The sequence below is a fragment of the Providencia hangzhouensis genome (genome assembly GCF_029193595.2).
Taxonomy (GTDB): domain Bacteria; phylum Pseudomonadota; class Gammaproteobacteria; order Enterobacterales; family Enterobacteriaceae; genus Providencia; species Providencia hangzhouensis.
Genome location: NZ_CP135052.1, coordinates 1 through 57,671 on the forward strand (window position 1 = coordinate 1; position 57,671 = coordinate 57,671).

A 57,671-nucleotide genomic window follows, 5' to 3' on the forward strand; every position below is an offset into this window, starting at 1 on the left:
GTGTCACTTTCGCTTTGGCAGCAATGTCTTGCCCGATTGCAGGATGAACTACCTGCCACAGAATTCAGTATGTGGATACGCCCCCTTCAAGCTGAATTAAACGACAATACACTGGCACTTTATGCCCCAAATCGTTTCGTTCTCGACTGGGTTAGAGACAAGTACATCAATAATATCAATGAATTATTGAATGACTTTTGTGGAACTGACGCGCCTGCACTACACTTTGAGGTAGGCAACAAACCGATTACAGTCGCACCGGCAGCAACACAAGCTCGTACTGCTCAACAAGTACCTGCGTTTGCCGTTCCGTCAGCCCCAATTAAACCGAGTTGGGACAACTCAGCCAAAGTACAACCAGAAGTTGCTTATCGTTCAAATGTAAACCCTAAGCACACTTTTGATAACTTTGTTGAAGGTAAATCGAACCAATTGGCTCGCGCCGCAGCGAGGCAAGTGGCAGAAAATCCAGGTGGGGCCTACAACCCATTATTTCTTTATGGTGGGACTGGTTTAGGTAAAACCCACTTATTACATGCTGTCGGCAATAGTATTATGCAGCATAAAGCCAACGCTCGCGTGGTTTATATGCATTCAGAACGTTTTGTTCAAGATATGGTCAAAGCTCTACAGAACAACGCAATTGAAGAATTTAAACGTTATTACCGTTCTGTAGATGCATTGCTTATTGACGATATCCAGTTTTTTGCTAACAAAGAGCGCTCGCAAGAAGAGTTTTTCCATACTTTTAATGCGCTACTTGAAGGTAATCAACAAATTATTTTGACCTCCGACCGTTACCCAAAAGAAATTAACGGTGTGGAAGATCGCTTAAAATCGCGTTTTGGCTGGGGTTTAACCGTGGCAATCGAGCCTCCTGAGTTAGAGACTCGCGTGGCGATTTTAATGAAAAAAGCAGATGAAAATGAGATTCAACTTCCGGGTGAAGTGGCCTTTTTCATCGCCAAGCGCCTTCGTTCGAACGTTCGTGAGTTAGAAGGGGCGTTAAATCGTGTCATTGCCAACGCAAACTTTACTGGCCGCGCGATTACTATCGATTTTGTCAGAGAAGCACTGCGTGACCTATTAGCACTACAAGAAAAACTGGTAACTATTGATAATATTCAAAAAACAGTTGCTGAATATTATAAAATTAAGGTAGCAGATTTACTGTCTAAACGCCGTTCCCGTTCTGTCGCACGTCCGCGTCAAATGGCAATGGCACTGGCGAAAGAGCTGACTAACCATAGTTTACCTGAAATCGGGGATGCCTTTGGCGGCCGTGACCATACCACGGTGTTACATGCTTGTCGTAAAATTGAACAATTACGGGAAGAAAGCCATGACATCAAAGAAGATTTTTCTAATTTAATCAGAACATTATCATCTTAATTGCTATGAAATTTACAATAGAACGCGAGCAGTTATTAAAACCGTTACAACAGGTTAGTGGTCCTTTAGGTGGGCGTCCAACTCTGCCTATTTTAGGTAACCTTTTATTACAGGTAAAAGAAGGTACCCTCCAACTCACTGGAACCGACCTTGAAATGGAGATGATGGCCAATGTTGCCCTAACTGGGGAACATGAAATTGGCGCAACAACCGTGCCCGCACGCAAGTTTTTTGATATCTGGCGTGGGTTACCTGAAGGTTCTGAAATTCATGTAGAGCTGAATGATGACAGACTGCTCGTCCGTTCTGGGCGTAGCCGCTTTTCATTATCCACGTTGCCAGCCGCTGACTTTCCAAACTTGGATGACTGGCAAAGCGAAGTGGAATTTTCTCTTCCGCAATCAATACTGAAACGTTTAATTGAAGCCACTCAGTTTTCAATGGCGCACCAAGATGTCCGCTATTACCTCAACGGCATGCTATTTGAAACCGAAGATCAAATGCTCAGAACCGTTTCAACCGATGGGCACAGGCTCGCCGTGTGCGCGATGGATATTGGTCAATCGCTACCCTCTCATTCAGTGATAGTGCCTCGTAAAGGGGTAATTGAGTTAATGCGTTTGTTAGATGGCGGTGATACTCCTCTACAGCTGCAAATCGGCAGTAATAATATTCGCGCTCACGTGGGGGACTTTATCTTTACCTCTAAATTGGTTGATGGCCGTTTTCCTGATTACCGCCGAGTACTACCGAAAAACCCAGATAAAACCTTAGAAGCACGCTGTGATTTACTTAAACAAGCATTTTCGCGTGCGGCTATTTTATCAAATGAAAAATTCCGTGGTGTCCGTCTATATTTCAGTGAAAACCAATTACGCATCACTGCCAATAACCCAGAGCAAGAAGAAGCTGAAGAAATTGTTGATGTAAGCTACCAAGGTACTGAAATGGAAATTGGCTTTAACGTCAGCTACATCTTAGATGTCTTAAATGCGCTAAAAAGTGAAAATGTGCAACTTCTGTTAACCGACGCCGTTTCCAGTGTGCAGATTGAAGACGCTGATAGTAAAGCAGCCGTGTATGTTGTCATGCCAATGCGCTTGTAATCGGTATTTATGATCCTTTCGCGTTTATTGATCCGTGATTTTCGAAATATTGAAAACGCGGATCTCTCCCTTGCTAATGGGTTCAATTTTTTAATTGGCCCCAATGGGAGCGGAAAAACTAGCATATTGGAAGCCATATATACACTCGGTCATGGTCGTGCATTTCGCAGCATTCAAGCGAACCGGGTTATTCGTCATGAGCAAGAACAATTCATTCTTCATGGTAAACTTAGCCATTTAGATGAACAGCGAAAAGACCTTTCATTAGGTTTAAGCAAAAACCGTGATGGTGACAGTAAAGTTCGAATAGACGGTACTGATGGCCATAAAATTGCAGAACTAGCAAAATTATTGCCAATGCAATTGATTACCCCAGAAGGGTTTACCTTGCTAAACGGTGGCCCTAAATATCGACGGGCTTTTATTGATTGGGGTTGTTTTCACAATGACCCACTGTTTTTTTCAGTATGGTCAGATTTAAAACGGTTATTAAAGCAACGTAATGCCGCTTTACGACAAGTTACCCGTTATGAGCAAATTCGTCATTGGGATAAACAACTGGCACCGCTTTCTGAGCAAATAAGCCAATGGCGTCATAACTATATTGCAGGTATTGCCGAAAATATTGAGCAAACTTGCCAACAGTTTTTACCCGAATTTTCACTCTCGGTATCCTTCCAACGTGGTTGGGATAAAGAAATTGATTATTCAGAACAATTAGAGCGCCAATTTGAGCGTGATAGAGCACTAACCTATACCGCTTCAGGGCCACATAAAGCGGATTTGCGTATACGAGCAAATGGAACCCCTGTTGAAGATATGCTTTCGCGGGGGCAATTGAAGCTACTTATGTGTGCATTAAGGTTAGCGCAGGGTGAATTTTTCACCCATCAGAGCGGGCAACGATGCCTGTATCTACTGGATGATTTTGCTTCTGAACTTGATGCAGGCCGTCGCCAATTGCTGGCAGCCCGCCTCAAAGCTACACAAGCGCAAGTGTTTGTCAGTGCCATTACACCTGAGCAAGTTAATGATATGATAGATGCAAATAGCAAGATGTTTAGTGTAGAACATGGCAAAATAGAAGTTCAACCTCAGGAATAGAAAGAGCAGGAAACGTTGATGTCGAATACATATGACTCCTCAAGTATCAAGGTATTAAAAGGACTGGATGCGGTGCGTAAGCGCCCGGGCATGTATATCGGTGATACAGACGATGGAACAGGTCTTCATCACATGGTTTTCGAGGTTGTCGACAACGCTATCGACGAAGCCCTCGCAGGCTTTTGTGATGATATCGTGATCACTATCCATGCCGATAACTCTATCTCCGTACAGGATGATGGACGTGGTATCCCTACAGGTATCCACGAAGAAGAAGGCGTCTCCGCCGCAGAGGTTATCATGACCGTTCTGCACGCTGGCGGAAAATTTGATGACAACTCCTATAAAGTCTCCGGTGGTTTACACGGTGTTGGGGTTTCCGTTGTTAACGCCTTATCTGAAAAATTAGAATTAGTTATCCGCCGTGATGGCAAAGTTCATGAGCAAATCTACAAACACGGTGAGCCTCAAGGGCCTCTGACTGTAGTCGGCGAAACCGACCAAACAGGAACACGCGTTCGTTTTTGGCCAAGCATGGACACCTTCAAAGGTGTGACTGAATTTGAATACGACGTCTTAGCAAAACGCTTACGTGAGTTATCGTTCCTAAACTCAGGTGTTTCTATTAAGCTCGTCGATAAACGCGATGGCAAAGAAGACCATTTCCATTATGAAGGCGGTATTAAAGCCTTTGTTGAGTATTTAAGCCGTAACAAAACCCCTATCCACCCTTCTGTCTTTTATTTTTCAACTGAAAAAGACGGTATTGGCGTCGAAGTTTCAATGCAGTGGAATGATGGTTTCCAAGAAAACGTATACTGCTTCACCAATAACATTCCTCAGCGTGATGGGGGAACTCACCTCGCTGGTTTCCGTGCAGCAATGACGCGTACATTGAATAACTACATGGAAAAAGAAGGCTACCAGAAGAAAAGCAAAGTCAACGCAACTGGTGACGATGCACGTGAAGGCCTGATTGCCGTTATTTCAGTGAAAGTTCCAGACCCTAAATTCTCATCACAAACCAAAGAAAAATTAGTCTCTTCCGAAGTGAAAACGGCGGTTGAAACGATGATGAATGAGAAATTAGTTGAGTATTTACTGGAAAACCCAAACGACGCGAAAATCGTTGTGGGTAAAATCATCGATGCAGCACGCGCACGTGAAGCAGCACGTAAAGCCCGCGAAATGACTCGCCGTAAAGGCGCGTTAGACTTAGCTGGCTTGCCAGGTAAACTGGCTGACTGCCAAGAACGTGACCCTGCGCTATCTGAACTGTACCTTGTGGAAGGGGACTCCGCGGGCGGCTCTGCAAAACAAGGCCGTAACCGTAAGAACCAAGCCATTTTGCCACTGAAAGGTAAAATTCTAAACGTAGAGAAAGCGCGTTTTGATAAAATGCTTTCATCACAAGAAGTTGCAACCCTGATTACGGCATTAGGTTGTGGTATTGGTCGCGATGAATATAACCCAGACAAACTGCGTTATCACAGCATCATTATCATGACGGATGCGGACGTCGATGGTTCGCACATTCGTACGTTACTGTTGACCTTCTTCTACCGCCAAATGCCTGAAATTGTTGAACGTGGTCATATCTTTATAGCTCAACCACCTCTGTATAAAGTGAAACGTGGTAAACAAGAGCAATACATTAAAGATGACGATGCGATGGACGATTACCTGATTTCTATCGCCCTTGATGGTGCTGAACTGCATTTAAGTGCCGAAGCTCCAGCAATGAAAGGCGAAGAACTGGAAAAACTGGTTGTCGAATATAATGCCGCACACCGTATTATTCGTCGTCTTGAGCGCCTTTACCCTCAAGCCCTACTTAACAGCTTGGTTTATCAGTCAACCTTGACTGAAGATGATTTAAAAGTCAGCGAAAAAGTGGAAGAATGGGCTAAAACTTTGGTTAAGCGCTTAGAAGATAACGAGCAATTCGGTAGCACATATAGTTATACCATTAACGAAAACCGTGAACGTCAATTATTCGAACCAACTATCCGTATTCGCACCCATGGTGTTGATACCGACTATAATCTCGATTTTGATTTTGTTCATGGCAGTGAATACCGCCGTATCACTCATTTAGGTGACTTAATCAGTGGCTTAATTGAAGAAGGTGCTTACATCAAGCGTGGTGAACGCCGTCAAGATATCAGTAACTTCGAAGAAGCTTTGGCTTGGTTAACACGTGAGTCACGTCGCGGCCTATACGTACAGCGTTATAAAGGTCTTGGTGAAATGAACCCTGAGCAACTTTGGGAAACCACCATGAACCCTGAGACGCGCCGTATGATGCGTGTAACGGTTAAAGATGCAATTGCAACCGACTTACTATTCACCACATTAATGGGTGATGCTGTTGAGCCGCGCCGTGCATTTATCGAAGAGAATGCATTAAAAGCAGCAAATATTGATATTTAACTATTCTGCTAATTAAACGTTATTCAATAACCCCATACGAAAGTTTGGGGTTATTTTTTATGATTTTTTTTATAGCTATTATTTTATTTTTACCATTTAATCCAACCAATAATAAAATAATAAAAAAACAAAACCAATCAATAAAAAGCCTCTTCGTAAAAAACAAAACAATTAAAAATAAAACTTATCACTTTAATTAATAACGGCTTTTTATTTTTAAAACTGTCATAAAAGATAAATATATTATAAATAAACTCCGCCAAATGAAATTTTTACCAATAGCATCGGCGGAGTTATAATGAGAAAAATTTTTATTTCAGCATCAATGACCTTATTGCCATTCATATTCACCAATACTCTAACAGCAAAAACGAATCTTTTAGAATTAGAAAAAAATATTATCGATACAAGAAATGCATGGCTTGAAGATATAAAGCACAATATTATTAATGATACACCTAAAGAAGGTAGCGAAGTTGCTGAGCGAGATAGGCTGATTAGCAACGAATACATCAGTATTACAGGTGAAAGGAAAAATTTAGCACTCGCGGATAAATCCCAAAACTCAGGTTATTTGTTTAATAGTTATCAAACCATCCTGTTTGGCGAACATGATATTAACCTAAGAAACCATAGCCAATACAAAGAAATCAATTTATTACATGACACAAGTACTCGTGCTTATGATGAAAAAAAGCAGCGTACTCGGTCAGTCGATTTTATTCTTAAAGACCATTTTAAACGCGGTCGCCCTTATCAAGTATTGAATGATGAAGGCCATTATATTGCGGGCTACTCACAAATACAGGGCTCATCTTACCCTAGTGGCCATACGTGGAATGGTTTTAAACAAGCTGCCGTATTAGCGATGATTTTCCCTGAAAAAGGCAGTGAAACGTTCAACCGAGCGATTGAATACGGTGAAAGCCGCGTGATTGTTGGCGCACACTTCGCCACCGATACCATCGCTTCCCGTGTAGGTAATTATTATTTATTATCACAGCTACTATCCGATGAAAAAAACACCAAATTCATTGTTGAATCGGCAAAAAATATTCGTAATGACATTTCATCATCATGTTCAAATAACATACAAAATTGCCTAACCGTTTCTTCCCCTATTACCAATGACCGCATTGGTTATTATGGAAAAAAAGAAATACAAGATACACCAATGATCGCCCCTAAAAATATCCCTAAAACGGCGGGTTATTTACTTCGATTACGTTTCCCTTACTTGAATAATGCACAATGGAATAATATTTTAGCCAGCACGGCATATCCAAGCCAGTCAATTGCGGGTTGGAATATCAAAGAAAATGATCCGAACTCTTATTGGGGATTAATTAACCTACCTACGGCTTATCATGGCCCCGCTTATTTGTATGAAAACTTTATCGTCAACCAAAACACTAATGACTTTGATATTGCTAATTTTGGAAAGTTAGATGAATGGACAAACAATATACAAGGCACAGGAAAGTTAACGAAACAGGGCCAAGGAACATTAGTATTATCTGGTAACAATACCTTCGCAGGCTTTACAGTAAACCAAGGCCATTTAGTCTTAACGGGTGAAAATAAATACTCGCAAAAATCCCATATTAATGGCGGAACCGTCACCCTGAAAAAAACCTTAAACTCTTCATTAGATATCAATAAAGGCGCGCTGGTCCTAGATAACGGCAAAATCGGAGCTTCCGTCAATATTAACCACCACGGTTTACTAACGGGCAATGGAAGCATTCATCAATTAACCGCCAACCAAGGCGCTGTTGTTGCACCAGGCCATTCAGTTGGCACAATTAATATTGTTGATTCCGTGAGTTTTGCACCAGATAGCCATTATTTGGTTGAAATCAATCCAGCAGGTAAAAACGATAAGATCATCAGCCAAGGCTCAGCTTCATTAAAGGGCGGGACCGTCAGTGTCACTCTTGAAAATCAAAATAGCCCGCTTTCTAAGCAAGATATCAACCAACTATTTGATACACAATATACGATATTAACTGCTCAAAAAGGGATTGATGGCCAATTTGATGCCGTTGTACCTAATTACCAGTTTATTGGAACGACGCTAAATTACTCCCCCAAAGAAGTCACACTTAAAATAGGGCGTAATAACACGGCATTTTCCAGCACGGCAGCAACACAAAACCAAATCGCAGTGGCTGAAGCCATTGAAACACTTCCTACGCACCATGCGCTTTATGAACAAACGTTGAAAAGCCAAACAAAACAACAAGCTCAAACGATATTTAGCAATGTCACAGGCCAAATATACGCTGACGTATTATCCAATCAAATAAATAATAGCCGTCAGATTAAAGAAACACTACTTGAGCAAGCTCGCTTATCTGAATCATGGGGTAGCGAAAACAAAAGCAATGTGTGGGTCAAAATGCTCTATGATTGGGATAAAACGACCGACGATAACAATGCCACTGGGTATAAATCATCAAATTATGGTTTATTGCTTGGGGCAAATCGACGTTTTATTAATGAAAAAATGACATTAGGTATCGCCGCAGGTTTTAGCCAAAGTGACTTATCTAACCACTTTGACCACGCTAACAGTAATAACTACCATGCCGCCATTTATGGTAGCGCTTTATGGCAACCTATCGCGGTTCGTGCAGGGCTCGGTCACACTTCACATCTCATTCATACCGAACGCTCAATCAGTGATGGTACAAGTCACTCATCGAGCTATTATACCAATACACATCAAGCATTTATGGAGCTGGCCTATCCAATTAACTCAAAAGGGATAAATATTGAGCCATTTACCAATCTCACTTATATCAGCGCAATGAATCATGCTATTAATGAGAACATCAACAGCACATCACTACAGGCACGTAAACAGCGCATCAATACGGTGTTATCAACCCTTGGGCTACGCCTTGATAACCAATGGAAATTGAGTAAAACATCAAATATAGGTTTACACGGTGAGCTTAACTGGCAATGTCAATATGGGAATTTAAATAGAGGAATAAAATTGAATTTTACCGATACCGCGAGCTCATTTACAACACATAGTGTTCCTGCATCACGCCATGGTGTCGCATTAAAAGTCGGTACCGATATCAATATAAAAGAAAATACTAAGCTATCAATTAATTATAATAAATTTTTATCAAAAAATTATCACGATAACAATATTGATGCCAAAATTGCGGTAACTTTCTAACTCAATACTTTACCTCCCCTCGCAACTTGTGGGGGGCAGGTCATGACTAAACATCACGAGATTTTACAGTTTTTTACGCCACTATTTTGATTATCTTATCTTTTTTTATGTTATAAACAAACAACGCCCTAAGTTAATTAGATGTTAATTAACTATTTTTTAATTGTCTCTATAACCTCAGGTAAGGTCAAAAATACGTAAAATAACACTATGATACGCCAACTTATTATTTCAATTTATGCATTATTGATATCTATCACCCCTGTATTTTTCAGTGGAGATGCCAGCATTATGGCTGACATTGCCATCGTCATTTCAGGAGCGCTGATAATACTGTTATGTGCCGGTATTTATCGCTTTTTGCTTGGCAAAATTTTCACGGTGTTTGTTTCACTCCTGTGGGCTCTCAATTTATCTGTTTCATTCTTCTTTTATCAAAAACACGATATCCGCTTTTCTTCTTCGATTGCAGAAACTTTTATCAATACCAATAGCAGTGAAACCGTAGGAATGCTTTCCTATAACATTGGTTATGTTATTTTTTATTTATTTGTTTTTTCTGCTTATTTAGCATGTATTCATCAATGTGCAAAATACATGAATCGTCGTATAACAACGACAAGTATGGCTCTACTTTGTGGCTATCTATTAGCTATTCCAACCTATTACGCCTCATTACTAAGCAAGCCTGATAGCGCGTTATTGATCACAGAAAAATACTTCTTAAATACCCCTTTCTACAATGCGGCGGCTTTAGTCAAAAATTTGTATGAAAACCGGGGCATAAAAAAAATATCATCACAAAAGGTCGCATTTAACTACCAGAAAAAAGCGTCTGAAACTGAAATCTATGTGCTTGTCATTGGTGAGTCATTGCGCCGTGATCATATGGGTTTTTACGGCTATCAGTATGATACAACGCCTAACTTAAATAAGCGCAAATCACAAATATTGGCGTTTCAACAAGCTTATTCCCCTGCACCTGTGACTATCTTGTCAGTCCCTATTTCACTATCTAATATTCGCTTTGAGCAAATGCAGGATAAATCACACTATTCGGACAATATCATTTCATTAGCCAATCATGCGGGCTTTAAAACCTATTGGGTCAGCAACCAGGGAAAAACCAATAAACGTACCAGTATCATTTCTGCTATTGCTTCTATGTCACAAAAGAAAACGTGGAACGAATTTGTCGGCTACGATGAAGAGCTGCAAGATGACTTCAATAACGCAATCAATGACCCTACTGATAAGAAAAAACTCATTGTGTTACATACTTATGGCAGCCATGAACCTGCCTGTAACCGCTTTCCTGAAGATGAGCTAAAAACATTTAGTGGCCAAGACGATGACGATTGCTACGACAGTTCAATTGCTTATACCGATAAATTTATCGAAAGCCTAATGCAACAGCTCGAAGGGAAACCTGCGAGTTTGATGTACTATTCAGACCACGCATTGCAACGCCTAGACAGCGATAACAATATTCACTACCACCATGGCGTTAACAACCCAAGAAAAGAAGCCTATGAAATCCCCTTGCTGATTTGGTACAGTCAAAGCGCCAGTAAACCAAGTATCAGCCCAGAAAATTTACAGTCTCCCTATTCTACTGCGAATAATTATTGGCTAATCAGTGATTGGCTTAATATACAACAAGGTTCACAGCAAGCTTGCTTATCACCTTTACGTGAATGTTATCAACCCAATAAAAATATTCAGGTAATCGATGGCAATCGAAATATTTTATCCATTAGCCAATTACCTTCTGAGACGATAGATCCACAATAAAACTCGATATTTTGCGAATATTTGCCCATAGTTAACAAATATGAATCCTGCTTACCTATCGAGGTTTTAATGTTCGATTTAGTTTTTTTACGTGAATTACTGGTGTCTAGTGTTCACGTACTCCAGTTACTTTTAGAAGCAATTTCAGTCATCTGCGTGGTGATTGGGTTAATCAAGACCCTAATCGTGTGGATGAAAACCCAAAAAGCACGTACCGCTCGCTATTGTTTTGGTGATTGGTTAGCGACTGCATTGGAGTTCCAACTCGCTGCGGATATTTTAGCAACGACCGTCGACCCTGATTTAGATAGCCTTATCAAATTAGGTATCATTGCCGTGATCCGAACATTCTTGAACTACTTCTTGGCAAAAGAGTTAGAACACCAGCCACCGCAGAATGAACCTGCTCGTCAGTAATTTAGGTACAAAAAAACCTGCATATTGAATTATGCAGGTTTATCGAATACGACTTATCGCTGTGCCGCGCTTATAATAAAATTCTTAGCATACGGCGAAGAGGCTCGGCGGCTCCCCACAATAATTGGTCACCAACCGTAAAGGCAGATAAGTATTCAGGGCCCATATTCAGTTTACGCAAGCGACCAACAGGAGTGCTAAGCGTACCAGTAACTGCCGCTGGAGTTAACTCACGCATAGTAATTTCGCGGTCATTAGGAACCACTTTCACCCAATCATTATGTGAGGCAAGCAATTGCTCAACTTCATTCAACGGAACATCTTTTTTCAGCTTCAATGTGAAAGCTTGGCTATGACAGCGCAGCGCACCAATACGTACACATAAACCATCAACTGGAATAATGTTATTGCCTGTTGCAAGAATTTTGTTCGTTTCCGCTTGGCCTTTCCATTCTTCACGGCTTTGACCGTTTTCTAATGCTTTATCAATCCACGGGATCAGGCTGCCCGCTAATGGTACGCCGAATGCATCCGTTGGCATTGTGCCACTACGAGTGAAATCTGTGACTTTTTTCTCAATATCTAAAATAGCAGAAGCTGGGTCTTGGAGTTCTTTAGCGACCTGAGTATGTAAAGACCCCATTTGTGCCAGAAGCTCACGCATATTACGAGCCCCTGCCCCTGATGCTGCTTGATAAGTTGCAACAGATGCCCATTCCACTAAATTATTAGTGAACAGCCCACCTAAAGACATCAACATCAAACTTACCGTACAGTTACCACCAACAAAGGTCTTAATGCCTTTATTTAACCCATCTTGAATATGTTGGTTATTCACTGGGTCAAGAATAATAATCGCATCATCTTTCATACGTAATGAAGACGCTGCATCAATCCAGTAACCATTCCAACCAGACTCACGAAGTTTAGGATAAACTTCATTAGTGTAATCACCACCTTGGCAGCTAATAATAATATCCAGCGATTTTAATGCATCAATATCAAAGGCATCCTGTAAAACACCACGGTGACCACCGTAAACAGGCGCTTCGGCACCATGTTGTGATGTGGTAAAGAAAACAGGATGAATCGCATCAAAATCACGTTCTTCTACCATTCTCTGCATCAATACTGAGCCGACCATACCTCGCCAGCCAACAAACCCTACATTTTTCATTTTTACTCACCCTGTTCGTTTAAATTTTTACCAAGAAATTTCTAGTTTCGACTCCACAAAGTAAATACCGTCATTGTTATAATTCATTAAGTATTCACAAAAATTGAAGCTAGAAATTTTTCGGATGTATTAAACCTGACAAAATATGCATCTATGTGCAAGTGAATTTCATCACTAATAATAAGAAGATTAGTAATTATGCTAATAATCGAGGGAATCAGAGGGCAAAAAAACAAATAAAAAAAGCCACGGCAGAGAGCAATAATCTGCAATGGCTAAGCGGATAAAATATAAAGCGATACAGGAAATTTTATAATTATATTTAAATTCAATAACTAACGTTTTTTCTTGCAGCCTTGAACTGCTTTAAAGCGCGGGTTTGTTTTACAAATGACATACACCCGCCCACGACGGCGAACAATTTGGCAATCTGGATGACGGGTTTTTGCCGTTTTTAATGAACTCAGTACTTTCATCTTTATTTACCCTCTGACTGTAAAAAACGACCAAAGCGTTTCTGGAACTGTGCCGTTTTACCTTCCTGAGAAATCATTTTCTGTTTACCGGTATAAAACGGATGTGACTGAGAAGAGACATCAAGCGTGACATATGGAAATATTTCACCCTCATACTCGATTGTTTTTTCAGTTTTTATTGTTGAACCTACTTTAAAATAGGCGTCTGCACTTGTGTCATGGAAAACCACGGTGCGGTATTGTGGATGGATCCCCTGTTTCATAATAACCACCTAAATGTAATGTTATAATATAACAATACATTTTTTTAAAAAGCGATGCAATAACTTTGTCGACAATAATAATGATTATCAATCAAGTAATTGTTTTATATGCATTAATCTCTTAGTTATTAGTCATGTCATTATAGATAATCTTTATTTGATACTGTGTTTGTCTGTTGATTGATAGTTTTATCGAGAAGTATCCCAATCAATAAGGACTCCTATGACATCGATACCCGATAGAACTCAGTGTGCAATTACACACAGACCTAATTCAACAGTACCCCCCTATACCACCAGTCCAGCCTTGGAAAAAATAGCATCGATTAAAAATAACTTGCCACAGAGCACCCCCTATAATATTGGTAACAACATTTCTGTACTACCTAATGACGGCAGAACCAAAGGGGCGTCTTCATTTCATATAATGACGCCCCCCTCCAGCGATGATGTAGATGGCTCACTTTTGGGCAAACATACAGAAAAAAGAATTCCTGGAGATCAATTCCAATTAGCTACTGCTTATTCAAATAAATTTAATATAGGGAAAAAAGAACCGATAACCTATTTTGATAGTGTCACAGTTATTGGTGACAGCTTATCTGACTCTGAAGGAAGGATGCATAAAAAGTCGTGTGGATTACTCACTAATGCTAACCAATACTATGATGGACGGTTCACTAATGGTTTTACATGGCCTGAGTTTCTCACCATGCCAAATACGATGCTAAGCCATTCCGGTAAAGGTAAAGTTACACTCACGAATAAGTCGGAAGGTGGCTCAACTTGTGCACCTTATTTTAAGTCCACACTTCACCCTCAATTTGCCATACTTTCAAATATCGAAAAACAAACAAGACACCTTAAGTTTGATGACAAAAGTTTAGATATTATTTTTCTTGGTGCCAATGACTATATGACCTTTTCGAAAAAAAATGTCAATGTTGTTATCTCTAGTCAAGAAAAAATAATCAAAAAAATGATCAAAAATGGTGCGAAAAATATTCTAGTGATGGGGCTTCCTGATCTATCCCAAACCCCTGCAATAAAAACCAGATCACCGAAAAAACAACGAAAAATACAAAATCTCAGCATAGAGCATAATAATAAGCTTCAGACTATAATTAACCAATTGAAATTAAACAAAAATATTAATATTAATTACTTTAATATTAATAACGTAATGAAAAAGATAACGAGTGTAGTTGGTGACATAAATAAAAACTCACCGGGAGCATATAATATAGAAAAAGCTTTTACTAATGGTTATATTCGCCGTGATAATACCGCCCCATTAGAAATTGACCCCCATTATGTTTTTATCGATGATGTTCATCCTACTCAGGAAGTCCATAACATTATTGCAATGGAATTGCATAATTTTATCTTAGAAAAGTACAACCCACTAAACAACAAAAAATAATGTTTTATTTATCAATCAAGGCTAGTAGGTATCTGCTAACTTTGATTGATAATGCGAGATAAAAGCGTGATTTTCTCACTTTGTTTTATCATGAGAAAATCAATAACTTATTTGACTTGCCTCCAAGCATTGCATGTTTGTCAGCTGTCTGTGGCTAGCTTCATGTGAATATAAAAATAAATATTAAATCAATAATTCTTTCATCAAATAACTTTTGTATAATCAGGTTAATTAGCACTTTCATTTATTATTTATCATATAGATACATGATACATAAATAACTAAAGGATGATGAAAATGTATTACGGCTTTGACATGGGCGGGACAAAAATTGAGCTTGCCGTCTTTGACAACGAATTAAATCAGGTCTGGCAAAAGCGTGTTCCTACACCCAAAGATGACTACCAAACGCTCTTAAATACGTTTCTCGAACTCACACTCGAAGCAGATGAAAAATTTAATTGCCAAGGAAAAGTTGGTGTTGGCGTCCCCGGTATCGTAAACCATGCTGAAGGAACCGTATTTACAACCAATGTCCCTACTGCACAATACAAACCTTTAATTCATGATCTTGCTAATATATTACAACGCCCAGTAAAAGTAGAAAATGATGCAAATTGCTTTGCATTATCAGAAGCTTGGGACCCTGACTTCAAACGCTATCCTACCGTCCTTGGTTTAATTTTAGGGACTGGTGTGGGCGGTGGGTTTATTATAAATGGCAAAGTTTTATCCGGTAAAAATGGAATCGCTGGAGAAATTGGCCATATGAACCTCAGCGTTCGTGGAGCCAAGCTGTTAGGGGAAAAAGTTCCTGAAATAACTTGCGGCTGTGGCCAAACTGCTTGTTTTGAAACCTACCTATCAGGCCCAGGCTTTGAGCGTATTTATTCCTCATTCACCAATGAAAAACGTTCCGCTATCGAAATTATCGAACAATATAAACAAGGTGATATTCAAGCAAAAGAACATGTTAACCGCTATATGTCATTACTTGCGATGTTTATGGGGCAAATTGTCACTGTTTTTGACCCCGATTTAGTGGTTATTGGCGGAGGTTTATCACAGTTTGAAGAAATCTATAAACAACTACCAGAAGTGCTTCCACAATACCTTTATGGCATCGCAACACTACCTGCAATTGAAAAAGCACGTTATGGTGACTCTGGAGGTGCACGAGGTGCGGCATTCCTGAACTTGATAGACTAATCTTACTTTTTTGCGCTTCATAGATGCTTTAAACAGTGAAGCGCAAATTTATCACCTTAATCAACTCTATTCTCCCCATTTTGTACTTTAAACCCCCATTCTTTGTTTGAGAATGATTATCATCAACTTAACGATTAATGGTAAAATTCTCTCCTATCAATGCCCTGTTATTATCAATAAGACTTTAGGAATAACTTCACCAAATAAAACTGGATAAACAACCAGTGTTATAAGAAACTCCCAAAAAATAAAAGTGCTTATAGACTAGTCTGATACTGCTATTAATTAAAAAATATATTATTAAGTTAAATTATTTTATGGTGATAAATTAAACAAACGTTACTTTTCACGTAAACTCAATAATGTATTAATAATAAAGAGAAAACCCTATGAGTTTGTTTTTCCATAACAGTTTGATGTTCCCAACAATTATCTTTAGTGGTTTGCTAATCATTGTTTTATTTTATTGGTTATGTGCCGCTTTTGGTTTATTGGATATCGACGTATTTAATATTGATACCGAATTTGATGCCGGTATTGATGCAACCGGTTTTGCTGGCTGGTTAACTAAGCTTGGCTTAGCAGGGATCCCTGTCACCATTATTGTCACGTTATTTACTCTTTTTGGCTGGATAATCAGTTATTTCAGCGTACATATCTTTATTCGCTTCATTGATACTGACTTATTACGCTATCTCGTCAGCTTCGCCGTTTTTGCGATCACCCTATTTATCTCTCTTCATTTAACCGCTTTGTGCTTAAAACCTGTGCGTAAAAAACTAGTGAGCCTCAATAAACCAAAAACAGTACAACAACTTATCGGTAAATACGCCACTGTACGGTCAGGAGCGGTAACTGAACAAAATGGCGAGGCACTATTAGAAGATGGTGGAGCTGGGTTAATTCTACAAATACGCGCCCCATCCTCAGAACAGTTAAAACGCGGTGATCGTGTAGTCATCATTAGCTATGACGCAGCATCGCACAGTTATCAAGTTGTCAGTGAAAATGAATTTCGCCACGGATAACTTCTCTTTTTAAAAATAAATATCTTGCTTGCATAATCGAAATGACGTCATCGTCAGAACCAATGGAGAATCAATATGGACTTGGCTGCACTAATGCCCTTTTTAACAATTATCGGGGGGATCATCCTAGTTATTTTAGGGTTCTTTGGGTTATTCAAAGCCTTCTATATCAAAGTCCCACAAGGTACTGCTTTGATTGTCAATGACATGTCATCACAGCCTAAAGTGCATTTTACAGGGGCATTAGTTTACCCTGTCATCTACAAAAAAGAATTCATGCGTATTTCTTTGCTAACACTTGAAGTTGATCGCCGCGGTAAAGATGGCTTGATTTGTCATGATAACTTACGTGCTGATATCACCGTTGCTTTCTATTTGCGAGTGAATGAAACGACGGAAGACGTGCTGAAAGTTGCAAAAGCTATCGGTGTTGACCGTGCATCAGACCATCAAGCGGTCAGCACGTTATTCAGTGCAAAATTCTCTGAAGCCTTAAAAACAGTAGGTAAGCAACTGGATTTAGCCACTTTATTTGAAAACCGACAAGACTTCCGTGACCGCATTGTTGATGTGATAGGAAAGGACCTTAACGGCTACGCCCTTGAAGATGTAGCTATTGATTACCTAGAACAAACACCTAAATCAGCCTTAGACCCAAATAATATCTTTGACTCCGAAGGTATTCGTAAAATTACTGAAATCACCGCAATTCACAATATTGAGACCAACCAAAAAGAGCGTGACCAAGAGCTCGCAATTCAAAAGAAAAACGTTGAAACCCGCGAAGCAAGTTTAGCTTTAGAGCGCCAACAAGCCGATGCCGAAGCTCGCCAAAAACGTGAAATTGATAATATTCGTGCCCGTGAACAAGCTGAAACTTTACGTGTTCAAGAAGAAGAACGCCTTAAAGCAGAGCAAGCGCGTATTCAAACCCAGCAAGAAATTGAAATCCGTGAAGAAAACCGCATGCGTGAAGTTGAAGTCGCTCAACAAAACCGTACTCGTGCTGTAGCTATCGAAGAAGAGCGAGTGAGCCGAGCACGTGAGCTTGAAATTGTTGCCCGTGAAAGAGAAGTTGAATTACAGCGCATAGAAAAAGAAAAAGCACTCGAAGAAGAACGCAAAAATATCTCCAATGTTATACGTGAACGTGTAGCAGTTGAAAAAACCGTGGCACAGGAAGAGGAACGAATCAAAGAAGTTCGTGAAGTCTCTGAAGCTGAACGTATGCGCCAAGTCACAGTGATTAATGCACAAGCAGAAGCGGAAGAATCGTTAGTTCGCCAAGTGAAAAAAGCCGAAGCCGATGAAGCCAGTGCTAAGCACCGTGCAGAAGAAATAAGCACCATGGCACAAGCAGAATTAGAAGCATCAGCAAAACAAGCTGAAGCCAAAAAACGCTTAGCTGAAGGGGTTGAAGCTGAACATGCGGCATTAGGTTTAGCAGAAGCTCGAGTTCGCCAAGCAACCGCAGAGGCGGAAGAAAAAGAAGGTCTTGTTCTTGCCAACATTACAGCTGAGAAATTGTTAGCGGAAGCACGTGGGCTGAAAGAAAAAGGCTTAACGGAAGCTCAGGTAATGGAAGCCAAAGCCAAAGCAGAACAACAACAAGGATTTGCTGAAGCGAAAATCCTTGAAGAGAAATTAGCCGCTCAAGCTCGTGGTGAAGAACAACAAGCCAATGCCAAAGAAAAACTAGGCTTGGCTGATGCGAAAGTACTGGAAGAAAAACTGGCAGCACAAGCTCGAGGAGAAGGCCAATTAGGTTCAGCACAAGCAGAAGTTATCCGCCAACGCTTGAAAGCTGAAGCCGATGGTTTAACTGACAAATTTAAATCTATGGATCATCTCAGCGATACCGCTCGCTCTCATGAAGAGTTTCGTATGCGCCTTGAGAAAGAATTTGAACAAGCCATGGCATCTATCGACGCCAATAAAGAAATTGCCCGGGAGCAAGCTGATGTATTGGCTGCAGCGCTTAGCAAAACCAATATTGAAATTGTGGGCGGTGATGGCAGCTTCTTCAACACCTTCTCTAAAGCACTAAGCCTCGGAAAAGCCGTTGATGGTTTTATGGATAAAAGCAGTTTCGCAAAAGAAAATGTTGAAAAACTCATTAATCGTAGCAAAGAAGACAAAAAAGTTGATATTGCCGCATTATTGAAAAACCCCGAAGTTCAAGATCTTATAAACGGTTTTATGGCAGCTAAAGGGGCTAATCAGCCAGCAAAAACGGTTATATCAAAACCGATTCCACCAACGGATGACCAACTGTAAACCTTTAGCACATTGGGGTAGTGAACCTACCCCTATTGTTTTTCATTTTTATTGTCTTAGTTAAGGGAATTCGCTGCGCAATGTCAGATATTCAGGATACGGATCGCGAACAAGAAATACTCGATAGTGCTGTTGCAGAAGGTGGTGCTTATGAAATATTACGCAAACGCCTGACCGACCAAGGGCAACAACTTCATCAAAAAGCCGCTCAACTCAATGAAATGCGGTTGGATGAATTCGGCCAGAGCCAAATGGATATCATTGGCCGCATTCGCATTCGTACTGAAAATAATTGCCAAGCAAGGGACATTGTCCGCGTTGGCGAGTGGCTTTTATTTGGCTATAACGTATTCCTCGGCCTAAAAAAAGAAACGCACCTCGAAGATGTATTTTCACTATATCGGTTAATTGAAAACGACAATGAGTTTGATGTTGAAGCAGTCCCTTATGAAGATACCTTCTTGAGTGATAATCGCTTTGTTCAAGATTTTACTGAACTCTATACCTATTATAAGAACACACAGTTACTGCAACTTGTTGAACGGGACGGCAAACTTCTTGCTAGTTTTCAAATTGGCGATCGCATCACGGACGTGCGAGTTTTTCGCTGGTCAATCTCCAGCGACAAACGCAAAATTGAGTATATTGATAACCGGGGTGAACGCGATATCGCCCTCCCACCAGCCTATGACTTTGAATGGCAAAAAACCACGCGAGAAGACACCGTTAACGGCCGATACCCTCACATCAATATTCTTGACACCGTATTCATTGAAACTATCGGCGGTGATTTAACCATCAAGTGTGAAAATAACACTGAAGATGGTTTGGGGATTTACCGAGAAGCGGTTCTTGATAAAAACCAATCACTAGACGACGCCCAAATTGAATACGCACAAACTGGCAGTTTAATTATCTTAAAAGTTTTACCTTATCGGGAAGAAACTTGGCGTTATTTAGTTTACAACACGCTATCTCAATCTGTACAACGTATTGATGCCATTGGGCAAGCGTGCGTCCAGTTACCAGAAGATCACGGTATTATTTTCCCTGGCGGCTACTACTTACAAAATGGTGATTATAAAACGTTTGAACAGCCTATGGGTGGAATGCGTTTTCGCCGTTTACGTCGTTCCCCAAATGGAGAGGATGTTCTATATGTTTTCTATTCACCAAATCAAGGTCGTATTGCCCTATTCAATTACAATTTAATTGAACGAACACTTTCAATTCCACTCATTGGGCATGGTTATGCCATGCTGGAAGATGGAAAAATGGTGTTATTTGAGGGCGAAGGGGAAGAAGCGACTCGCGTTCACCCAATGCAAGTTTGGCAGACCCCATTTTACTCAGAAGAGTTTGCCGACAAACAGCCTACTCGTAGCGGTTTTTTAGGCCGTATAGGCAATGCAGACTTAGTTCGTGGTATTTCTGAAATATTGCATGTATCCAAAGAAATAGAAGGCAGCCAAATTTCTATTGCTCGCTACGAACAACTTAGTCAACAAGCAAAAAATTTACTGGATATTTATTACTGGTTTGGTGATGAGCAATGCCTTGGTATTGGTAAATTGCTTAAAGAAATCAGTCAAACAAGTGAGCTCGTCCTTGATGAATATGAAAAGGTCGAAAGCATACGGCAGCAATCTGCCAAATCAATGAATGAAGCCATCAGCCGCCAAAAATCACTGCTTTCATTAACATTGCCTGAAAGTTGGGCTGATATTCAACAATTTGTTGATGGCTTAAATGCCCTGAGTGCTCAACGCGGTCACTTGATTTCACTGCGTGAATTTCGCTATATGGATTTAGAAAAACTTAGCGAAATGGAAAGCGAAATAGAGAAAAATCAACAATATGTATCACAAGAAACCGCTGTTTTTCTTGCTAGTGATAAAGCATTACAGCCCTTTAAAACACAATTAACTGTTTTCGAAGAACAAATAGAAAAAGCCCAAAACAGTGCCCAGTTAGACATTCCCATGAAGGATATGGAAAAAATGTCTGCTGACTTAGATATGCTTTCAAACCTAATGGCATCACTAAGCTTCAACGATGTTACACAACAAACCCACATTATTGATGCTATTTCTCAAATCTATGCTCAGTTAAACCAATCCCGATCTCGCTTACAACAAAAACGAAAATCACAAAGCAGTGTGGAAACCGTCGCTCAATTTGGTGCACAATTCCGGCTGTTTAGCCAAGGCATTACCAATGCACTGTCTCTTGCCACTGACCCTGAACGTTGTGATGATCAGCTATCAAGATTACTCGTTCAGTTAGAGGAGCTCGAAAGCCAATTTAGCAGCCATGATGAATTTCTTGATGATATATTGGCTAAGCGTGAAGAATTACTCGAAACCTTTGAATCTCATAAACAAGTTCTTATTGATGACCGCCAGCGCCGCGCACAAAATTTAGTCACTGCTGCAGACCGTCTACTAGACAGCCTGCAACGACGAACAACTCGTTTACAGTCTCAAGATGAACTCAATGCTTTCTTTGCCTCAGACCCTCTGGCGCTTAAAACCCGTGAAATTATTGAAAAATTAAGGGAAATTAACGATAACGTTAAAGCTGATGATATTGACGCACGTCTGAAATCTTCTCGGGACCAAGCCATTCGAGTTTTACGTGATAAAACAGATATTTTTGAAAATGGTGGAAATGTCATTAAGCTCGGGCGTCACCGGTTCAGTGTAAATACCCAAGAGCTCGACCTCACCATTTTACCGAAAAATGAACAACTATGGGTTTATCTCACCGGGACAGATTTCCAAGAACCAATAGAAAATGAACAACTATCACAGCTAAAACCTTATTGGAGCGCCTCATTAGAGTCTGAATCTGATACGGTTTACCGCGCGGAATACCTTGCTTATTCAATTATCTATGCAGCAACAAAACGCCAAGAAGGGCTAAATTTTGATATCCTAAAAAACGCATTAACATCAACGGAAAAACTTGAAAAAATTGTCCGTGATTTTGCGAGCCCACGTTATAAAGAAGGTTATGAAAAAGGTATTCATGACCACGATGCTGTTGCTTTACTGAAAAAACTACTGCCAATCGGTGAAAGTGCTGATCTATTACGGTATAGCCCAACAGCCCGTGCTATCGCAGCTATTTATTGGCAACAAGTTCAAAATGACGATTTTCCTGCACTATGGCCTGAACGTGCAAGAACAGCCATGAATATTCACCAATTATTCCATAATGACAATGCATTACTTGACCTACAAGCCGAAATCGAAGCGGGAATTAGCTTGTTTTTACAAGATAACCCCATTCAATGCCAAGCTTATGAGCAGACTCAAGCCGCCGAATATCTTAGCTTTGCACTTGCAAGAACCCCGATAGAACTCGTCTATAGCAAATATGCAAGAGAATTAGTTTTAGCACTCCAGAGCCGCTTAGAAGAAGCCCATATGTGGGGAGATTTTAATCGCTCACAACAAAATTTAGGGGCTCGCTATGCCCAGCGCTGGTCATTAGTTCAAAACTGGTTACAAGGGCTGTGCTCAACCCCTGAATTTTCTCACCTTGTTCCATACATACCCGGTGCTATTGCCATTATTATCTTAGATAAAGCGGCTTCCGCTCGCTTTAGTGAAGCTGACCTTTACTTTAAAGTTAACGGGTTACTTGGCGAACATGCGACCATTGAAAACCAAACTCTATCACTGAGTTTAGATAACTACTTCAGCCGTATGCGAGGGCAACGGAAACGTTTTATCCCCGAATTTCGTCAGTATCAAGCACTACGCCAACAAATTGTTACTGAAGAGCGTAGCCGTTTAAAACTGCATGAATATAAAGCAAAACCATTAAGCTCTTTTGTGCGTAATAAACTGATAAACGACGTCTATTTGCCTATCATAGGCGACAACATGGCAAAACAAATTGGAGCTTTAGGGGAAGGTAAACGCACTGACCTCATGGGGCTACTCTTAATGATCTCACCACCTGGGTACGGTAAAACTACCTTAATGGAATATGCCGCTGACCGTTTAGGGTTAATTTTTATGAAGGTCAACGGCCCTGCACTTGGCCATGATGTACTTTCTCTAGACCCTGAACAAGCGCCTAATGCAACGGCAAGACAAGAGCTAGAAAAACTCAATTTAGCTTTAGAAATGGGTAATAATGTGATGTTATACGTTGATGATATTCAGCACACTCACCCTGAGTTTTTGCAAAAATTTATTTCCTTATGTGATGGAACAAGACGTATTGAAGGCGTTTGGAAAGGCAAAACCAAAACTTATGATATGCGGGGTAAAAAATTCTGTGTCGTTATGGCAGGTAACCCCTATACCGAGTCAGGGGAAGTTTTCCGAATCCCTGATATGCTTGCAAACCGCGCTGATATTTATAACCTTGGTGAGGTATTAGGTGGTATGGATGAAGCATTTGCCCTGAGCTATATCGAAAACAGCCTGACATCAAACCCAGTATTAGCCCCTCTTGCATTACGAGACCTGAACGACCTGTACTTATTTGCTGATAAAGCGATGGGTAAATCTGTCTCTACCAACACTTTAAGTTACCCGTACTCTGATGCAGAAATTAATGAAATCACATCGGTAATCAGTAAATTAATCAAGTTACGAGATGTTGTATTGAAAGTAAATCAACACTATATCGCCAGTGCAGCACAATCCGATAAATACCGGACAGAACCCGCATTTCGCTTGCAAGGTAGTTACCGTAATATGAATAAGCTCAGCGAAAAAGTCTCTTCCGTTATGAATAATGATGAACTTGAAAGATTACTAGATGACCATTACTTGGGTGAGGCACAGCTGCTCACAACCGGCGCAGAAGAAAACTTACTCAAACTCGCTGAACTACGTGGCACATTAACAGAAAAAAATGCTGCTCGTTGGCAACAAATCAAGAAAGACTTTATGCGTAATAAATCTTTAGGTGGTGATAATACAGATATTGGTGATCGGGTTGTTGGTCAGCTAGCGTCGCTTGTTGAAAGTGTACAAGCGCTGGGTAACCACTAATGAACTATTTACAAGGGCATCCTCGCGTTAAACTATTAGCCTGCATTGTCGCAATTTTTATTGCGGTGCAGCTTATTAATAGCTTAATGGCTGGGGGGTTAACTTCATTCGGGATTAAACCTCGCACTATGACCGGGCTCATCGGTATATTCTTTGCCCCATTTATCCATGGTAATTGGGGGCACTTATTCAGTAATTTACCGCCATTTATCATACTAAGTGCCCTATTACTACACCGTACTATTAAGGCATATTTGCTTGCATCACTGTTTATTATTGTTGTTGGGGGTTTTACTGTTTGGTTATTAGGTCGTAATGCTATTCATATCGGTGCCAGTGGTTGGGTTTTTGGTTTATGGGGCTTACTCATCGCCCAAGGTTTTTTCCGCCGAAGCTGGGTTGATATAGCTATCGCGTTATTAGTGCTATTCTATTTTGGCACAATGGCTAGCGGCTTATTACCGACTCACTTGTACATCTCAACTGAATCCCATATAGCAGGGGCTATTGCTGGGGTCATCTATGCATGGCTAAGTCATCGTTTCCATCAAAAAACCCATAATCTCTCACCTTAAATAGTATCCAACACAGTTGTGACTCGTTTTTTTGTAATTTATCTAAATTTATGTATCCTTTTTTGTGATCATGATTCACATATTAACAATTAACTATAAATTAACCATTTATTAACAATACAATAATGCTAGTCTCAAAAAATAATAACAACATGGGACTCAATAAATGAAAAAACATCTCATTTCAATCGCTATTGCTTTTAGTTTAAGCTCGCTATCGCTCTCATCATTTTCTCAGTCAACTCAAATTAAAATTGAACGAGATAACTACGGCGTTCCTCACATCTATGCCAGTGATACTTATAGCCTTTTCTATGGATACGGCTATGCAGTGGCACAAGACCGATTATTCCAAATGGAAATGGCTAAACGCAGTACTCAAGGTACGGTTTCCGAAGTATTAGGTAAAGATTACATTTCTTTTGATAAAGAAATCAGAAATAACTATTGGCCTGATTCCATCCACAAACAAATCACGCAGCTACCCTCTAAAGAACAAGATATTTTAAGAGGTTATGCAGATGGCATGAATGCATGGATTAAACAAATCAATGCTAAACCGGATGACTTAATGCCTAAACAGTTTATTGATTATGATTTTTTACCATCCCAATGGACAAGTTTTGATGTTGCGATGATTATGGTCGGTACAATGGCAAACCGCTTTTCTGATATGAATAGTGAAATTGATAATCTGGCATTACTCACTGCGCTTAAAGATAAGTATGGTGAACAAATGGGAGTAGAGTTCTTTAACCAAATTAATTGGCTTAATAATCCCAATGCACCCACAACAATATCATCAGAAGAATTTACCTATTCAGACTCACAAAAAACAAAAAATATAACGCAGTTGAATCAAATTAGTGATTACCGACTTACTGCTCCAATGTTTGAACGCACGGCAAAAGATGCAACGGGAAAATTAATTGCGCTTTCTTCTCAGGAAAATAATGCGCTAATCGCTCAGCAATATGAGCAAGGTGGTGCTAATGGGCTAGCTGGGTACCCAACCACCAGCAATGTTTGGCTTGTTGGAAAAACAAAAGCTTCTGACGCAAAAGCCATTTTACTTAATGGTCCACAATTTGGTTGGTTTAACCCAGCATATACATACGGTATAGGTTTACATGGAGCAGGGTTTAATCTTGTTGGAAATACACCGTTTGCTTATCCCGCTATTTTATTCGGTCATAACGGGCAAATTTCTTGGGGCTCTACGGCTGGTTTTGGTGACGGCGTTGATATTTTTGCAGAACAGATTTCACCTGAAGACCCAAATAGCTACCTCCACCAAGGGCAGTGGAAACAAATGCTATCGCGCCAAGAGACATTGAATGTAAAAGGTGAAAAACCCATTACTTTTGATGTGTACCGTACTGTTCATGGTAATGTGGTCAAGCGAGATAATACAACTCACACCGCATACAGCAAAGCTCGCGCATGGGATGGCAAAGAGCTTACATCCTTAATGGCTTGGGTGAAGCAAGGGCAAGCGCAAAACTGGCAGCAATGGCTAGACCAAGCACAAAACCAAGCACTGACAATCAATTGGTATTATGCGGATAAAGACGGAAACATTGGCTATGTCCATACCGGGCACTACCCCGAGCGCCAAATAAACCATGACCCTCGTTTACCCGTATCAGGCACGGGAGAATGGGACTGGAAAGGGATACAGCCCTTTGCAAATAATCCTAAAGTCTATAATCCCAAATCCGGCTACATCGCCAACTGGAATAACTCCCCAGCTAAAAATTATCCCGCTAGCGACTTGTTTGCCTTCTTATGGGGAAGTGCAGACAGGGTGACAGAAATCGATAGCCGCATTGAGGCCTATGATAAGTTAACAGCTGATGATATGTGGACGATTTTGCAGCAAACTAGCCGTGTCGACCTCAATCATCGCTTGTTTACCCCTTTTTTAGCTCAAGCGACACAAGGTTTGCCGTCAACTGACAATGCGGTCAAATTAGTGTCTATTCTCCAGCAATGGGATGGTATAAACCAGTTATCAAGTGATGGGAAACACTATATTCACCCTGGGTCTGCTATTCTCGATATCTGGCTAAAAGAAATGCTTAAAGCCACCCTAGGCCAAACCGTCCCCGCACCATTTGATAAATGGTATCTAGCAAGTGGTTATGAAACGACACAAGAAGGCCCTACTGGGTCGTTAAATATCAGTACAGGCGCAAAATTACTGTATGAATCTCTCTTAGAAGATAAATCACCAATACCTCAGCCTATCGATTTATTTTTAGGACAATCGCGGAATGATGTAATTAAAAAAGCACTGAATGCGACCTACCAAAAAATGAGAGTAAAATACGGTGATAACCCAGCTAATTGGCAAACACCAGCCACGGCATTAACCTTCCGTGAAAGTAATTTTTTTGGTGTACCACAAGCCTTACCTCAAGAAAATTTTCATCAAAATGAATATCACAACCGGGGAACGGAAAACGACCTAATCGTATTTACCGAAAAAGGAGTGAATGCATGGGATGTTGTTGCTCCAGGGCAAAGTGGCTTTATTTCCCCGCAAGGAAAACCGTCACCTCACTACCAAGACCAACTCTCATTATACCAACAGTTTGGTAAAAAACCGCTATGGCTTGATAGCGAAGAGCTGGCACCACATGTTGAGTCAACTGAAACACTAATAATTGAGAGATAATACTATTATTAAGCTAAATACCAAGATGTCTCGGTATTTAGCTTTTAACCTTCACACGATACACACAGCGCCCAGCACCATTTAATAAGTACTGTTCGCGCTCAATGCTACCATCATCACCCACAATCTCACTGAACAACGCCAATTCCGAACGACAAAAGTTTTGGCAAGCGGTGGCTGCTGCACAAATTGGACAATGGTTTTCGATAAACAACCAACTGTCATCATCTTGTTCAACCTTCGCCATATACCCTTCTTCGCTACGCACTTCAGCCAGCTCTTCAAGCCGCTCAGCTAATGGTAAATTTTTACAACGGGCAAAATATTTTTCTCGGCTTTCCATTTCCCTTTGGCTAATCAGCTTTTCTAGCCCTTCATCACCAAAAATAGTCCGAACAGAATCAATTAATTGAAGAGCAAGCTGCGCATGAGTATCAGGAAAACGTTGATGCCCTAATTCCGTTAACACCCAATTTTGCCGAGGGCGCCCCGCCCCTGTTTGTGATAAACACTGCGCACCTTCAACTAGCCCCAACGAAGTGAGTTTTTGAATGTGTTGCCTTGCAGCTTCCCCTGTCATATTTAAGTCATTTGCGATCACTGCGGTAGAAATTGGTCCTTTAGTTTTGATACAAAATAGAACCTTATCCACAGCCTGCGTTAGATTTAAATTATCAAAGTAATTACTTGCATTAATCATTATGCGACTCTATTATCCAAGCGATTACTTGTATAATACATCTTTTTCTACTATTCCGTCTAGCGGGTCTCTCTATGAGCAATGAAACATCAACCGTACCTCAAGCCAAGTGGGCTGATTTACTTAGTGGCACCAATGCATTACTCACTATCGCCTTAACTGGTGGTGTTGCGCTACACGCTATCAATATTTATATCGTAACAACCATATTGCCTAGTGTTGTTAATGATATTGGCGGTCTTGAATATTATGCATGGAATACCACTTTATTTGTGGCAACATCAATTGTCGGTTCAGCCCTTTCCAGTAAAGTATTAGACAGCTTTGGGCCTAAATTTTCTTATTTATTCGCACTCATTCTCTTTTCTTTAGGGTCTATTTGGTGTGCAGCTTCCCCATCAATGCTAGTGTTGCTGGGAGGCAGGGCATTACAAGGACTGGGTGGCGGTATTTTATTTGCTCTGAGCTACGCATTAATTCGCATTGTTTTTACTGAAAACTTATGGTCCCGAGCCATGGGTGTCGTTTCGGGTATGTGGGGAATAGCAACACTCTGTGGCCCTGCAATTGGAGGTATTTTTGCTGAAAGTGGCCATTGGCGTTGGGCATTTTGGGCTTTACTACCTGTCGCTATTTTTCTAGCGCTCATTGTCATCAATCAACTCCCCAAAAAACAATCCCAGGCACCAAAAACTAACAAAATCCCATTCTTAGCGATTTCTTTGTTAGTAATATCCGTTCTTGCTATTTCAATTGGAAGTTTGTCTGACAGCTTATTCATGAACCTTATTGGTTTATTAATTGGCCTAGCCATACTGCTGACGATTGCCTTACTCGATGGCAAAAATGAAAAACGTTTATTACCGACGGGAGCCTATTCACTCAAAAGTCCACTTGGCGTCATATTTTTAACCATGTGTTTGTTAGTTGGAGGCATGACAACAGAAATTTATGTCCCTTATTTCTTACAAACCATCCATCTGTTTTCTCCGCTCACAGCAGGTTATTTAACCGCAATAATGGCTGCGGGTTGGACTCTTGGGGCACTCTTTAGTGCCAATAAAACAGGTGCTATTGTTATCCGAATTATTCGAACAGGCCCGGTCATCATATTTATTTCTTTAATTGCGCTTGCTGTTCTAACTCATAATCAAAAACTTATCGAATCATGGCCATTATTCGTTATTTATCTCATCGCCATGGCAGGGGTTGGTCTAGGAATTGGTGTGTGTTGGCCACATCTGGTATTACGTGTTTTTAAGAATGCGCCAGAGGGAGAGGAAAACCTTGCGTCATCTTCTATTATTACCATTCAATTGTATGCAACTGCGCTATCTGCGGCCTTAGTAGGAGTCGTCGTCAATAATAGCGGGCTAATTAACCCTGGGGGGATCGCGGGGGCACAGCAAGCTTCAATCTGGTTATTCGCCCTATTTGCAATTAGCCCATTACTAGCAACGGTATTAATCCGCAAAATAAAATAAAGAGCAAAAGGGAGTAAAAGCTCCCTTTTTGCGGGAAAATCAACCTAATTAATTTACTAATGCCTTTTTGGAACGTAACAAATAAGGCAGAACAATAATACTGATCAGCAGAACAAAAATAGTTGCTACCATCACCCCTAAGAAAGCATGGTCAAAGGCAATATTTGCCTGATTTATCAATGCTGATGCAGTATTTACTGGCAGTGATTCAGAAACTAATAAAGCCTCATCAATACTGCCATAAACTTTATCGCTGACAGTCATGTCTTCAGGTAATGAGAGTTTTAACGTATAGATAGCACTCATTAACCCCCCCATAAAGGTGACACCTAAGACACTGCCAATTTCATAAGCAATTTCTTCAATTGATGCTGCCATACCCGCTTTTTCATCAGGGGCGTTTAACATCACTGTCGTTGATGCTGTCGTGAATATCGCACCAAGACCAAAACCAATAAGAAAAAGAAATGAAAGCAGTAAGATACCCGTTGATGTTTGATAAACGACAGCCAATCCCACAACACCAATTAGCGTACAACTAAACCCTAAAATGGTAAGTTTAATCTCACCCAACTTATGTAAGAACATACCGGCTAAAGGTGCTGCAAATACTGACGCTAAGGGTATTGGGATGATGTACAACGCAGCTTGAAATGGGGTATAGCCCAATACCAGTTGTAAACGTTGGCTTAGTAATAATTCGACACCAACAATAACCACAATGGATAAAATCGCCATCATCAACCCTGCATTGAATTTAGGGTGCTTTAATAGCGTAAAATCAATCATTGGTGATGTTGATTTCACTTGTCGATTTCTAAATGCCACCAAAAAGAAAACCCCAATAACACCTGAAACCAATACCGCCGGCCAGTCGGTATAAGGTTTACCGAGCTCTTTCAACGCATAAATAACTCCAATTAAACCAATTAACACTAGAATGGAACCTAAAATATCGATTTTTTTATCGCTGTTACCACCACATTTGGGGATTAAATAACAAGCGAACGGAATAACCAATAAAACGACGGGTACATTAATTAAAAAAACAGAGCCCCACCAAAAGTGGTTAAGTAAGATACCGCCGATCAAAGGGCCTATTGCCGCCCCACCTGAAGCAACTGCCGACCATATTCCAATTGCTAACGCCCTTTCTTTCGGGTCTAAAAAAACATGCCTTACAATCGCAAGGGTGGCAGGCATACTTACTGCGGCACCTACAGCCAAAAAGCCACGAGACAAAATCAAACTTGTTGCTGTTGGTGAAAATGCAGCACACAACGAGGCTAAACCAAATAACGGCAGCCCCAACAAAAACATTTGTTTGTGACCGACTTTATCACTTAGCATCCCCGCTGCAGGTAATAACCCAGCGACAACCAGTGGGTACGCATTCATTATCCACAGTTTTTCAGATGACGTAGCGCCTAAATCATGGGTTAATTTAGGTAATGCGGTATACAGTACAGTGACATCAATAACGATAAGAAACAGTACACTTGAAACTAATAGAAGCACTATCCAGCGCTTATAATCGGTTAACATAAAATTCTCTCAATGAGTTTATTTGATCATGATTTCTGTGCTGATCGTGCTACAATATAAATCCATACGTACGTATTGAAAAGAGGTTTTTCTAAATGGGACGTCAACGAACAATCGATAGAGAAAAATTACTTGATACTGCTGAAGACATTGTTCTACAGCAAGGCGCTACAGCGCTCACTATCGACGCAGTCGCCAAAGCGATGGGGATATCTAAAGGTGGGGTTCAATATTGTTTTGGCAATAAAGATGCCTTAATCGATGCAATGTTTGAGCGTTGGGGCCAGTCCTATGATGAAATTTTCAATCAAACAATTGAACAAGATAACTCCCCTGAAGGGAAAATTTTTGCGCATATGCAAGCGACCCACCAGCACGACAAAGTCTCGATGGCAAAAGGCGCTTCCTTAATGGCATCCTTATTACAAACCCCTGAATATCTGGAAAGTACGCGTACTTGGTATCGTGAACGGCTTGCGAGACTAGATACTTCAACAGAAAAAGGCAAACAAGCAAGAATTGTTTTTCTAGCCACTGAAGGCGCTTTTATGTTGCGTTATATGGGATTTATGGAAATTGATGATAATGAGTGGCAATCTATATTTAGTGATTTAGAAAATTTATTAAAAGGGTAGACTTAGTCTCTTTTTTTGATATCGATAATAACTCCACTCCAATAAACTAAAAATAAGAAATAAAATGGAGATAATTTAAAATGAAAGTAAATGAATTAAAATTACTTATAGAGACAAATAAAAACAATAATTTTATTAATAATAAGAAACCATTTGTCTATAATATAAAAGAAAAGCCCATTAACACTGACTGTGTAGCTTCATTAAAGAAGAAATTTGAAGAGTTAGATAGAAAAACAGACAGTTTTAAAAAAACACAAACGAATAAACCACAAAGTTACATAAAAAAAGAATTATCAGAATACGATAATTACGCATTTGGAAATGATTTAACGAAAAAAAATCTTTACTTTATTTACAGTTCACCAGACTCAAAAAAAATAGAGCTAATACACAATCATAATAAAAACAAAATAAATAATGACAATGCAATTTTTATCAATATGTTTAGTTTATTAAAAAATGAACCTGATGGTTCCATATATAAAATAAATAATCACACAATCAAAATAGCTAATAAAAACGAAGAACTAACAACAAATGATGATCGATTTACTCACAAAATCACGTTAAAAAATGGGAAAGACATATTAATAGAAAGATACAATGAAAAAAGTAAATTTTCATTTTAATAAAGAAAAACCCGGCAAAAACAGATTGTCGGGTTATTCTTATCATCAGTATATTACGAATTTATTTTCCCAATATATTTATATATTGAATTTAAATAACAAACACTAAATATAATAATTAAGGTGAATTTATGAACAAATAATAATACTTAATTTTATCATTCTTGGTGCTGATATTATTTTAAAATTATCTAGTATGAAAAATGTGTTTTACGTTCCTATGCAGCAAGATTAGGTGATTGAATCATTAAGACATAAAATTATGTGTTAATGATTCAAGAAAACCCCCTTATCATCGTCAGTTATAATTTGTTTTAACGATTTATAAATACCACCATCATCTGTTTGCAAGATAAATACAAATAAAACCTGACAAAGTACCGATTGAGGGCAATGACGAGGCCGATATTTTGAATAGATCGACCATCCATTAGCTAAATATCTTTCATGCATTCGCTTCATTGCATCAACAACAGAGTTCGCAGCTTGCCCTTTGTTGATTTTAGTCGATTTTTTTTGGTGATATATAAAAGCATCGGTAACTGTTTTAGATATAATATAGAAAACTTGCCCTACAGATAAGTTTTCTAATAAACAGGTGATGTTTTTCGTGGTTTTTTCACCAATTTGAAAAGATGTGAAATTATATTCATTCATTTCATGGTTTAAATAAAAAAAACACTCAAATAGATTATTTTTTTTACATAGTTCAATTAGTGATTTTTTATTTTCTTGTAAGTAATATAAATCAGATAATTTCCTCTCCAATAAATCAATAATCGATGATAAGTTATCTGTTTCTTTAACAATAACTTCCCAGCACATAAACTCATCATTAAAATAAACATAATCACCACTAACACTTAAATATTTTAAATTAGTAACTGTACTTATTGCTATCACACCAGAAGCATAAAGCTGTTCTATAATTAATAAATCAAAATTATAACTAGGTGTTAATTTCTCATGTTTCAGATTGTTAAGACTATCTAAATAAATTAGGTTTTCATCCGCACAATACCGTATAAGTGAAAGTAAAAAAACACTATTTTCAAAAGAAAGATCATTAATACTTAATGCATTTTCTTTTTTACAAAATAATAAGTCATTAATGTATTCAATTTTTTCCTGCCTTTCTTTTTCATTCTCTATACGAATACAATCAATACAAACATGTTCAAGACCGTTTAAATGTGAAAAGTGGCTTCTATCTCGTAGACATTCTATTTCACCACATGAAACACATTTTAGTTTTAAACTATAGGCTTTACAGCTTTTAGCAACAATAGTTTTTATTTCCTTAGATTTTAATTGTGTTTTTTCTTCTATCTTAATCATTGAATATGAAAATCGACCATTTCCCTCAACCTGCCAATATAATTGACATAAAAATTCATACTCCTTATCAATAACATCGATAAATATATTTTCCATATGTTTATTTCCTTATTTTTTTATTATGTTATATTAAAAAAAACAAAAAATAGAAATTATATTATGACAAAAAAAATAAAAAGGCTTATTATGATTAAATAATGAACATTTTATTAATCAATTGACCAATTCTAAATAAGGTTAACACTTTCCCAATCCACAATTGGAGAATGTTAGAAACTGCTCACTAAAACACAGTCAACACGATTATTCCCTTGCCTTTAAATTTCAGGTTGTTGACCAAGTTGAAAAAAGCAAACAAACCTATAAATAAGCCCAAGGCTACTACAGTATACAAGGATGCTCCGCTACTTTAAGTCAATAGATATTGATGATAACAAATGGCAAGAAGCATTCCGTGACATGTTACATCTTCTAGATTTCACCTTTCTTGTTAATTATTTGAATAACATATTTATTTCTCTCACTTACAATTGAGAATAAAAAAAAGAATAATTATCATTTACTATTCTTTTATGTGATGCTAACGTTATTAAAATCATCTTTCAAATATTCTTATCTATATCCTCCCTTTAGTGAATATAGATTACAGATGCCGTTAATTGATTCATTTTCGTAGCTTAAGAGGCTGATCATGATAAGTAACCCTATAAAGAAAGTAGCTTTTAACATTAATGAAAAACACTCTAATAATAATGCACTTAGACGTTTAATTCATTGTTTATTTGCTGAGAATCTTATTGATAAAAAGCAAGTTTATTGGGATATAGACCATTGTGGGTATATTTATAAATTTAAGAAAACCCCTTATAAGATTCTTTTTAAGAACATGGAAATATATCCGGTAGATACATTCTTTAATTATGGTGGTATTTATTTAATTAACAACAACAATAAAAAAGAAATTATTCAAACAATATATTATCTTCTAGAAAAATTAGAGGAAGAGTTAAATATAACCTTTAATAATAACAATATTAATAAATTAAAATCAGATATTGAAAACAGTATTAATAATGATATTAACGCTCGCAATTATCGTACCGAATGGTCAGTACTGATTAATACTCAAATGGCAAAATACAATACCAACTATCTGACTGATTGGGTTACCGGACAATATAGTATACGTGATGCGGCTTTATTTCTTGATCAATGGGGCTCATTGGAAGGCCATCCCTATTATCCTACATGGAAAAGTAGGCCAAACATGAGCTTAGAAGATGTTGCAGCTTTATCTCCTGAGTTTAATGCAACGGTAAATTTGACAGTTATGGCGCTACGCCAAGATATGGCCTATGTTGAGTCACTACCTCATGTGGAAAGCATTCATGATTGGTTCCTTCAACGATTCCCTATCGTTGGCCGGCAATGGGTCAAATGGCTTAAACAACAAGGGAAAAATCCATACCAATGGCTGCCTCTTCCCGTTCATGACTGGCATTTAAATCATTGGGTAAAACAACAAGCAACATCACTGATTGACGAAGAAATTTTACTCATTGATGGCCCTCAATTAGAAACAAAACCCACAATGTCATTCAGGACAATGTTACCAACAGATGCAATTAACACCGCATTTATAAAGTTACCTATCGCCGTTTGGATGACCAGTGAAATGCGTAGCTTACAAGCTAAGTCTATCCATATGGGACCTAGAATAAGTCAGCTAATAGATGACATTTTAAACCACGAACATTATTTTAATGGAAAAATGGAGTCTCTGCGTGAAGATGTAGGTATCCATTACCGCCATGCAGTAGAACAAGATGATTCAGCAGGACGCTTTATTTCTGTCGTATTTCGTTGCACCAACGCTTATGAAAAAAACGATCACTTACTGCCAATAACTGTGGCAACTCTATTTACTGATTTACCATATCAACCACGACCAATATTTACTGAATTGATTGAAAAATCAGGTTTAACACCTCAACAATGGTTTAACCAATATGCGACTGTAATTCTAACACCTTGTATTTCGATGTTTTTACTTTATGGAGTTGCTCTGGAAGCCCATCAACAAAACACTCAAGTGCTCTTCACTGTTCAAGGTATTCCTGAGAAATTTTTAATACGTGATTATGGTGATGGTCGAATATTTTTACCTTTATTGAATCAGCGGGGTTATCAGCTGCAAGCTTATCGTTGGCCTGGCATCTTACCTACTATTTTTGAAGAAGATATAGAACCCGTTAGAACATTTCTAATCAGTGCCTGTTTAGTCTGCCATTTACACGAACTTGCCGTACACCTAACTCGATTTTATCGATTGACTGATCACCAGCTTTGGTTAGAACTAAAAACAGTTGTTCATGATGTTTTTAAACAGCTCCAACCACGAGTTGATGATAATTTATGGCGACATGAATACCAAATGTTTATGAATGAGCCTTGGCAAACTCGTTCGCTACTTAGTATGCATATTCAACAATATACTAATTATCGAATACAACATGGGTTAACAAATCCTTTTCTATTATTTCAAAAATAACAAATAGAAATCCATTAACCAAGAAGGCGAGTGTAATACTATTCCCTTCATTTTATTAAAAATCAATTGAATGATAATTTAAATATGAAAAATAATTTAATAGAAAATAAAACTAAACACACAGATAAGAATATAAACATATTCTCTACATGGTTATATATTGTTATTGGGATATCTTGCACAATAACAGCACATGCTCAAACTAATGAGCAAAAAAATAAAGATAGTATTCTAGTTACCACAACAAGTAATAATAATCAGCAACCTAATAACTTTTCATCTAGAATAATGCAAGCAGGATTAATAGGTGATAAGGATATTATGGATATTCCATTTAATATCTCAAATTATAATTCGGCTTATATGCAGTCGCAACAAGCACAGCAAATTTCAGATATTTTATCTCACGATACCTCAATACAAATTAGTAGCTCGAAAGGAGGTCTTCTTGATTCCTTATATATTCGAGGATTTCCTATTACTGAAGGCAATATCAGTGAGTTTGCATTAAATGGAATTTATGGTGTATCTCCTAATTTTCAACTTTTAACGGATTATGCCGAGCGTGTTGATATTTTAAAAGGACCCGCTTCACTGCTATATGGTATGTCTCCTGAAGGTGGAGTTGGTGGAGTTATTAATGTCGTAACTAAACGTGCAAGTGCCCAGCCGATTACACAATTAACCGCTCAGTACCTTAGCGACTCACTATTAGGTGGCAGACTAGATATGGGCCGCCTATATGATCTAGATAATAACCAATACTTTGGTATTCGTGTTAACGGTAGCTACACCAATGGTGATACAGCTGTCGATCATCAAACACGCAGGCAAAGTGTTGGTGCAATTGCGTTAGATTATTCTAATGAACGCTTTCGCTCATCTTTAGATTTAATAATTCAAAACCAAAATATGAATGCTACGAATCGACCATTTTATTTAGGTCCTGATGGTGTTGTCCCTTCGGCCCCGAGTGGGAAAATCAATTTAGCCAGCCCTTGGACATGGTGGAAATCTAATGATGATTCCGCATTACTACATATGGAATATGACATATTAAGCAATACATCGCTATTTATGGATATAGGAGGAGCACTTACTCGTATAGATCGAGTTAATGAGCAAATCTATACAATCCTTAACAATCAAGGCGATATTTCAACCTATATCATGAATTTCCAAACTAAAACTCAACGTTATTCAGTTGGTACTGGGGTTAAAAGTGAATTCATGACGGGTAGAGTATCACATCAACTTGCATTGCAGTGGAATCAATATTTTGATCGCTACCGTATTGGCACTACAGCAGGAACACCTTATACAACCAATTTATTTAATCCTACTTATATTGATAAACAGATCCCTGCTTACGCTAAAATAACTAAACGTTCTGAAAATACACTATCAGGAGTTTCTTTCGTCGATACTATCGGCTTCTTGAATGATTCTTTTATGGTGACTCCAGGCCTTCGCTATCAAAATGTAAAGTCTGACAATTTTACTTTGGGTAAGCTTTCAACTCGTTATGACGAGTCCGCAATCACCCCTCTCGTTAGTGTATTGTTTAAACCTGTAGATAATATTTCTCTATACGCTAATTATGTCGAAGGGCTAAGTAAAGGAAGCACCGCACCAGTTAATGCAAAAAATAGTGGCGAAATGATGAAACCATTTCGTTCAAAACAGTATGAGTTAGGGGTTAAATATGAACAACCATCTGCAATAACCACTTTAAGCCTATTCCAAATTAGTAAACCAAGTGGATCATTAGATCCTAACAGTTTGATTTACTCAGCAAATGATGAACAAAGAAACCGAGGAGTCGAACTAAGTATATCAGGCAAACCTTTTGAATCACTTCGTTTAACGGGTGGTGTTACCTATATTCAAGCCGAGTTGACTAAAACTGCTTCAGGGAAAAACAAAGGGCATGAACCCATCGGTGTATCTCCTTGGGTGGCTAATATTGGAGCCGAATATGATATTCCTTCAGTCTCTGGTTTAAGTATTAATGGCAATGTTAATTATCATACCCGCCAATATGTGAACAAAGAAAATACCCACTCAATTCCTTCATGGACAACCGTTGATGTCGGTTCTGCTTATAAAACAACTGTTTCCAATACCCCTGTAACATTGAGGCTAAACATCAATAATATTTTAAATGAACACTATTGGTCTGGCGTTGCTTCGTACAGCACCTTCGCTCAAGGCTCACCAAGAACTGTAATGGGATCAATTGCTGTGGACTTTTAAGAGGTGAAAATCATGGTGGATCAATCTAACTTAGTCAATATATCAACTGTTGTTCATTTATCAGCTAAAACAATAGCCCCAACAGAGCTTCCTCCTATTATGGATCCTCAGATTCATCAACTGTGTTTTTCTAATAATGAACAGCTTGTCGGATTGATTAAGCGGTATGGTTCACCATTGAACTTAGTTTTTCCTCATACGATGAAACAGAACATCCAAAAACTGAAGGCTGTTTTTCAAGAAAACAACGTGAATGGATGTATTTTATATGGTGTGAAAGTTAATCAATCAAACGTCCTGCTCAGAACAGCTATCGAAGAAAATATTGGAGTTGATGTTTCAAGCCTTCATGAATGGAGAGATGCCAACCAATATGGCATTTCACCTGAAAAAATTTGCGCTACTGGCCCTGCCAAAACAGATGATTTTCTCTGGCAACTGATATTACATAACTCACTAATTGTCGTAGACTCACTTGAAGAATTACAAGATATTCTACATTTATTAGAATTTCAATCACTTAAAGCAAGAGTACTACTGCGATATCAACCGCATTCAAGCCATTCACGATTCGGCATGAAATACCCGGCTTTTGTTAATGCACTTAAATTAGTGAAACAACATGATAAATTACAATGGCAAGGGATCCACTTCCATTTAGGTGGCTATACACTAGCCTCACGGGTACAAGCTTTTCACGAAATATTACCGCTGATTGAATTATCACAACAATTAGGGCTTAACATCCAAACTATCGATATCGGAGGTGGGCTACCTATTCAATATGTCCCAACAGAACATTATCAAGCTTGGGTTAATAATCAATCCACTGAAACTTATCAAAATCACCGTATTCCAGCAGATTTTTATCCTTATGGTAGTGAACAGTCAGCAGAACAATGGCTTAGCACATTACTCACAAGCAAATGTACCGATAATGAAACAATCGCCCAATATATTAATAAGCTAAATGTCACATTAGCGATAGAACCTGGGCGTAGCCTTGTTGATCAAAGCGCCATCACTCTATTTCGAGTTGTACGTACCTGCCAGCAATCCGAACACCCTATTATATTTGTCGAAGGCAGTAGCTTCAGCGCCTGCGAAACGTGGTTTAACTCTGAATTTTTAATCGACCCTTTTCATATTGTTACCAAACAATCAAAACAGCAACCTATCCGAGCATGGATAGCAGGACATAGCTGTTTAGAAGATGATGTTATTACTCACAGACTTATTTTATTTAACAACCTTCCCCAAGCAGGTGACTTATTAGGATTCGTTAATACCGCGGGATATCAAATGGATTTACTTGAGAGTCAATTTCATCGGCACCCAATACCTTGCCGATTATATGTACAGGAAAACAATGTTGGGCAGTTTATCTTTTTCAAAGACACTAAATAGGTAAGCTTATGATCTACAACAAAACCACTGATTTGATAGGTAATACACCCATTTTACGTATTGCAGTTCCCCATAAAAAAAGTGCCTTATTTTTAAAAATAGAAAAGAACAACCCTGGTGGAAGTATGAAGGACAGAATGGCACGCAATATGGTTATTGCAGGGCTAAAATCGGGGAAAATTAAGCCTAAAAGTACCATTATAGAATCATCATCAGGCAATACTGGGATTGGCCTTGCGCTTGCTGCTATTGAATTTGATTTACATTTTATTGCCGTTGTTGATCATCACGCCGCTCCTGACAAAATAGCGATAATGAAAGCACTAGGTGCTGAAATCCGTTATGTTACTGGTAATTATCAGGAAGACGAAGTAGCTGTTGTCGAACGTCAGCGCCTTGCTAGTGAATTAGCCTCCCAACTTCCCAATACAACGTTTATGAATCAATCAGACAATGTAGCAAACTCAGGTGGTTATGCTGCATTAGTTTGTGAACTAATAGAACAAATTGGCAGAATTGATGCATATATAGGCTGTGTTGGCACTGGCGGCTCAATGACTGGTGTTTCTCAAGGCCTAAAGTCCCATAATCCACAAACTATCACTGTTGCCGTTGAACCTGAAGGGTCCATTATTTTTGGATATCCAGGAAAACCTTATTATCAATCAGGTACAGGCACTCCTGAAGGGGACGAAGTTGGATTAGTACTGGACTACAGCTGTATTGACCATAATACACAGGTTTCAGATATTCAAGCATTTGAAACTGCGCGATATATTGCTAGCCAATACGGTTTGTTAATAGGAGGCTCTACCGGAGGAATTGTCTATAAAGCCTTAGAGTATATTAATAACGATACTATTCACGGCAATATCGTTGTTATCGTAGCTGATGGCGGTGAAAAATATCTTAATACCGTATTTAATGAGCAGTGGCTTAGCTCTCGTAATTTGACCTCACCTGATATATCTCATCAACTTAATCATTGGCTTACTAATACTGTTTCTTTAGAGAAAGCTAGCTAAGGAGGAAGTCATGTCGGAAGAAAAACATCTTAATGTTGTGATTTGCGGAGGAGGTCAAACGGGTCACCTTGCTGTAGCTTTATTTAGTCAATATCTAAATATAAAAACATCACTACTGACCCAAAATGCAACAACGGTTGAACGCCATCAACAGCAAAACAATATTCTGTCTGTTCATTACAATAATGGTGAGATAATAAACCATTCTGTTGGATTAATAACCAATTCACCACAACTGGTGATACCTGAAGCTGACATAGTCATTCTTACTGTCCCTTCCCATCATCAAGCAAGTTGGTTACGTTTTATTTCTGCTTATCTATCTTCTTCTAAAACTGTTTTTATCGGTGCTATTCCTGGAATTAATGGTTTTGACTGGCTTGCTGAACAGTTCTTTAAAAACAATCCTAATATCGTGATTTGGGGAATGAAAGATGTTCCTCATATAGCATGGGGATTAGAACCTGGGACTAAAGTCTGTTTCGGTGGAGAAAAGTCGGCACTTTTTATTGCTTTTCATCGTCGAGAAAATGAATCCAATAAAAAGCAGCTTCATAAATTGTTATCAAGGCTATATTCCGCACCTATTAGTATTCTCGATAACTATTTGGAAATTACCCTAACACCAGCAAACCCTATAATGCATAGCTCGGTAATCTACGGGCTAATCGGCCCATACGCTCAATGGCATAATGACTATTTTGAGTCACCTATCTGCTGGTGGAATGATTGTACCGAGCTTAGCGCCTATTATTTACAGCGTTGTGATGAAGAACGACTCTCTATTTGCCGACACTTAATAGACAACTTAGGTATTCCTTTAGTCACAGTAAAGTCCTTAATTGATGAATTACGCGAAGTTTATCCTAAACAAATTAGTGATACAAAAACCCTTTGGTCAATACTTCGTACCAATGAGGCTTACCATGGTATCCAATTACCATTAATAAAACATAAGCAAAGTGGCTGGTCTTTTAATAAACAACATCGAGTATTTCAGGAAGATATTGTTTATGGGCTAAGTTTACTCGTTCATTTAGGTGAGCATCTCAATATTCCACTCCCTTATACGAATGAAATATACACTTGGTGCATGGGGTATCTAGGACTAGACCCTAACATTCCGCATCCTGCCTTCAGCGAGCTAAATCTAACTCAATATCAGGTAAGTTAACCGTGAATTTACTGAAAAGCCATCTGATTATTGGTTTCTTATTTGGTATCCAAATTGTTTCAATGGGAGCGATGGAAATGAGTGGGCCATTTTGGCCTATTCATTTACAACATAATAGCTCGGGTTGGCTACTGTCTTTTTCTTTGACAATGGTTTATGTCGCCCCTATGACTGGTGTCATGTTAACCAGTACATTTTGGGGAAGAATGGGTGATCGAATGGGTAATAAAGCAATGATGATCCGTGCATTGCTTGGCTTAGCAATTACCCAAATTTTATTATCATTTTGTAACGACCCTTGGCTAATTTTATTACTGAGAACTGTGCAAGGAGCTTGCGCAGGGTATATTGCTCCAGCTCAAGCTTATGGCGTTTCAGTCACCGATCCTAAAAAGCGAACACAGCTTTTTGCCTTCCTACAAGTATCTACAAATATCGGATCTTTACTGGGGGCACTTTGTGGTGGGTTAATCTTAGATTATCTCAATTTCTTTTGGATCAATATAATTGCGGGGCTACTCTGTGGTGTTTGCGCAGTCACTGTATTTGTTTTCTTACCTTCAGATAAAAAACATCATCTAGTGATACAAGCAAAAAAAACATCTAACAACAAAAAAAAGTATCGCCCTCAACAAGTTGTGAAACACCTTATGTTATTAATGGGGCTTTTATTAATGAGTAGAATGCTCACCCTCCCCAGTTTTTCATTATACCTCAACCATTCCTACTCAATAGATTTCTGGGTTATTGGGTTAATTTATGGTCTACAAGCAATGGGGGTTATTCTATCTGCTCAGTTATGGGCTAAATGGTTTGAACACCAATCAATAACTGTTTCATTGGTTCGCTTAAAATGGATTATCTTCACCTGTATCATTGTTGTTATCTGTCTTGCATTAACCCCTATAATTTTTTGGTTTGCCTCACTGTACTTGCTTTGGGGAGTTTTACTTGGTGCAACAACGCCAATACTCACGGCATTAATATCTTCAACTACATCCTCTGAACATCAAGGCTATGTACTTGGTCTATCACAAAGTATCAATCAATTCGCTTCTATCGGAGGAATTGCCTTAGGAAGTATATTTATTCTATTTCCTGGAATTGATTGGCTTTTTTATTATGTTTCAGCTGGTTATATCACAAGCCTAATTACAATCATTTTACTGATCAAACATTCATCCAATGAGGAATTATATGAAAGAAAAGCATAAATTATCTATCAAAATAGTATCCCTGTTATTGTTTTCTTTTACTTTGCTATTCTCTACTGCTATTTCAGCAGAGCAGATTGCTGTCACCGACATTCTAGATAGAAAGGTCAAGGTCAACGTTCCAGTGAAAAAAGTCATTTTAGGTGAAGGCCGTATGCTTTACCTAGTCGCCATGCTAGATAAAGAAAACCCTGCAAAACGTATTGTTGCAATGGGGAACGATATGCAAACCTCAGATCCTGCAACATGGCGCCAATATAGTGAGCATTTCCCTGAACTAAAAAAAATTCCAACATTTGGTGGCACAGAAAGACGTTCTTTAAACATAGAGCATGCATTAACTTTACAGCCTGATGTCATCATTATGAATATCGAAGCTAAAACCGCTATTGAAGAGCAAGGTCACGATAAAGCATTACAGAAGGCGGGGATCCCGATTATCTATGTCGATTTTCGCTTTAACCCATCAAAAAATACACCACCAACCATGCGCTTATTCGGTGCTTTATGGGGGAAAGAAAAAACAACTGAGAAATTCATTCAATTTAGAGAAAAACAGCTAAAACGAGTTAGTGATGTACTCACAAAAAATAATCCCCAAAAACCACGCATTTTTATTGAACGCATAGGTGGTTATACCGATGAGTGCTGTCTGACTTTTGGTGATGGTAACTTTGGTCGCTTTGTTTCACTTGCTGGTGGTGACAATATCGGCACAAACAATGCCCCTAACACCTTCTATATGATGAATCCTGAACAAGTGCTTGCCGCTAACCCTGATAAAGTGATTATTACCAGCGCCAACTTTTCAAAATTCATGCCTGAAGGAGATTGGATAGGCTTAGGTCCAAATGAAAACCTCAATGCGGCTAAAATAAAACTAGAAAAATACTTAAAAAAACCCGCCTATACTGGCAGTAATGCCGTTAAGAACCAACAATTTTATGCTATTTGGCATCAATTCTATAACAGCCCTTATGATTTTATTGCTATACAGCAGCTCGCACATTGGATCCACCCAGAACTATTCGCTGATTTAAATGCAGATAAAACATTTAAAACATTCTATGAAAAATTTTTATCTATTCCTTATGAACCTGGATACTTTGTAAGCTTAGATAATAAGTAATTTTTTGATAAAGGTGATGTTATGACTAACGATACCTACCATATTGAATTGAAACCAATACAATTTTTTTGCTCATCAGAAGAAACAGATGAACAGCATGTTGATTATCTTAGCCACAAAATTGCCTGTGATGGGACTTGGACAACACCAATTACATGTGAAATTCACACTGGTATTATTATGGATGGTAACCACCGCTATCAAGTGGCTAAGCAACTAAAACTATCGCTGTTACCTTGTATATTACTGAGTTATCAAGATAATCGAGTCAAAGTCAACTATCAAAACTCAGACCAACCTTATGATGTGAAAAATATTTTTGAAGTTATTTTATATCAAAATAAGCTATTGCCTTATAAAACTACAAAACATCATTTTTCGCCATTATTACCAACAGTTAATTTTAAATTAAGCCTATTAAAAGGCCTGTAAATATAAATAAAAATCCGATTATGCCATTAACAACATAATCGGATTTATTTATATTTCAATCAGCTGAATTACTCAACCGTCACCGACTTCGCCAAGTTACGTGGTTGGTCAACGTCTGTGCCTTTAATCAATGCAACGTGATAAGACAACAGTTGCAGAGGAACAGTGTAGAAAATTGGTGCGATCAGTTCTTCAACATGAGGTAGCGAAACAATTTTCATATTTTCACTGGCTTCAAAGCCTGCATCTTGGTCAGCGAATACATACAGCAAACCACCACGCGCACGGACTTCCTCAATGTTTGATTTCAGTTTTTCTAACAGCTCATTGTTAGGTGCAACGATGATAACAGGCATATCGGCATCAATTAACGCTAATGGGCCGTGCTTTAACTCACCCGCTGCATATGCTTCTGCGTGAATGTAAGAAATCTCTTTTAATTTCAGAGCCCCTTCAACTGCAATAGGGAACTGATCACCGCGACCTAAGAACAATGCGTGATGTTTATCTGAGAAATCTTCTGCCAATGCCTCGATAACTTTATCTTGCGATAACATGCTTTCAATACGAGCCGGTAGCGCATGTAGAGCGTGAGAAATGTTTTCTTCGAGCTCAGGATTAGCACCTTTCAAGCGGCCCATATACGCAACTAACATCAGTAAGACGGTTAACTGTGTGGTAAACGCTTTAGTCGATGCCACACCAATTTCTGCCCCTGCTTTGGTCATTAAAGCAAATTCAGATTCACGTACTAGAGAAGAGCCCGCCACGTTACACACTGCTAAAGAAGTCAGATAACCTAATTCTTTTGATAAACGCAGGGCTGCCAGTGTATCCGCAGTTTCACCTGATTGAGACAACGTAATCATCAGGCTATTTTTACGGTGAGCAGGGTTACGGTAGCGATACTCTGAAGCGATTTCCACATCACAAGGAATACCAGCCAAAGACTCAAACCAATAACGTGCAACCATTCCCGCATTGTAGGATGTCCCGCATGCGACGATTTGGATATGTTCAACTTGAGATAAAATTTCACTTGCACGAGGGCCTAACTCGCTTAAATCGATACCATTGTCTTTGTCAAAACGCCCTTCAAGGGTGTTTTTAATTGCCATTGGTTGTTCGTAAATTTCTTTTTGCATGTAATGGCGATAGACGCCTTTATCGCCTGCATCATATTGAACGTTTGATTCAATTTGCTCGCGATCGACAGCTTCACCACTTTTATCAAAAATACGAACAGTACGACGAGTGACTTCGGCAACATCCCCTTCTTCGAGGTAAATAAAGCGACGAGTCACAGGCAATAATGCTAATTGGTCTGATGCTAAGAAATTTTCACCTACACCTAAACCAATAACCAACGGGCTACCAGAACGTGCAGCAACTAATAATTCAGGAATACGGCTATCCATGATCACGGTACCGTAAGCACCGCGCAATTGTGGGATAACACGTTGAACCACTTCCACCAGCGTGCCACCTTTTTGTTGTTCATGGTGAACAAGGTGAGCAATTACTTCGGTATCAGTTTCTGAACTAAAGATATAACCGAGTTTTTTCAGCTCATCTTTCAATTCTAAATAGTTTTCAATAATGCCATTATGAACAACCGCAATGTAACCAGAGGTATGCGGATGAGCATTACGTTCACTTGGAATCCCATGAGTCGCCCAACGGGTATGTGCAATCCCCGTTCCACCCGATACCGGGTTTTTCTCCGCTTCTTCAGCTAACATTTGCACTTTGCCGACTTCACGTAAGCGTTGCAAATGCCCTTCGTGATCAACCACAGCCATACCGGCTGAATCATAACCACGATACTCAAGACGACGAAGACCTTCTAACAGAATTTCTGCAATATCACGTTGTGCAACAGCACCTACAATTCCACACATATTTTTTTGATTCCTAGACAAAAGGTTCCTTTCTTGAGAAACCTTCATTTGTCGCAACCTAATTGTTGTACAGTTTTCACTGCTCCCCAGCCTTGTAGAAAATGGGGATATTATTTTTATATTGCTACCTTGAGTAGCTATTTTAATTTTCGCGATTAATTCGCATTTATAATAGGAAAGATATTGCTACCTCTCCTCAATATTTACTTATTTTTTCTTAACTGGACGTTGCCAGTTTTTAATATGCATTTGTTTTACACGGCTAACGACAAGTTCGTCTTCATTCACATCACGTGTAACCGTCGTGCCAGCGCCTATTGTTGCACCTTTGGCAACAGAAACTGGCGCAACTAACTGAGTATCAGACCCTACAAACACATCATCACCAATAATGGTTTTATGTTTATTGGCACCATCATAATTACAAGTGATGGTACCTGCGCCAATATTCACATTATCACCAATTTGGGCATCCCCGAGGTAACTTAAATGACCCGCTTTAGAACCTAAACCTAAAGAGGCATTTTTCATTTCGACGAAATTACCGACGTGTGCTTTGGCTGCTAATTTAGCACCTGGACGTAAACGCGCAAAAGGGCCAACCGTACATTCAGCTGACAATTCAGAGTTTTCTATCACTGAATATGGGCTGATAACCGAGTTATCACCAATCACACAGTCTTTCAAAATACAGCCAGATTGAATATGTACGTTATTCCCTAATGTGACATTACCTTCAATAATCACGTTAGTATCAATAATAATATCGCGACCATGAGTCAGCGTTCCGCGCAAATCAAAACGTGCAGGGTCAATCAACATCACGCCGGCTAATAACAGTTTTTCCGCTTGTTCTTTCTGATAAACTCTTTCTAACGCCGCTAGTTGTAGGCGGTTATTCACGCCTTCCATCTCACTTAAATGTTTAGGATGAACGGTTGCAATTTTATTACCTTCTTTATGTGCTAATGCAATAATATCAGTAATATAATATTCGCCTTGTGCGTTATCGTTGTTCAGTTGTGCCAACCAACGTTTAAAATCTTTGCCACTAGCAACCATAATTCCTGTATTGATTTCTTGGATTTTACGTTGCTCTTCACTGGCATCTTTTTGCTCGATAATACCGACAACTTCATTATTTTCACGAATTATACGGCCATACCCTGTTGGGTTATCTAAGATAACCGTCAGTAAACCAATACCGCCTTGTGGTTTGACTTCAATCAGCCTGTCCAAGGTATCTTTAGCGATTAATGGCACGTCACCATAGAGCATGACAATATCTTCATCATCTTGGAAGCTAGGGGCAGCTTGTTGCATCGCATGGCCCGTACCGAGTTGCTCCGCCTGCAATACCCAATTGAGGTTTTGCTCACCCAGTTTTTCTTTCAGTAAATCACCGCCATGTCCGTATACCAGATGAATATCTGATGCACCAATGGATTTTGCTGTATCTATAACATGCTGAACCATTGGTTTGCCTGCAAGCAAATGCAAAACTTTAGGTAGCTCTGAATACATCCGTGTGCCTTTACCGGCAGCTAAAATCACGACACTTTTTCTTTGCACAGTCATTTTTCCTGAAACTCCAACTTAGGGATGAAAGTAAACCTATTTCCTTTATAAATTACTACATATTTCGCTCAAATAAAAAAGCCAGTTAGACTTAACCAACTGGCTTTTTTTACTATACCGCTATCATTACATTAGCTTTTTAGTTAACTCGATGACTCGAAGTTTCGCTATTGCTTTTGCAAGTTCTGCTGATGCCTGAGCATAATCAACATCGCCGTGAGCTTTACGGACGTGTTCTTCCGCTTTGCGTTTAGATTCCACTGCACGAGCTTCGTCTAAATCTTTACCACGGATCGCTGTATCAGCGAGTACGATAACACCATTTGGTTGTACTTCTAAAATACCGCCGGAGAGGTAAATTAGCTCTTCGTCACCAAACTGTTTGGTAATACGTACCATGCCCGGTTTTATGGCAGTCAGCAGCGGGGTATGCTGTGGGTAAATCCCCAGCTCACCTTCACTACCTGTCACCTGAATTTTCTGTACCATGCCTTCAAACATTTGTTTTTCAGCACTCACTACAGTCAGGTGGTATGTCATTGCAGCTACCATATCAACCTCCTGTCAGCTGGATTAAAGCTTTTTAGCTTTTTCCACAGCTTCTTCAATGGTACCAACCATATAGAACGCTTGTTCTGGCAGGTGGTCGTAATCACCGTTCAGGATCCCACTGAAGCCACGGATAGTGTCTTTCAGAGAAACGAACTTACCTGGTGAACCGGTAAATACTTCAGCAACGAAGAATGGTTGAGACAGGAAGCGCTGGATCTTACGAGCACGAGCAACAACCAGTTTGTCTTCTTCAGACAGTTCATCCATACCCAGGATTGCAATGATATCTTTCAGTTCTTGGTAACGTTGCAGAATAGACTGAACGCCACGAGCAACATCATAGTGCTCTTGACCAACAACCAGTGGGTCAAGTTGACGGCTAGTAGAATCCAGAGGGTCAACCGCAGGGTAAATACCCAGTGATGCGATTTGACGGCTCAGAACTACCGTTGCGTCTAAGTGAGCAAAGGTGGTTGCTGGTGATGGGTCAGTCAAGTCATCCGCAGGAACGTAAACCGCTTGAACGGAAGTGATAGAACCTGTTTGAGTTGAGGTAATACGTTCTTGCAGAACACCCATCTCTTCCGCCAGCGTTGGCTGATAACCTACCGCTGAAGGCATACGGCCTAACAGTGCTGATACTTCAGTACCTGCCAGTGTATAACGATAGATGTTGTCAACGAACAGCAGTACGTCACGACCTTCGTCACGGAATTTTTCAGCCATAGTCAGACCAGTCAACGCAACGCGCAGACGGTTTCCTGGTGGCTCGTTCATCTGGCCATAAACCAGTGATACTTTATCCAAAACGTTTGAGTCGGTCATTTCATGATAGAAGTCGTTCCCTTCACGAGTACGCTCACCAACACCAGCGAATACTGAGTAACCTGAGTGCTCAATCGCGATGTTACGGATCAGTTCCATCATGTTTACTGTTTTACCAACACCCGCACCACCGAACAGACCAACTTTACCACCTTTCGCGAATGGACAGATTAAGTCCATTACTTTGATACCGGTTTCCAGCAGTTCTGTTGAGTTAGCTAATTCTTCATAGCTAGGTGCAGCACGGTGAATTGACCAGCGCTCTTCTTCGCCGATATCACCTTTCATATCAATAGGTTGACCCAGAACATTCATGATACGTCCTAAAGTTGCTTTACCTACTGGTACTTCAATTGGGTGCTCTAAGTTTACAACTTCTAAACCACGGCTCAGACCATCTGATGTACCCATTGCGATACAACGGACAACACCACCGCCTAACTGTTGCTGAACTTCCAACACCAGTTTTTCTTTACCGTTAACAACCTCAAGAGCGTCGTACACTTTTGGTACGTCATCTTGAGGGAACTCGACGTCCACAACGGCGCCGATTACCTGGATAATCTTTCCAGTAGCCATCTTGAATCCTCTACGTAATTCGTAAACCTAGCTGTTAAACCGCGGAAGCACCCGAAACGATTTCGGTAAGCTCCTGAGTAATGCTGGCCTGACGAGCTTTGTTGTAAACCAACTGTAACTCTTTGATCAGGTTTCCACCATTATCAGTAGCGGCTTTCATCGCTACCATTCGTGCGGCCTGCTCACTAGCCAGGTTTTCAACGACGCCCTGATAAACCTGCGACTCGATATAACGACGTAGCAGGGTATCCAGCAACGCCTTAGGATCGGGTTCGTAAATGTAATCCCAAGACTTCTTCTTCAGTGTTTCATCATCACTTGCAGGCAATGGTAACAATTGAAGAATAGTTGGCTCCTGAGACATTGTATTGATGAACTTATTCGTCACCACATACAGTTTATCCAAACGCCCTTCATCATAGGCTTGTAGCATAGTGTTAACTGGACCAATCAAGTCCGAAAGCGTTGGGTTATCCCCCATTCCGGTAACTTGAGTCACGACATTGCCGCCCACAGACCCGAAGAATGATACCGCTTTAGAACCGATTAAAGCCAAATCAACCTGAACGTTTTTCTCAGACCATAACTTCATATCTGCTAACAGTTTTTTGAACAAGTTAATGTTCAAGCCACCACACAGACCACGGTCTGTTGAAACAACCAGATACCCGACACGCTTAACTTCGCGCTCTTCGAGATATGGGTGTTTATATTCCAGATTACCTAACGCTAGGTGACCAATCACACTGCGCATGGTTTCTGCATAAGGACGGCTGGCCGCCATGCGTTCCTGCGTTTTACGCATTTTGGACGCAGCGACCATTTCCATCGCTTTAGTGATCTTTTGTGTATTTTGTACACTTCCGATCTTGGAACGTATCTCTTTTGCGCCGGCCATTTCTGCTTCTCCTTATTAACCAGACGGCCCTAAGAACTGGGCCGAATAGTATTACCAGGACTGAGTTGCTTTAAATGATTCGAGCAGTTTTTTCAACTTGCCTTCGATATCATCGTTATAGCTACCAGCCGGGCCAATTTCGTTCATAAGGTCAGCATGCTCGCGCTGTGCAAAAGAAACTAAAGCAGCTTCAAACGCACCAATTTTCGCTAACTCAACATCATCCAAGAACCCACGTTCTGCCGCGAACAGAGACAGTGCCTGCTCTGCTACTGACATCGGTGCGTACTGTTTCTGTTTCAGCAGTTCAGTTACTTTCTGACCATGACTTAACTGTTTACGAGTCGCGTCATCGAGGTCGGAAGCAAACTGAGCAAACGCTGCCAGTTCACGATACTGAGCAAGTGCGGTACGGATACCACCAGACAGTTTCTTGATAATTTTAGTCTGAGCAGCACCACCAACACGAGATACTGAAATACCTGGGTTAACCGCTGGACGAATACCAGAGTTAAACAGGTTAGATTCCAGGAAGATCTGACCATCTGTAATCGAAATTACGTTTGTTGGTACGAATGCAGAAACGTCACCAGCTTGGGTTTCAATGATAGGCAGAGCTGTCAATGAACCTGTTTTGCCTTTAACTTCACCTTTAGTAAAGTTTTCTACGTATTCAGCGTTAACGCGAGCAGCACGCTCAAGTAAACGTGAGTGCAGATAGAAAACGTCACCTGGGTAAGCTTCACGTCCTGGTGGACGACGCAGCAACAGTGAGATTTGACGATATGCAACAGCCTGTTTAGACAGGTCATCGTATACGATCAGTGCATCTTCACCGCGGTCACGGAAATATTCACCCATCGCGCAACCAGCATATGGTGCTAAGTATTGCAGAGCAGCTGATTCAGATGCTGTAGCAACAACAACGATAGTATTTTGCAGTGCGCCGTGCTCTTCCAGTTTACGAACTACGTTAGAAACGGTAGACGCTTTCTGGCCGATAGCTACGTACACACATTTGATGCCTGAGTCGCGTTGGTTGATGATTGCATCGATAGCCAAAGCAGTTTTACCTGTTTGACGGTCACCGATAACAAGCTCACGCTGACCACGACCGATTGGAATCATGGCATCGACTGATTTATAACCAGTTTGAACTGGTTGATCAACAGATTGACGGTCGATAACACCTGGAGCAATAACTTCTACAGGAGAGAAGCCATCGTTATCAACAGGACCTTTACCATCAATTGGTTGACCCAGTGTATTCACAACACGTCCTAGCAGGCCACGGCCTACTGGAACTTCAAGAATACGACCAGTACATTTAACTTTCATGCCTTCTGCCAAGTCGGCATAAGGACCCATGACGACCGCACCAACAGAGTCACGCTCTAAGTTCAGTGCGATAGCGTAACGGTTGCCAGGCAGCGCGATCATTTCACCCTGCATGACTTCGGCTAAACCGTGAATACGAATAATACCGTCATTAACGGATACAATCGTACCTTCATTGTGAGCTTCACTCACAACATCGAACTGAGCAATACGCTGTTTGATCAGTTCGCTGATTTCGGTGGAATTCAGTTGCATATGCTCCAGTCCCCTTAAGACTGCAAGACGTCAGTTAAACGCTCTAAGCGACCGCGGATACTCCCGTCAATAACGAGGTCTCCAGCACGAATGATCACTCCAGCAATAACAGACTTATCAATTTTGCAATTCAGCTTAACTTTGCGTGACAGACGTTTTTCCATCGCTGCAGAAATTTTAGCTGACTGCTGTTCACTCAGTTCGTTGGCAGAAATTACATCAACTTCAATGGTTGATTCCAGAGAATCACGCAATTGGATAAATTGCGTTAACACTTCTGGTAGCGTCGTTAAACGCCCGTTATCCGCCATAACACGAATCAGATTCTGAACATGCTCGTCAATTTCATCTCCACAAACAGAGATAAACGTTTTAGCTAATGTTTCTGGTGCAATAGAACCAGAAAGCAGCTCTCCAACCTGTTCATTGCGCGTCACCTCAGCGGTGAAGGCTAGCATTTCCTGCCATTTAGCAACAGCTTGGTTTTCCACAGCAAAGTCAAAAGCTGCTTTGGCGTAGGGGCGAGCTACAGTAGCAATTTCAGACATGCCCCTCCCTCCTTACAGTTCAGCGACTAGTTTATCAACGATGTCGCTGTTAGCAGCTTCATCCACGGAACGTTCGATGATCTTCTCGGCACCTGCGATAGCAAGCATCGCAACCTGTTTACGTAACTCTTCACGTGCACGTTTGCGCTCAGCATCAATTTCAGCTTGCGCTTGCGCGACGATTTTTGCACGTTCTGCTTCCGCTTCTGCTTTTGCTTCATCAATCATTTGAACGCGCTGTTTATTAGCTTGTTCAATGATGACTTGTGCTTCAGCTTTCGCTTTTTTCAGTCGGTCGGTTGCGTCGGTTTGCGCCAGTTCCAGGTTCTTTTTAGCACGTTCTGCGGAAGATAAACCGTCAGCAATTTCTTTTTGACGTTTTTCAATGGCCGCCATAATCGGTGGCCATACATACTTCATACAGAACCAAACAAACAGGACAAACGCGATAGCCTGGCCGAGGATTGTTGCATTTAGATTCACAGACAATACCTCATATTCATTAGTGAATTAATGTTCTTACAGTGTTCCGTAACGTTAATTAAGCAACAGCGAACATTACATACAAGCCCAGACCAACAGCAATCATCGGAATAGCATCGACCAGACCCATTACGATAAAGAACTGTGTACGCAGCAGAGGAATTAAATCTGGCTGACGAGCAGCACCTTCTAAAAATTTACCACCTAGGATGCCGATACCGATCGCAGCACCGATCGCCGCTAAGCCCATCATCACAGCGGCAGCCATGTACAGCAGATCCATACTCAGGTTTTCCATGACAGTCTCCAGTTTGTTTCAGTTAATACAATTATTGATAAAATTAAATTAGTGTTCTTCAGATGCCATCGACAGATAAACAACCGTCAGAACCATAAAAATAAAGGCTTGTAGCGTAATAATCAGTATGTGGAAGATAGCCCAAGGTAGGCTTAACAACCACTGTGACCACCACGGAAGCAGAGCCGCGATAAGAATAAAGATCAATTCACCTGCATACATGTTACCAAACAGTCGCAGACCGAGTGATACAGGTTTTGACAGCAGGCTTACCCCTTCAAGAATCAAGTTGACTGGAATGAAGACAGGATGGTTAAAAGGCTGCATTGTGAGCTCTTTTGTAAATCCGCCAATTCCTTTCATTTTGATGCTGTAGAAGAGGATTAGGATAAACACACCAATAGCCATCGATAATGTGACACTAACATCTGCGGTTGGTACTGCACGTAATGCAGGTAACCCGAGATAATGCTCAGCAATATACGGAAGGAAATCAATTGGGAGTAAATCCATTAGGTTCATTAAGAATACCCAGACGAACACAGTTAATGCTAAAGGAGCAATAACTTTGCTCTTGCCGTGATACATATCACGGACTGAGTTATCAACGAAACCAATGATCAGTTCTATTGCAGTCTGTAACTTACCGGGTACGCCACTAGTCGCATTGGCTGCAACTCTTCTAAATAGCCACAGGAACAGAGCCCCGAGAACTACCGAGAAAAAAAGCGAGTCAATGTTCAACGTCCAAAATGTTGGACTAGCGTGGGGATCGACCAACTTAAAGGTACTCAGGTCCAACTGAAGGTTTTTCAGATGGTGGCCTATGTAATCCTCTGTAGTCATCACTTCTCCTGATGCAGACATGATGCCTCTTACCCTTTTGTAGTTTAAAAATACTTACCGTTTAAAAACGGCTGGTGCAACAATCTGAACAATTAGCACCGCTAAATAGGTCAAACCCAGTGGTGTTAATGACGCTTTGAACACACCGAAAGCAACAACTAAGACAGCGATAGTTGTAACAACCTTTAGCCCTGCTCCTAATGCTAAGAACCAGGCAATGCGGACAGGTTCATCCTCTCCTTTTGCTTTCTGAAATTGTGCTAGCAGCATAAATACGATATTTGGTAACCAGCATGCTAACCCACCAGCAAGAGCAGAGGCCCCCCATTCTATACTATTTGCACAGAAAGCCCCACTGAGGATCACTAAAGTTATAAACTGAACAGACAACTGCTTTGCAGCGTGTTTGTTGTCATAAAGGGATACAGACATAACTTTTTGTTTACTCCCAGCTCTTCTCAGCCTCAGAAACGCTAAGTGTTGTATAAAACTGCCTTTGCGTAAATGTGTCAAGAGACAAAAACGTGCAAATTATACGGGCAGGCGAAATGAATTCAATCAGTAAGTAGCGAAAAGGTGAATAAATATTTAATTTTTTCGAGTTGGCGCAGAATTGTCGCTGTAATAATTAATAAATAGTTAATGAATTGCTGCATATATTCACATTAATGTGATAAATATCACATTTGACTTTATCCTCTTTATTTATTCTTTCAACTTTACTGACAACAAAAAATAGATTTAATCTGTAAATCAAACAATTAAAGAATTAGTTTTTTAAGTTAAATTTAAACGTGATAAATCAAATATTTCACTGTTAACTATTTACCTAGCTAAATCGATTAAGTAAAAATTGCCAATTAGCCAGCATTTTTTCTATCAACACTTTATTTTTGAAACTTATTCGTTATTTACATGTAAATAACACGTGAAATATAAGTATTTATTCTTTAGCTAAAAATAAAAATAGCCGGTGCTTTTTAACACACCGACTATCGCTCTAAAAGACAAAATATTTTGACAGAAAGCAACTTTATTTTATAGAAACTTTAACTAAATGGCGCTGCTCATCAAGTTCAGGTACTTCAAGCTCTGTAATAGATTCAATCACAAAACCTTCTGGTAGCACCATTTCATCATCACGAATGACACCTTTAAGTGCATAAAAGCGCCCTTCAGATGAAGGTAAATGATGGCACCAACCCAACATATCATTCAGTGAAGCAAATGCGCGGCTAATCACACCATCAAAACCATTTTCAATCCGATATTCTTCAACACGTGATTGAACAGGCTCAATATTAGTTAGCCCTAACTCATGTTGAACCTGTTTTAGAAAGCGTATGCGCTTCCCTAAGCTGTCCAATAAAACAAAATGGGAATCAGGTCGAACAATCGCTAAAGGAACACCAGGCAAACCAGGACCTGTTCCTACATCAATAAATTTTGTTCCGTTGAGTTGACCGTTCACCACTATGCTATCCATGATATGACGGATTAACATCTGCTGTGGGTCACGTACCGATGTCAGGTTATAGGCTTTATTCCATTTCGCTAATAACCCAACATAATCAACTAACTGCTGTTTTTGCTTTTCCGTTAAGTCGATATCGGTTTTTACTAGCAATTGATTAAGTTTCGATAATAAATCCACGTTAAGCGCTCCGGCGTAGCATGCCTTGTTTTTTCAGCCAAACAAGTAAAATAGAGATTGCAGCAGGCGTGATCCCTGAAATTCGTGATGCTTGACCAATAGATGTTGGTTTATGATCGTTTAGTTTCGCCATCACTTCGTTAGACAACCCTTTGACTTGTTTGTAATCAAGGTCAACAGGCAACAAGGTATTTTCATTACGCAGTTGTCTTTCAATTTCTTCTTTTTGACGAGCAATATACCCTTCGTATTTAACTTGGATTTCCACTTGATCCGCAGCTTGAGGATCATCAATACCCGGTGCAAAAAGGTTGAGTGAAGTTAACATTTTATACGTCATTTCTGGGCGACGGAGTAAATCTTCCCCATTTGCTTCTTTAGATAATGGAACGGTTAAAATTCCATCTATTTCTGTGTGGTTATCCGATTTAGGATGAACCCAGATATCTTTTAAGCGCTGACGCTCTTTTTCAATCAATTCGACTTTGTTATTAAAATGCGCCCAGCGAACATCATCAACTAAACCTAACTCTCGGCCTTTTTCTGTCAGACGTAAATCTGCATTGTCTTCACGAAGCATCAAACGGTATTCAGCACGTGAGGTAAACATACGGTAAGGTTCTTTTGTCCCTAAAGTACAAAGGTCGTCAACGAGAACACCAATATAAGCTTGGTCACGACGAGGGAACCAACCTTCTAAACCAAAGGCATGTTGTGCAGCATTAAGGCCGGCTAGTAGTCCTTGAGCCCCTGCTTCTTCATAACCTGTTGTACCGTTAATTTGGCCAGCAAAAAATAAGCCATCAATAAATTTACTTTCAAGCGT

Annotated in this window: 44 protein-coding genes (1 of these 44 running past the window's edge); 25 read left to right on the forward strand and 19 right to left on the reverse strand. The window is 39.7% G+C overall.

Going from position 1 to position 57,671, the window contains the following annotated elements; translation table 11 throughout:
* The 7 genes from dnaA to PZ638_RS00035 all read left to right on the forward strand — a co-directional run bounded on the left by dnaA (position 1) and on the right by PZ638_RS00035 (position 11,442).
* A complete protein-coding gene (gene dnaA / locus PZ638_RS00005) occupies positions 1 to 1,392 on the forward strand; it encodes a chromosomal replication initiator protein DnaA (protein WP_004906241.1) in 1,392 nt (463 codons plus the stop codon).
* 5 nt (positions 1,393 to 1,397) lie between these two features.
* Positions 1,398 to 2,498, forward strand: a complete 1,101-nt coding sequence (gene dnaN, locus PZ638_RS00010) for a DNA polymerase III subunit beta (protein WP_004906243.1) — start codon at positions 1,398 to 1,400, stop codon at positions 2,496 to 2,498.
* A 9-nt stretch (positions 2,499 to 2,507) separates the two neighbouring features.
* Positions 2,508 to 3,602, forward strand: a complete 1,095-nt coding sequence (gene recF, locus PZ638_RS00015; RefSeq protein ID WP_272674440.1) for a DNA replication/repair protein RecF — start codon at positions 2,508 to 2,510, stop codon at positions 3,600 to 3,602.
* Between the two features lie 18 nt (positions 3,603 to 3,620).
* Positions 3,621 to 6,035, forward strand: coding sequence for a DNA topoisomerase (ATP-hydrolyzing) subunit B (gene gyrB, locus PZ638_RS00020; RefSeq protein ID WP_004906247.1), 2,415 nt, complete (start codon positions 3,621 to 3,623; stop codon positions 6,033 to 6,035).
* Positions 6,036 to 6,333: 298 nt separating this feature from the next.
* Entirely contained in the window at positions 6,334 to 9,231 is a 2,898-nt protein-coding gene (locus PZ638_RS00025; RefSeq protein ID WP_272674442.1) for an autotransporter domain-containing protein, read from the forward strand.
* Positions 9,232 to 9,441: 210 nt separating this feature from the next.
* Complete coding sequence (locus tag PZ638_RS00030) at positions 9,442 to 11,025, forward strand: phosphoethanolamine transferase (RefSeq protein ID WP_112308050.1); 1,584 nt, start codon at positions 9,442 to 9,444, stop codon at positions 11,023 to 11,025.
* A 69-nt stretch (positions 11,026 to 11,094) separates the two neighbouring features.
* Positions 11,095 to 11,442, forward strand: coding sequence for a DUF1622 domain-containing protein (locus PZ638_RS00035; protein WP_094961986.1), 348 nt, complete (start codon positions 11,095 to 11,097; stop codon positions 11,440 to 11,442).
* 70 nt (positions 11,443 to 11,512) lie between these two features.
* Here PZ638_RS00035 and asd read toward each other — a convergent pair whose 3' ends face one another.
* From asd to PZ638_RS00050, 3 genes are all read right to left on the reverse strand, one after another.
* Complete coding sequence (gene asd / locus PZ638_RS00040; protein WP_094961987.1) at positions 11,513 to 12,619, reverse strand: aspartate-semialdehyde dehydrogenase; 1,107 nt, start codon at positions 12,617 to 12,619, stop codon at positions 11,513 to 11,515.
* Between the two features lie 335 nt (positions 12,620 to 12,954).
* Entirely contained in the window at positions 12,955 to 13,095 is a 141-nt protein-coding gene (ykgO, locus tag PZ638_RS00045; protein WP_004906260.1) for a type B 50S ribosomal protein L36, read from the reverse strand.
* A gap of 2 nt (positions 13,096 to 13,097) precedes the next feature.
* The gene (locus PZ638_RS00050; protein WP_004906261.1) at positions 13,098 to 13,358 is read right to left on the reverse strand and encodes a type B 50S ribosomal protein L31; all 261 of its coding nucleotides are present in this window, start codon (positions 13,356 to 13,358) and stop codon (positions 13,098 to 13,100) included.
* A 223-nt stretch (positions 13,359 to 13,581) separates the two neighbouring features.
* On the opposite strand from PZ638_RS00050, the gene PZ638_RS00055 reads away from it, so the two are divergent.
* The 7 genes from PZ638_RS00055 (at position 13,582) to PZ638_RS00085 (ending at position 27,568) form a co-directional block, all read left to right on the forward strand.
* Positions 13,582 to 14,781 carry an SGNH/GDSL hydrolase family protein gene (locus tag PZ638_RS00055; protein ID WP_144141017.1) on the forward strand — a complete coding sequence of 400 codons (1,200 nt, stop codon included), beginning with the start codon at positions 13,582 to 13,584 and terminating at the stop codon, positions 14,779 to 14,781.
* A gap of 297 nt (positions 14,782 to 15,078) precedes the next feature.
* Positions 15,079 to 15,990, forward strand: coding sequence for an N-acetylglucosamine kinase (nagK, locus tag PZ638_RS00060; protein WP_094962017.1), 912 nt, complete (start codon positions 15,079 to 15,081; stop codon positions 15,988 to 15,990).
* A gap of 389 nt (positions 15,991 to 16,379) precedes the next feature.
* Positions 16,380 to 17,018, forward strand: coding sequence for an OB-fold-containig protein (locus PZ638_RS00065; RefSeq protein WP_110592764.1), 639 nt, complete (start codon positions 16,380 to 16,382; stop codon positions 17,016 to 17,018).
* 75 nt (positions 17,019 to 17,093) lie between these two features.
* A complete protein-coding gene (locus PZ638_RS00070) occupies positions 17,094 to 19,295 on the forward strand; it encodes a flotillin family protein (protein ID WP_094961989.1) in 2,202 nt (733 codons plus the stop codon).
* An 80-nt stretch (positions 19,296 to 19,375) separates the two neighbouring features.
* On the forward strand, positions 19,376 to 24,313 hold the full coding sequence (locus PZ638_RS00075; RefSeq protein ID WP_206277610.1) for a DNA repair ATPase: 4,938 nt from the start codon (positions 19,376 to 19,378) through the stop codon (positions 24,311 to 24,313).
* Complete coding sequence (locus tag PZ638_RS00080; protein ID WP_094961991.1) at positions 24,313 to 24,888, forward strand: rhomboid family intramembrane serine protease; 576 nt, start codon at positions 24,313 to 24,315, stop codon at positions 24,886 to 24,888. Before PZ638_RS00075 ends, PZ638_RS00080 begins: the two co-directional genes overlap by 1 nt.
* Before the next feature lie 166 nt (positions 24,889 to 25,054).
* Positions 25,055 to 27,568: a penicillin G acylase gene (locus tag PZ638_RS00085; protein ID WP_094961992.1), complete on the forward strand. Its 2,514-nt coding sequence runs from the start codon at positions 25,055 to 25,057 to the stop codon at positions 27,566 to 27,568.
* A gap of 37 nt (positions 27,569 to 27,605) precedes the next feature.
* Here the strand turns inward: PZ638_RS00085 and PZ638_RS00090 are convergent, their stop codons facing one another.
* Complete coding sequence (locus PZ638_RS00090; RefSeq protein ID WP_094961993.1) at positions 27,606 to 28,268, reverse strand: helix-turn-helix transcriptional regulator; 663 nt, start codon at positions 28,266 to 28,268, stop codon at positions 27,606 to 27,608.
* Between the two features lie 74 nt (positions 28,269 to 28,342).
* On the opposite strand from PZ638_RS00090, the gene PZ638_RS00095 reads away from it, so the two are divergent.
* Entirely contained in the window at positions 28,343 to 29,752 is a 1,410-nt protein-coding gene (locus PZ638_RS00095) for an MFS transporter (RefSeq protein WP_094961994.1), read from the forward strand.
* Between the two features lie 48 nt (positions 29,753 to 29,800).
* Here PZ638_RS00095 and PZ638_RS00100 read toward each other — a convergent pair whose 3' ends face one another.
* Positions 29,801 to 31,297: an MFS transporter gene (locus PZ638_RS00100; protein WP_094961995.1), complete on the reverse strand. Its 1,497-nt coding sequence runs from the start codon at positions 31,295 to 31,297 to the stop codon at positions 29,801 to 29,803.
* A gap of 95 nt (positions 31,298 to 31,392) precedes the next feature.
* Between PZ638_RS00100 and PZ638_RS00105 the strand changes: the two genes are divergently transcribed.
* Positions 31,393 to 31,932: a TetR/AcrR family transcriptional regulator gene (locus PZ638_RS00105; RefSeq protein ID WP_094961996.1), complete on the forward strand. Its 540-nt coding sequence runs from the start codon at positions 31,393 to 31,395 to the stop codon at positions 31,930 to 31,932.
* Positions 31,933 to 32,012: 80 nt separating this feature from the next.
* Positions 32,013 to 32,564, forward strand: a complete 552-nt coding sequence (locus PZ638_RS00110) for a hypothetical protein (protein ID WP_094961997.1) — start codon at positions 32,013 to 32,015, stop codon at positions 32,562 to 32,564.
* Positions 32,565 to 32,831: 267 nt separating this feature from the next.
* On the opposite strand, the gene PZ638_RS00115 is transcribed toward PZ638_RS00110, so the two are convergent.
* Positions 32,832 to 33,998 (reverse strand): hypothetical protein, encoded by a 1,167-nt coding sequence (locus tag PZ638_RS00115; protein ID WP_094961998.1) that lies wholly within the window; start codon positions 33,996 to 33,998, stop codon positions 32,832 to 32,834.
* 790 nt (positions 33,999 to 34,788) lie between these two features.
* On the opposite strand from PZ638_RS00115, the gene PZ638_RS00120 reads away from it, so the two are divergent.
* The 8 genes from PZ638_RS00120 to PZ638_RS00155 all read left to right on the forward strand — a co-directional run bounded on the left by PZ638_RS00120 (position 34,789) and on the right by PZ638_RS00155 (position 45,090).
* Entirely contained in the window at positions 34,789 to 36,453 is a 1,665-nt protein-coding gene (locus tag PZ638_RS00120) for an IucA/IucC family protein (protein ID WP_231665154.1), read from the forward strand.
* Between the two features lie 84 nt (positions 36,454 to 36,537).
* A complete protein-coding gene (locus PZ638_RS00125) occupies positions 36,538 to 38,709 on the forward strand; it encodes a TonB-dependent receptor (protein WP_094961999.1) in 2,172 nt (723 codons plus the stop codon).
* Between the two features lie 12 nt (positions 38,710 to 38,721).
* Positions 38,722 to 40,116, forward strand: coding sequence for a Y4yA family PLP-dependent enzyme (locus tag PZ638_RS00130; protein ID WP_094962000.1), 1,395 nt, complete (start codon positions 38,722 to 38,724; stop codon positions 40,114 to 40,116).
* An 8-nt stretch (positions 40,117 to 40,124) separates the two neighbouring features.
* Entirely contained in the window at positions 40,125 to 41,141 is a 1,017-nt protein-coding gene (locus PZ638_RS00135; RefSeq protein ID WP_144141671.1) for a PLP-dependent cysteine synthase family protein, read from the forward strand.
* 10 nt (positions 41,142 to 41,151) lie between these two features.
* Positions 41,152 to 42,315, forward strand: coding sequence for an NAD/NADP octopine/nopaline dehydrogenase family protein (locus tag PZ638_RS00140; RefSeq protein ID WP_144141674.1), 1,164 nt, complete (start codon positions 41,152 to 41,154; stop codon positions 42,313 to 42,315).
* A gap of 2 nt (positions 42,316 to 42,317) precedes the next feature.
* Positions 42,318 to 43,529, forward strand: a complete 1,212-nt coding sequence (locus PZ638_RS00145) for an MFS transporter (protein WP_144141676.1) — start codon at positions 42,318 to 42,320, stop codon at positions 43,527 to 43,529.
* Positions 43,513 to 44,658, forward strand: a complete 1,146-nt coding sequence (locus PZ638_RS00150) for an ABC transporter substrate-binding protein (protein WP_094962004.1) — start codon at positions 43,513 to 43,515, stop codon at positions 44,656 to 44,658. The genes PZ638_RS00145 and PZ638_RS00150 overlap by 17 nt, the downstream gene beginning before the upstream one ends.
* Before the next feature lie 21 nt (positions 44,659 to 44,679).
* Positions 44,680 to 45,090 (forward strand): ParB N-terminal domain-containing protein, encoded by a 411-nt coding sequence (locus PZ638_RS00155; protein ID WP_094962005.1) that lies wholly within the window; start codon positions 44,680 to 44,682, stop codon positions 45,088 to 45,090.
* Between the two features lie 68 nt (positions 45,091 to 45,158).
* On the opposite strand, the gene glmS is transcribed toward PZ638_RS00155, so the two are convergent.
* The 13 genes from glmS to mnmG form a co-directional block, all read right to left on the reverse strand.
* A complete protein-coding gene (gene glmS / locus PZ638_RS00160; RefSeq protein WP_094962006.1) occupies positions 45,159 to 46,991 on the reverse strand; it encodes a glutamine--fructose-6-phosphate transaminase (isomerizing) in 1,833 nt (610 codons plus the stop codon).
* 207 nt (positions 46,992 to 47,198) lie between these two features.
* Positions 47,199 to 48,569: a bifunctional UDP-N-acetylglucosamine diphosphorylase/glucosamine-1-phosphate N-acetyltransferase GlmU gene (glmU, locus tag PZ638_RS00165; protein ID WP_094962007.1), complete on the reverse strand. Its 1,371-nt coding sequence runs from the start codon at positions 48,567 to 48,569 to the stop codon at positions 47,199 to 47,201.
* A gap of 126 nt (positions 48,570 to 48,695) precedes the next feature.
* On the reverse strand, positions 48,696 to 49,121 hold the full coding sequence (locus PZ638_RS00170; protein WP_094962008.1) for a F0F1 ATP synthase subunit epsilon: 426 nt from the start codon (positions 49,119 to 49,121) through the stop codon (positions 48,696 to 48,698).
* A gap of 21 nt (positions 49,122 to 49,142) precedes the next feature.
* Positions 49,143 to 50,525: a F0F1 ATP synthase subunit beta gene (gene atpD, locus PZ638_RS00175; protein ID WP_004906293.1), complete on the reverse strand. Its 1,383-nt coding sequence runs from the start codon at positions 50,523 to 50,525 to the stop codon at positions 49,143 to 49,145.
* Positions 50,526 to 50,559: 34 nt separating this feature from the next.
* Positions 50,560 to 51,423: a F0F1 ATP synthase subunit gamma gene (atpG, locus tag PZ638_RS00180; protein ID WP_004906295.1), complete on the reverse strand. Its 864-nt coding sequence runs from the start codon at positions 51,421 to 51,423 to the stop codon at positions 50,560 to 50,562.
* Positions 51,424 to 51,474: 51 nt separating this feature from the next.
* The gene (gene atpA, locus PZ638_RS00185; RefSeq protein WP_004906297.1) at positions 51,475 to 53,016 is read right to left on the reverse strand and encodes a F0F1 ATP synthase subunit alpha; all 1,542 of its coding nucleotides are present in this window, start codon (positions 53,014 to 53,016) and stop codon (positions 51,475 to 51,477) included.
* 14 nt (positions 53,017 to 53,030) lie between these two features.
* Entirely contained in the window at positions 53,031 to 53,564 is a 534-nt protein-coding gene (gene atpH / locus PZ638_RS00190) for a F0F1 ATP synthase subunit delta (RefSeq protein ID WP_004906300.1), read from the reverse strand.
* Positions 53,565 to 53,576: 12 nt separating this feature from the next.
* Complete coding sequence (gene atpF, locus PZ638_RS00195; protein ID WP_004906301.1) at positions 53,577 to 54,047, reverse strand: F0F1 ATP synthase subunit B; 471 nt, start codon at positions 54,045 to 54,047, stop codon at positions 53,577 to 53,579.
* Positions 54,048 to 54,105: 58 nt separating this feature from the next.
* Positions 54,106 to 54,345 (reverse strand): F0F1 ATP synthase subunit C, encoded by a 240-nt coding sequence (atpE, locus tag PZ638_RS00200; protein ID WP_004093904.1) that lies wholly within the window; start codon positions 54,343 to 54,345, stop codon positions 54,106 to 54,108.
* Between the two features lie 48 nt (positions 54,346 to 54,393).
* The gene (atpB, locus tag PZ638_RS00205) at positions 54,394 to 55,212 is read right to left on the reverse strand and encodes a F0F1 ATP synthase subunit A (protein WP_004906316.1); all 819 of its coding nucleotides are present in this window, start codon (positions 55,210 to 55,212) and stop codon (positions 54,394 to 54,396) included.
* 33 nt (positions 55,213 to 55,245) lie between these two features.
* Positions 55,246 to 55,623: a F0F1 ATP synthase subunit I gene (gene atpI / locus PZ638_RS00210; RefSeq protein ID WP_004906317.1), complete on the reverse strand. Its 378-nt coding sequence runs from the start codon at positions 55,621 to 55,623 to the stop codon at positions 55,246 to 55,248.
* A 601-nt stretch (positions 55,624 to 56,224) separates the two neighbouring features.
* Complete coding sequence (gene rsmG, locus PZ638_RS00215) at positions 56,225 to 56,845, reverse strand: 16S rRNA (guanine(527)-N(7))-methyltransferase RsmG (RefSeq protein WP_004906320.1); 621 nt, start codon at positions 56,843 to 56,845, stop codon at positions 56,225 to 56,227.
* 1 nt (position 56,846) lies between these two features.
* Positions 56,847 to 57,671, reverse strand: the final stretch of a protein-coding gene (mnmG, locus tag PZ638_RS00220; protein WP_004906322.1) for a tRNA uridine-5-carboxymethylaminomethyl(34) synthesis enzyme MnmG. It continues 1,065 nt past the right edge of the window; 825 of the gene's 1,890 nt are visible here — the last part of the coding sequence; its start codon lies beyond the right edge, outside the window; it ends in the stop codon at positions 56,847 to 56,849.

Excerpts from the sequence above, each read along its gene's own strand:
- dnaN (WP_004906243.1), top strand. The coding sequence starts at position 1,398 with ATGAAATTTACAATAGAACGCGAGCAGTTATTAAAACCGTTACAACAG.
- recF (WP_272674440.1), top strand. The coding sequence starts at position 2,508 with ATGATCCTTTCGCGTTTATTGATCCGTGATTTTCGAAATATTGAAAAC.
- gyrB (WP_004906247.1), top strand. The coding sequence starts at position 3,621 with ATGTCGAATACATATGACTCCTCAAGTATCAAGGTATTAAAAGGACTG.
- PZ638_RS00025 (WP_272674442.1), top strand. The coding sequence starts at position 6,334 with ATGAGAAAAATTTTTATTTCAGCATCAATGACCTTATTGCCATTCATA.
- PZ638_RS00030 (WP_112308050.1), top strand. The coding sequence starts at position 9,442 with ATGATACGCCAACTTATTATTTCAATTTATGCATTATTGATATCTATC.
- PZ638_RS00035 (WP_094961986.1), top strand. The coding sequence starts at position 11,095 with ATGTTCGATTTAGTTTTTTTACGTGAATTACTGGTGTCTAGTGTTCAC.
- asd (WP_094961987.1), bottom strand. The coding sequence starts at position 12,619 with ATGAAAAATGTAGGGTTTGTTGGCTGGCGAGGTATGGTCGGCTCAGTA.
- ykgO (WP_004906260.1), bottom strand. The coding sequence starts at position 13,095 with ATGAAAGTACTGAGTTCATTAAAAACGGCAAAAACCCGTCATCCAGAT.
- PZ638_RS00050 (WP_004906261.1), bottom strand. The coding sequence starts at position 13,358 with ATGAAACAGGGGATCCATCCACAATACCGCACCGTGGTTTTCCATGAC.
- PZ638_RS00055 (WP_144141017.1), top strand. The coding sequence starts at position 13,582 with ATGACATCGATACCCGATAGAACTCAGTGTGCAATTACACACAGACCT.
- nagK (WP_094962017.1), top strand. The coding sequence starts at position 15,079 with ATGTATTACGGCTTTGACATGGGCGGGACAAAAATTGAGCTTGCCGTC.
- PZ638_RS00065 (WP_110592764.1), top strand. The coding sequence starts at position 16,380 with ATGAGTTTGTTTTTCCATAACAGTTTGATGTTCCCAACAATTATCTTT.
- PZ638_RS00070 (WP_094961989.1), top strand. The coding sequence starts at position 17,094 with ATGGACTTGGCTGCACTAATGCCCTTTTTAACAATTATCGGGGGGATC.
- PZ638_RS00075 (WP_206277610.1), top strand. The coding sequence starts at position 19,376 with ATGTCAGATATTCAGGATACGGATCGCGAACAAGAAATACTCGATAGT.
- PZ638_RS00080 (WP_094961991.1), top strand. The coding sequence starts at position 24,313 with ATGAACTATTTACAAGGGCATCCTCGCGTTAAACTATTAGCCTGCATT.
- PZ638_RS00085 (WP_094961992.1), top strand. The coding sequence starts at position 25,055 with ATGAAAAAACATCTCATTTCAATCGCTATTGCTTTTAGTTTAAGCTCG.
- PZ638_RS00090 (WP_094961993.1), bottom strand. The coding sequence starts at position 28,268 with ATGATTAATGCAAGTAATTACTTTGATAATTTAAATCTAACGCAGGCT.
- PZ638_RS00095 (WP_094961994.1), top strand. The coding sequence starts at position 28,343 with ATGAGCAATGAAACATCAACCGTACCTCAAGCCAAGTGGGCTGATTTA.
- PZ638_RS00100 (WP_094961995.1), bottom strand. The coding sequence starts at position 31,297 with ATGTTAACCGATTATAAGCGCTGGATAGTGCTTCTATTAGTTTCAAGT.
- PZ638_RS00105 (WP_094961996.1), top strand. The coding sequence starts at position 31,393 with ATGGGACGTCAACGAACAATCGATAGAGAAAAATTACTTGATACTGCT.
- PZ638_RS00110 (WP_094961997.1), top strand. The coding sequence starts at position 32,013 with ATGAAAGTAAATGAATTAAAATTACTTATAGAGACAAATAAAAACAAT.
- PZ638_RS00115 (WP_094961998.1), bottom strand. The coding sequence starts at position 33,998 with ATGGAAAATATATTTATCGATGTTATTGATAAGGAGTATGAATTTTTA.
- PZ638_RS00120 (WP_231665154.1), top strand. The coding sequence starts at position 34,789 with ATGGAAATATATCCGGTAGATACATTCTTTAATTATGGTGGTATTTAT.
- PZ638_RS00125 (WP_094961999.1), top strand. The coding sequence starts at position 36,538 with ATGAAAAATAATTTAATAGAAAATAAAACTAAACACACAGATAAGAAT.
- PZ638_RS00130 (WP_094962000.1), top strand. The coding sequence starts at position 38,722 with ATGGTGGATCAATCTAACTTAGTCAATATATCAACTGTTGTTCATTTA.
- PZ638_RS00135 (WP_144141671.1), top strand. The coding sequence starts at position 40,125 with ATGATCTACAACAAAACCACTGATTTGATAGGTAATACACCCATTTTA.
- PZ638_RS00140 (WP_144141674.1), top strand. The coding sequence starts at position 41,152 with ATGTCGGAAGAAAAACATCTTAATGTTGTGATTTGCGGAGGAGGTCAA.
- PZ638_RS00150 (WP_094962004.1), top strand. The coding sequence starts at position 43,513 with ATGAAAGAAAAGCATAAATTATCTATCAAAATAGTATCCCTGTTATTG.
- PZ638_RS00155 (WP_094962005.1), top strand. The coding sequence starts at position 44,680 with ATGACTAACGATACCTACCATATTGAATTGAAACCAATACAATTTTTT.
- glmS (WP_094962006.1), bottom strand. The coding sequence starts at position 46,991 with ATGTGTGGAATTGTAGGTGCTGTTGCACAACGTGATATTGCAGAAATT.
- glmU (WP_094962007.1), bottom strand. The coding sequence starts at position 48,569 with ATGACTGTGCAAAGAAAAAGTGTCGTGATTTTAGCTGCCGGTAAAGGC.
- PZ638_RS00170 (WP_094962008.1), bottom strand. The coding sequence starts at position 49,121 with ATGGTAGCTGCAATGACATACCACCTGACTGTAGTGAGTGCTGAAAAA.
- atpD (WP_004906293.1), bottom strand. The coding sequence starts at position 50,525 with ATGGCTACTGGAAAGATTATCCAGGTAATCGGCGCCGTTGTGGACGTC.
- atpG (WP_004906295.1), bottom strand. The coding sequence starts at position 51,423 with ATGGCCGGCGCAAAAGAGATACGTTCCAAGATCGGAAGTGTACAAAAT.
- atpA (WP_004906297.1), bottom strand. The coding sequence starts at position 53,016 with ATGCAACTGAATTCCACCGAAATCAGCGAACTGATCAAACAGCGTATT.
- atpH (WP_004906300.1), bottom strand. The coding sequence starts at position 53,564 with ATGTCTGAAATTGCTACTGTAGCTCGCCCCTACGCCAAAGCAGCTTTT.
- atpE (WP_004093904.1), bottom strand. The coding sequence starts at position 54,345 with ATGGAAAACCTGAGTATGGATCTGCTGTACATGGCTGCCGCTGTGATG.
- atpB (WP_004906316.1), bottom strand. The coding sequence starts at position 55,212 with ATGTCTGCATCAGGAGAAGTGATGACTACAGAGGATTACATAGGCCAC.
- atpI (WP_004906317.1), bottom strand. The coding sequence starts at position 55,623 with ATGTCTGTATCCCTTTATGACAACAAACACGCTGCAAAGCAGTTGTCT.